This is a genomic window from Bacillus sp. GB_SG_008 (genome assembly GCF_052038115.1).
GTDB lineage: Bacteria > Bacillota > Bacilli > Bacillales > Bacillaceae_G > Bacillus_A > Bacillus_A rhizoplanae.
The window spans coordinates 1-57,671 of sequence record NZ_JBPZSK010000004.1 but is presented as its reverse complement, the minus strand read 5'-3'; the positions used below and the strand labels follow the sequence as shown (position 1 = coordinate 57,671).

50 protein-coding genes, 4 pseudogenes, 1 riboswitch and 1 other annotated feature are annotated in these 57,671 nt (G+C 35.3%); of the genes and pseudogenes, 34 read left to right on the top strand and 20 right to left on the bottom strand.

What is annotated here, in order from left to right; translation table 11 throughout:
- Positions 1-116 precede the first annotated feature (116 nt).
- From ACTDJC_RS11790 to ACTDJC_RS11780, 3 genes and pseudogenes are all read left to right on the top strand, one after another.
- Positions 117-431 carry a DUF3892 domain-containing protein gene (locus ACTDJC_RS11790; RefSeq protein WP_141525056.1) on the top strand — a complete coding sequence of 105 codons (315 nt, stop codon included), beginning with the start codon at positions 117-119 and terminating at the stop codon, positions 429-431.
- 472 nt (positions 432-903) lie between these two features.
- Positions 904-3,234, top strand: a complete 2,331-nt coding sequence (locus ACTDJC_RS11785) for a glycerophosphodiester phosphodiesterase family protein (RefSeq protein WP_098309821.1) — start codon at positions 904-906, stop codon at positions 3,232-3,234.
- 132 nt (positions 3,235-3,366) lie between these two features.
- A pseudogene (locus tag ACTDJC_RS11780) lies at positions 3,367-3,822 on the top strand (aminoglycoside phosphotransferase family protein); the annotation flags it as partial.
- A 704-nt stretch (positions 3,823-4,526) separates the two neighbouring features.
- Here the strand turns inward: ACTDJC_RS11780 and ppsA are convergent.
- From ppsA to ACTDJC_RS11745, 7 genes are all read right to left on the bottom strand, one after another.
- A complete protein-coding gene (gene ppsA / locus ACTDJC_RS11775; RefSeq protein ID WP_440603509.1) occupies positions 4,527-7,127 on the bottom strand; it encodes a phosphoenolpyruvate synthase in 2,601 nt (866 codons plus the stop codon).
- Between the two features lie 243 nt (positions 7,128-7,370).
- Positions 7,371-9,599 (bottom strand): transglutaminase TgpA family protein, encoded by a 2,229-nt coding sequence (locus ACTDJC_RS11770; RefSeq protein WP_440603508.1) that lies wholly within the window; start codon positions 9,597-9,599, stop codon positions 7,371-7,373.
- Positions 9,600-9,608: 9 nt separating this feature from the next.
- A complete protein-coding gene (locus ACTDJC_RS11765; protein ID WP_440603507.1) occupies positions 9,609-10,814 on the bottom strand; it encodes a DUF58 domain-containing protein in 1,206 nt (401 codons plus the stop codon).
- A complete protein-coding gene (locus ACTDJC_RS11760) occupies positions 10,814-11,776 on the bottom strand; it encodes an AAA family ATPase (RefSeq protein ID WP_098309817.1) in 963 nt (320 codons plus the stop codon). Before ACTDJC_RS11760 ends, ACTDJC_RS11765 begins: the two co-directional genes overlap by 1 nt.
- Positions 11,777-12,024: 248 nt before the next feature.
- Positions 12,025-13,392: an alanine/glycine:cation symporter family protein gene (locus tag ACTDJC_RS11755; RefSeq protein WP_440603506.1), complete on the bottom strand. Its 1,368-nt coding sequence runs from the start codon at positions 13,390-13,392 to the stop codon at positions 12,025-12,027.
- Between the two features lie 107 nt (positions 13,393-13,499).
- Positions 13,500-13,620, bottom strand: a riboswitch (glycine riboswitch).
- Between the two features lie 216 nt (positions 13,621-13,836).
- Positions 13,837-14,370 carry a nucleoside-triphosphatase gene (locus ACTDJC_RS11750; RefSeq protein WP_176524639.1) on the bottom strand — a complete coding sequence of 178 codons (534 nt, stop codon included), beginning with the start codon at positions 14,368-14,370 and terminating at the stop codon, positions 13,837-13,839.
- Positions 14,371-14,415: 45 nt separating this feature from the next.
- Complete coding sequence (locus ACTDJC_RS11745) at positions 14,416-14,868, bottom strand: PH domain-containing protein (RefSeq protein WP_429715474.1); 453 nt, start codon at positions 14,866-14,868, stop codon at positions 14,416-14,418.
- A 225-nt stretch (positions 14,869-15,093) separates the two neighbouring features.
- On the opposite strand from ACTDJC_RS11745, the gene ACTDJC_RS11740 reads away from it, so the two are divergent.
- The 4 genes from ACTDJC_RS11740 (at position 15,094) to ACTDJC_RS11725 (ending at position 17,597) form a co-directional block, all read left to right on the top strand.
- On the top strand, positions 15,094-15,972 hold the full coding sequence (locus ACTDJC_RS11740) for an SDR family oxidoreductase (protein WP_440603505.1): 879 nt from the start codon (positions 15,094-15,096) through the stop codon (positions 15,970-15,972).
- Positions 15,973-16,167: 195 nt separating this feature from the next.
- The gene (locus tag ACTDJC_RS11735) at positions 16,168-16,587 is read left to right on the top strand and encodes an SRPBCC family protein (protein WP_098309812.1); all 420 of its coding nucleotides are present in this window, start codon (positions 16,168-16,170) and stop codon (positions 16,585-16,587) included.
- Positions 16,588-16,959, top strand: a complete 372-nt coding sequence (locus ACTDJC_RS11730; RefSeq protein ID WP_098309811.1) for an ArsR/SmtB family transcription factor — start codon at positions 16,588-16,590, stop codon at positions 16,957-16,959. It begins immediately after the preceding gene.
- 140 nt (positions 16,960-17,099) lie between these two features.
- Positions 17,100-17,597 (top strand): DUF421 domain-containing protein, encoded by a 498-nt coding sequence (locus ACTDJC_RS11725; RefSeq protein ID WP_253629546.1) that lies wholly within the window; start codon positions 17,100-17,102, stop codon positions 17,595-17,597.
- A gap of 15 nt (positions 17,598-17,612) precedes the next feature.
- Here ACTDJC_RS11725 and pdxR read toward each other — a convergent pair whose 3' ends face one another.
- Positions 17,613-19,049, bottom strand: a complete 1,437-nt coding sequence (gene pdxR, locus ACTDJC_RS11720) for a MocR-like pyridoxine biosynthesis transcription factor PdxR (protein ID WP_440603504.1) — start codon at positions 19,047-19,049, stop codon at positions 17,613-17,615.
- A gap of 148 nt (positions 19,050-19,197) precedes the next feature.
- Here pdxR and ACTDJC_RS11715 point away from each other — a divergent pair, with 148 nt between their 5' ends.
- Entirely contained in the window at positions 19,198-20,115 is a 918-nt protein-coding gene (locus tag ACTDJC_RS11715; protein WP_440603503.1) for a DMT family transporter, read from the top strand.
- A 148-nt stretch (positions 20,116-20,263) separates the two neighbouring features.
- Here ACTDJC_RS11715 and secY read toward each other — a convergent pair whose 3' ends face one another.
- Entirely contained in the window at positions 20,264-21,568 is a 1,305-nt protein-coding gene (gene secY / locus ACTDJC_RS11710) for a preprotein translocase subunit SecY (protein ID WP_440603502.1), read from the bottom strand.
- A gap of 339 nt (positions 21,569-21,907) precedes the next feature.
- Here secY and ACTDJC_RS11705 point away from each other — a divergent pair.
- From ACTDJC_RS11705 to ACTDJC_RS11695, 3 genes and pseudogenes are all read left to right on the top strand, one after another.
- Positions 21,908-22,312, top strand: a pseudogene (locus ACTDJC_RS11705) (amidase family protein); the annotation flags it as partial.
- Positions 22,313-22,391: 79 nt separating this feature from the next.
- A complete protein-coding gene (locus tag ACTDJC_RS11700) occupies positions 22,392-23,234 on the top strand; it encodes an SDR family oxidoreductase (RefSeq protein ID WP_098309805.1) in 843 nt (280 codons plus the stop codon).
- Positions 23,235-23,630: 396 nt separating this feature from the next.
- Positions 23,631-24,758: an NAD(P)/FAD-dependent oxidoreductase gene (locus ACTDJC_RS11695; RefSeq protein ID WP_440603501.1), complete on the top strand. Its 1,128-nt coding sequence runs from the start codon at positions 23,631-23,633 to the stop codon at positions 24,756-24,758.
- Positions 24,759-25,009: 251 nt separating this feature from the next.
- On the opposite strand, the gene proC is transcribed toward ACTDJC_RS11695, so the two are convergent.
- Positions 25,010-25,828: a pyrroline-5-carboxylate reductase gene (gene proC, locus ACTDJC_RS11690; RefSeq protein WP_440603500.1), complete on the bottom strand. Its 819-nt coding sequence runs from the start codon at positions 25,826-25,828 to the stop codon at positions 25,010-25,012.
- A 355-nt stretch (positions 25,829-26,183) separates the two neighbouring features.
- Positions 26,184-26,394 (top strand) — a binding site (T-box leader).
- Between the two features lie 108 nt (positions 26,395-26,502).
- Between proC and proB the strand changes: the two genes are divergently transcribed.
- A complete protein-coding gene (proB, locus tag ACTDJC_RS11685) occupies positions 26,503-27,666 on the top strand; it encodes a glutamate 5-kinase (protein ID WP_440603728.1) in 1,164 nt (387 codons plus the stop codon).
- 189 nt (positions 27,667-27,855) lie between these two features.
- Positions 27,856-29,103, top strand: a complete 1,248-nt coding sequence (locus ACTDJC_RS11680) for a glutamate-5-semialdehyde dehydrogenase (RefSeq protein WP_440603499.1) — start codon at positions 27,856-27,858, stop codon at positions 29,101-29,103.
- Positions 29,104-29,509: 406 nt separating this feature from the next.
- Here ACTDJC_RS11680 and ACTDJC_RS11675 read toward each other — a convergent pair whose 3' ends face one another.
- Positions 29,510-30,208: a hypothetical protein gene (locus ACTDJC_RS11675; RefSeq protein WP_098310994.1), complete on the bottom strand. Its 699-nt coding sequence runs from the start codon at positions 30,206-30,208 to the stop codon at positions 29,510-29,512.
- A gap of 1,486 nt (positions 30,209-31,694) precedes the next feature.
- Here ACTDJC_RS11675 and ACTDJC_RS11670 point away from each other — a divergent pair.
- From ACTDJC_RS11670 to ACTDJC_RS11635, 8 genes and pseudogenes are all read left to right on the top strand, one after another.
- On the top strand, positions 31,695-33,125 hold the full coding sequence (locus tag ACTDJC_RS11670) for an alanine/glycine:cation symporter family protein (protein WP_440603498.1): 1,431 nt from the start codon (positions 31,695-31,697) through the stop codon (positions 33,123-33,125).
- A 433-nt stretch (positions 33,126-33,558) separates the two neighbouring features.
- Positions 33,559-34,539 carry a glutaminase gene (locus ACTDJC_RS11665; RefSeq protein ID WP_440603497.1) on the top strand — a complete coding sequence of 327 codons (981 nt, stop codon included), beginning with the start codon at positions 33,559-33,561 and terminating at the stop codon, positions 34,537-34,539.
- Between the two features lie 237 nt (positions 34,540-34,776).
- On the top strand, positions 34,777-36,093 hold the full coding sequence (locus ACTDJC_RS11660) for a sensor histidine kinase (protein WP_440603496.1): 1,317 nt from the start codon (positions 34,777-34,779) through the stop codon (positions 36,091-36,093).
- 4 nt (positions 36,094-36,097) lie between these two features.
- Positions 36,098-37,042: a response regulator gene (locus ACTDJC_RS11655; protein ID WP_440603495.1), complete on the top strand. Its 945-nt coding sequence runs from the start codon at positions 36,098-36,100 to the stop codon at positions 37,040-37,042.
- 34 nt (positions 37,043-37,076) lie between these two features.
- The gene (locus ACTDJC_RS11650) at positions 37,077-37,169 is read left to right on the top strand and encodes an amino acid permease C-terminal domain-containing protein (RefSeq protein ID WP_255258179.1); all 93 of its coding nucleotides are present in this window, start codon (positions 37,077-37,079) and stop codon (positions 37,167-37,169) included.
- A gap of 75 nt (positions 37,170-37,244) precedes the next feature.
- Positions 37,245-37,409: pseudogene (locus ACTDJC_RS11645) on the top strand (Ger(x)C family spore germination protein); the annotation flags it as partial.
- 89 nt (positions 37,410-37,498) lie between these two features.
- Positions 37,499-37,873: a nucleotide excision repair endonuclease gene (locus tag ACTDJC_RS11640; protein ID WP_440603494.1), complete on the top strand. Its 375-nt coding sequence runs from the start codon at positions 37,499-37,501 to the stop codon at positions 37,871-37,873.
- 212 nt (positions 37,874-38,085) lie between these two features.
- Positions 38,086-38,619: a DUF6886 family protein gene (locus tag ACTDJC_RS11635; protein ID WP_440603493.1), complete on the top strand. Its 534-nt coding sequence runs from the start codon at positions 38,086-38,088 to the stop codon at positions 38,617-38,619.
- Between the two features lie 177 nt (positions 38,620-38,796).
- On the opposite strand, the gene ACTDJC_RS11630 is transcribed toward ACTDJC_RS11635, so the two are convergent.
- Positions 38,797-39,207, bottom strand: a complete 411-nt coding sequence (locus tag ACTDJC_RS11630; protein ID WP_440603492.1) for a VOC family protein — start codon at positions 39,205-39,207, stop codon at positions 38,797-38,799.
- Positions 39,208-39,445: 238 nt separating this feature from the next.
- Here ACTDJC_RS11630 and ACTDJC_RS11625 point away from each other — a divergent pair, with 238 nt between their 5' ends.
- The 7 genes from ACTDJC_RS11625 (at position 39,446) to ACTDJC_RS11595 (ending at position 44,027) form a co-directional block, all read left to right on the top strand.
- Complete coding sequence (locus tag ACTDJC_RS11625) at positions 39,446-40,225, top strand: undecaprenyl-diphosphate phosphatase (RefSeq protein WP_098311004.1); 780 nt, start codon at positions 39,446-39,448, stop codon at positions 40,223-40,225.
- Between the two features lie 12 nt (positions 40,226-40,237).
- Positions 40,238-40,402 (top strand): hypothetical protein, encoded by a 165-nt coding sequence (locus ACTDJC_RS11620; RefSeq protein WP_176524732.1) that lies wholly within the window; start codon positions 40,238-40,240, stop codon positions 40,400-40,402.
- 130 nt (positions 40,403-40,532) lie between these two features.
- Positions 40,533-41,855 carry an NAD(P)/FAD-dependent oxidoreductase gene (locus ACTDJC_RS11615; protein WP_440603727.1) on the top strand — a complete coding sequence of 441 codons (1,323 nt, stop codon included), beginning with the start codon at positions 40,533-40,535 and terminating at the stop codon, positions 41,853-41,855.
- Between the two features lie 78 nt (positions 41,856-41,933).
- A complete protein-coding gene (locus ACTDJC_RS11610; RefSeq protein WP_440603491.1) occupies positions 41,934-42,449 on the top strand; it encodes a GNAT family N-acetyltransferase in 516 nt (171 codons plus the stop codon).
- A 22-nt stretch (positions 42,450-42,471) separates the two neighbouring features.
- On the top strand, positions 42,472-42,993 hold the full coding sequence (locus tag ACTDJC_RS11605; protein ID WP_440603726.1) for a YfiT family bacillithiol transferase: 522 nt from the start codon (positions 42,472-42,474) through the stop codon (positions 42,991-42,993).
- A gap of 52 nt (positions 42,994-43,045) precedes the next feature.
- Positions 43,046-43,720, top strand: a complete 675-nt coding sequence (locus ACTDJC_RS11600; protein ID WP_440603490.1) for an O-methyltransferase — start codon at positions 43,046-43,048, stop codon at positions 43,718-43,720.
- A 142-nt stretch (positions 43,721-43,862) separates the two neighbouring features.
- Positions 43,863-44,027, top strand: coding sequence for a DUF2197 domain-containing protein (locus tag ACTDJC_RS11595; RefSeq protein WP_440603489.1), 165 nt, complete (start codon positions 43,863-43,865; stop codon positions 44,025-44,027).
- 194 nt (positions 44,028-44,221) lie between these two features.
- Here the strand turns inward: ACTDJC_RS11595 and ACTDJC_RS11590 are convergent.
- Positions 44,222-44,576: pseudogene (locus ACTDJC_RS11590) on the bottom strand (glutathione-dependent formaldehyde dehydrogenase); the annotation flags it as partial.
- 161 nt (positions 44,577-44,737) lie between these two features.
- On the opposite strand from ACTDJC_RS11590, the gene ACTDJC_RS11585 reads away from it, so the two are divergent.
- Positions 44,738-46,411, top strand: a complete 1,674-nt coding sequence (locus tag ACTDJC_RS11585) for a ribonuclease J (protein WP_440603488.1) — start codon at positions 44,738-44,740, stop codon at positions 46,409-46,411.
- A 327-nt stretch (positions 46,412-46,738) separates the two neighbouring features.
- Here the strand turns inward: ACTDJC_RS11585 and ACTDJC_RS11580 are convergent, their stop codons facing one another.
- From ACTDJC_RS11580 to ACTDJC_RS11570, 3 genes are all read right to left on the bottom strand, one after another.
- Positions 46,739-47,191 carry a spore coat protein gene (locus ACTDJC_RS11580; RefSeq protein ID WP_440603487.1) on the bottom strand — a complete coding sequence of 151 codons (453 nt, stop codon included), beginning with the start codon at positions 47,189-47,191 and terminating at the stop codon, positions 46,739-46,741.
- A 13-nt stretch (positions 47,192-47,204) separates the two neighbouring features.
- The gene (locus ACTDJC_RS11575) at positions 47,205-47,405 is read right to left on the bottom strand and encodes a spore coat protein (RefSeq protein WP_440603486.1); all 201 of its coding nucleotides are present in this window, start codon (positions 47,403-47,405) and stop codon (positions 47,205-47,207) included.
- A 319-nt stretch (positions 47,406-47,724) separates the two neighbouring features.
- Positions 47,725-48,102: a PH domain-containing protein gene (locus tag ACTDJC_RS11570; protein WP_440603485.1), complete on the bottom strand. Its 378-nt coding sequence runs from the start codon at positions 48,100-48,102 to the stop codon at positions 47,725-47,727.
- A gap of 202 nt (positions 48,103-48,304) precedes the next feature.
- On the opposite strand from ACTDJC_RS11570, the gene ACTDJC_RS11565 reads away from it, so the two are divergent.
- From ACTDJC_RS11565 to ACTDJC_RS11545, 5 genes are all read left to right on the top strand, one after another.
- Positions 48,305-49,153 carry a patatin-like phospholipase family protein gene (locus tag ACTDJC_RS11565; protein ID WP_440603484.1) on the top strand — a complete coding sequence of 283 codons (849 nt, stop codon included), beginning with the start codon at positions 48,305-48,307 and terminating at the stop codon, positions 49,151-49,153.
- A gap of 248 nt (positions 49,154-49,401) precedes the next feature.
- Entirely contained in the window at positions 49,402-49,848 is a 447-nt protein-coding gene (locus ACTDJC_RS11560) for an NUDIX domain-containing protein (RefSeq protein WP_440603483.1), read from the top strand.
- Positions 49,849-50,065: 217 nt separating this feature from the next.
- The gene (locus ACTDJC_RS11555) at positions 50,066-51,259 is read left to right on the top strand and encodes an alpha/beta hydrolase (protein WP_440603482.1); all 1,194 of its coding nucleotides are present in this window, start codon (positions 50,066-50,068) and stop codon (positions 51,257-51,259) included.
- A gap of 21 nt (positions 51,260-51,280) precedes the next feature.
- A complete protein-coding gene (locus tag ACTDJC_RS11550) occupies positions 51,281-51,694 on the top strand; it encodes a DUF1992 domain-containing protein (RefSeq protein ID WP_440603481.1) in 414 nt (137 codons plus the stop codon).
- Positions 51,695-51,903: 209 nt separating this feature from the next.
- Positions 51,904-52,317, top strand: coding sequence for an XRE family transcriptional regulator (locus ACTDJC_RS11545; protein ID WP_440603480.1), 414 nt, complete (start codon positions 51,904-51,906; stop codon positions 52,315-52,317).
- A 696-nt stretch (positions 52,318-53,013) separates the two neighbouring features.
- Here ACTDJC_RS11545 and ACTDJC_RS11540 read toward each other — a convergent pair.
- From ACTDJC_RS11540 to ACTDJC_RS11525, 4 genes are all read right to left on the bottom strand, one after another.
- Entirely contained in the window at positions 53,014-53,748 is a 735-nt protein-coding gene (locus ACTDJC_RS11540; protein ID WP_440603479.1) for an LAGLIDADG family homing endonuclease, read from the bottom strand.
- Positions 53,749-54,110: 362 nt separating this feature from the next.
- Positions 54,111-54,932 (bottom strand): ammonia-dependent NAD(+) synthetase, encoded by an 822-nt coding sequence (gene nadE, locus ACTDJC_RS11535; protein ID WP_440603478.1) that lies wholly within the window; start codon positions 54,930-54,932, stop codon positions 54,111-54,113.
- 52 nt (positions 54,933-54,984) lie between these two features.
- Positions 54,985-55,686 (bottom strand): nicotinate (nicotinamide) nucleotide adenylyltransferase, encoded by a 702-nt coding sequence (gene nadD, locus ACTDJC_RS11530; protein WP_176524668.1) that lies wholly within the window; start codon positions 55,684-55,686, stop codon positions 54,985-54,987.
- 169 nt (positions 55,687-55,855) lie between these two features.
- Entirely contained in the window at positions 55,856-57,223 is a 1,368-nt protein-coding gene (locus ACTDJC_RS11525) for a beta-propeller fold lactonase family protein (RefSeq protein ID WP_440603477.1), read from the bottom strand.
- Positions 57,224-57,671: the final 448 nt, after the last annotated feature.

Here is a 57,671-nt window from a genome sequence, read left to right as displayed (position 1 = left end):
CATTTATGGAATGGAAGTATGAAAAACTGTAAAAATAATTCATTTTGTTAAGGATCATAGTACATAAAACTAATAGCTTCCGAACATACTAATAAAGTGTTTTGGAGGTGGGTGTTATGGATAAAAAAGACTTTCAAAAAATTTATAATGAATACTTACAACAAGGGGAAGACCAAGCTCAATTGGAAGTAGTTGAGGAAGTCGATTCAGGAGTAGAACAAATTGTTGCAGTTCGTAAAAATGATGAGGATGATATTATTGCTTTTAAAACAAGTAGTGGAAGAGAATTAGATTACATTACTGCTCTTGATGAAGCAAAATCAGGGAAGTTAGCTCATGTGGACGTATTTCATAAGTATGGCAGGGATATTATACGTAGTGAACCTGATGGTATTAAAGAAAATAACTTAGATAACTTACCTTCTTTTTAAACGGGTAAACCTCAAGAAGAGAATGTTAATTTGGATATTCTCTTCTTTACTTTACTAATTTACTGTAATCTTCGTAAACTTGCTGTAAGAAAACCATCAGTTATTCAATTATAGAGCGTTATTATTGAACAACATAAGTAAAAAATGATCAATCTTTTTTATAAAAACCAATCTTAAATCTACTAGAAAAGCATCCATTTTGATCAATCTTTTTTCAAAATGGATGCTTTTTGTTTACCATAGAAAGCGGATTTGTAAGAAGTTTTTAATCAAACTTTATTCCAAAGCTACATCTCAGTCTCATGTCCTATCTTTACAATATCTTTGCAAAACATTAATCCCATATTTAACTTCATCTGGTAATATTTTCATAGGAAACGTATATATTTCTTCTCACTCTATCTATTAGAAATACAGAAGAATACCCGCCAATCAGTCACAATGTTTCTACTAAATAACAAGGAGACTAGTGATGACATCGAAATTCACGGGAAATTCAAAAAAATTTGCAACTGTTTTAGTATCGGCAAGTATTTTCGGAAGTATATGGATGGCTCCGGTTGACAGTTCAACAAAAGTTCATGCCGCGGAGCAAACTCTCACACAGGAGAATTTCGACCAAATCGCCAACGGGTTACTGCCTGCCGGCTGGAAGCTTGTACAGGGAGATGCCAAGGTTGTAGACGGCAAGCTAGTATTATCTTCTCCTTCTTCTACCGCCCCTGCCAGAGTAGTGATTCCTTTAGGAGATCAATCAGGGAATTACGTTTTTGAAGCGGATATGACGTTTCAAAGCGCGGTGGAAGACAGCAGATGGGCTTCGTTGATGTATCGTATACAGCCCAATTCTTATCCGTATTATCAATCCGCTATGCGTAGAGGCACTACGGCGATGAACGGGCTGGAGTTCGCCATTCGGAATGAAAGCAATCAGTGGGTCGTGCCGGAAACGAATTTTTACCCGGAAAATATGGCTCTCAATAAGACATATCATATCAAAGTGATTGCAAGTGGCAATCGTGTTCAGCAGTTCATCGATGGGCAGCTTGTGATTGATACGGATCAAGCTGGGAAATGGGCAAACGGGGATGTTGGCTTTCAAGCGAATGGTACGACGGTTCAATTTGATAATGTAAAGGTGAATGAATATCCGAATGCACTTCCTCCTTTAGCGAAAACGAACGCTTTTCTTCCGAAAGAAGCGAAAACGAATATCGTGAATCCCCCTACGATCATTTCGCAATCTGTTGCACAAGAAGGTGCATCTTCGGTTCTCCTGCAGGCAAAGCGGAACGTGCAGGGGCAATGGGTTGTTGACGGAGCTCCTATTGAAAAAGCTCTAGAAAACATAAAAGGCAAATTCATTCCGGTTGTTCAGGTGGAAGAACATGCGGATATTGAAGGTCTCGCAAATATCATGAAAGAAACACAGACGCAGGATTTTCAGATTTTATCCAGCAATCCCGCCATCGTGAAAGAAATGCGCGGCTTCATTAAAACAGCTCGCGGTGCCCTTCGTTACACCAAGTCATCCTTCAATAAGGATGATATGGCCGCTTTCGTGCGTGACATTCATGAAAGCGATGCGATGGTTGCGGTAATGCCGCAAAAAAATCTGAGCCCTGATGCGGTCCATTATTTACATAGCCGCGCAATTTCCGTTTGGGGAAGCGGAGCAGAGGATGTGCAAGCCGCCCATACGCTCATTCATCTTGGAGTGGACGGCATTGTGACAGGGAAACCTGAAGCCTCCATTGAAGCGTTGGGACAATATCCAGAAAATACACTTGTGCAGCGCCCGGTCGTGGCGGCACATCGTGGCGTACCTTCCCTTGCGCCTGAAAATACGATGGCTTCCTATCGAAAAGCTTATGAATTAGGTGCGGATATGATTGAGACGGACGTGCAGATGACGAAGGACGGAAAGTTGGTAATTATGCATGACTATAATGTGGATCGAACAACGAACGGCACGGGCTATGTAAAGGATTTAACGCTTGAACAGATTCGCACATTGGATGCCGGTATCAAATTCAGTCCCGAATTCCAAGGTGAAAAGGTACCTACCTTTGAAGAGTTTTTGAATGGTTTTAAGGGGAAAGATGTGGTTCTGCTTGTCGAGCTTAAGGCGAGCGGCATCGAGAAGCAAGTGATGCAGGAAATTGAGCAAGCTGGAATGATTGATAACGTAGTGATTCAAAGCTTTGATGCCAACCATATCAGAAACGTTCGCAGTCTCAACCGTGAAGTCGGAACCGGCTATCTTTACTCCGCTGGCCCTCCTTCCACACTAGACAGTAAGCTGAAGAAGGCTCAGCAGATGATGCAGTACGGCGCCAGCATGAACGCGACATTGAATGCAAGCTACGGTAGCCTGTATCCGGAATTTATCCAATATATGCGTCAGCGCGGATTTCTGAATATGCATTGGACGTTCAGGGACGAGAATCCGTTTGGAGAAGCCTTGCAGGCCGGCGTTGTCGGACCGATCACGGACTATATGCAGTGGCTGACGGATGCGCCGATTCGTTTGGAAATCCCGAATAAAAAAGTAAACCTGAAAGTAGGAAAAACAGCGACTATACACATAAAGTCCAAAGTAAATTATCGCGAGGACAAAAGAGAGAATATTCCTACTACTATCTTTGTGAACAGCGGAGAAGACAAAGTGAAAATTGAAGGCAGTACCATTCAAGCATTGAAGCCCGGAACAGTGAATGTATTTGCGATGCATACTTTCCAAATGCTTGGGAAGGAATGGCATATTGTAGCTGAGCCGATTGAAGTAACTGTTACAGAATGAAAAGTATAGATAACTGCCCCTCTTTCAAACGGAGGGGCAGTTTAGTAGCAGAGGGACTTCACTATAATTTCATCGAATGTATTAGATAAAGTGAAGGGCATTATTGTAATTTACTTTAGGGAGAGAAAATAATTGAACCTAGGTAATCCAATAGCTATAGGGAATACAGCAAAGATATATCTTTGTGATAATAAAATTGTGAAAGTGTTTAAAAAACATTTTCCAAATACAGAATCTTTATACGAAGCAAAGAAACAAGAATACGCTTATTCATGTGGGCTTCACGTCCCAAAGGTACTAGAAGTCACAGAAATAAAGAGTAGACAAGCGATTATAATGGAATATGTAAAAGGGAAAACAGTAGGTGATCTCTTAATTAATAATATGGAACTAGCTGAGCATTACATAAGTGTTTGCGTCAACGTACAACAAAAGATACATGCTGTTGTTGTTGATTCAGATTTACTTGAACCGATGTCAGAAAAACTACATCGCCAGATTGAATCCGTACAGAATCTAGATGAGAAACAAAAGGATAAATTATTAAGAAAATTGGATTCAATGGTATTTGAACCCATACTATGTCATTGTTGAATATGAACAATCTCTCTTTTACTAACGGGGCATGTTTGTTGAAGAAGAATTGACACAAGAAGGTCGTTAATGAAGGCGATCTTTTTTATTTTGTCAATTTTTTAGAATAAGGGATTTCCAATTGGAGTATTATGTTAAAATCAAATCAAGCAGAGCAGTTTTTAGGGTATTGATGGTGAGGGTAATGGGGGAAATGATTATCTTCGTGAAAAGTCCTATGATTCACTAAAACTAAAACAGTTTAAATTATAATTCTTAAGGGGTGTTTATTTATAGTTATAAATAGAAATAAGTTATACTTTATTTGAAGATAAATAAAAACCATAAGCCTTACTTAAAGAACTATAAGGGGTAGCGTCAGGAAAATGCGGATTTACAACGTTAAGGAAATTATAATATTAAAAAGTCCAATTTCTCAGTATTAAAATTGAGAAATTGGACTTTTTTCGTTACTCCAAAAAAGTACCCTATAGTTTAAGTGATAGCATTCACAAATTTATATAAAAAAGCCGATCTCCACATTTGGAAAGTCGGCCATATTAATGTATTGAGTGGAGTTGGATCGGTAACTATCATTTTTAAGTATGCACCACCGATAAAGTTGGCTTCAACTTTTTGTCCCAATGGAAAGATTGTGAGACACCGCTCTAGTATCCACTGGAGCGGTGCTACTAATTAAATCTGGACGTATTCAGAAATTACAGTATTTCGATATATCCTTCTGTTCCATGCACGCGAATTCGTTGCCCATCTTTTATCAGTTTGGTAGCATTCTCCACTCCGACAACTGCTGGTAAGCCATATTCACGTGCGATAACTGCTCCATGGGTCATCAGTCCACCAACTTCGGTGACTAGGCCTTTTATGGATACAAATAATGGTGTCCAGCCAGGGTCTGTAAATGAGGTGACTAATATATCTCCATCTTTCAAATCAGCATCTTCTAGGCTTAAAATGACACGTGCTCTTCCCTCTATAACTCCGGAAGAAACTGGCAGACCTACAAACGCTTCGGCTGGGAGATTTTCTCGTTTGTACTCACCTGCAATGATTTCACCATCAGACGTGATAACACGTGGGGGAGTAAGTTTTTCATATAATTTGTATTCGTCTTTTCGTTTGCTGATGATCCGGTAATCTAGTTTATTTGTGCGTACAACTTCGTGAAGTTCTTCAAAAGTGAGATAGTATATATCTTCATTTTCACGAATAACGCCCGCTTTTACGAGTTGTTCGGCTTCTTTTAGTAAAGCCTGCTTATAAATGAAGTAGCGATTAATCATGCCGTATTTTGGATATTCACGATAACCAATGAAATTCCGGATTAGGCTGATCATTCGTTTTGTCTCTTTGGCTTTTTGTTCACCATCCGGTAATTGCTTCAATCGATGTAATAACTCTTGTTCTTTTTTCAAAGCTTCCTGTAGCCCTTGCTCAAATTTCCGATGGCTAGCATTGGGCTCAAAGTTTTCGATGTTACCCAGAATCATGGGGACAAGTGTAATTGGTTTTTCACTCCATCTAGTTCTAGTAATATCGATTTCTCCGGCACATCGCATTCCGTATTCATTGAGAAAAGCATAGAAAGCGTCTCTAGCTTCCTGTCCACCATCAAACTTAACCAGTTCATCCAAAAAGTTATCATCTTTTACATGTTGTAAATAATCAATTACTTCTGGATAAGGACGAATTACATCTGCGACATCCAATAGTGCTAGACCCATTTCAGAAGTAATATTGTTTGGTACAGATTGAGAAAGCGTGTTTGCTGCGTTTTTTTCACCTAACCACTCGTTCATTTTTTCATTGACCCATGATGAAGCATTTATGGCAGCCATAAATACAGCTGAACTTTGTGGGTCAAATAAAATCTTCTTTAATTCCTGAATATCTTCTAGAATAAAATCAAATAAATCTGATCCTGATTTCATTTGGATGTTTTGTTTTAACTCTTCTATGGATGTTTGACTACGCTTAATCAAATCAGAAACGATTGATGGATTGCTTTCGATTTGTGCCAGCATATCTGTATTGCCTCTTCTGGGATTTGGTGCTTTATTATCATTTGGTAACGATTTTATAAAATCTCCTCGATCAATAATGTTCATAAGTGCGTCTTTCATGAGCGGATCGTGTTGTCCCATGGCATTTAATAAAATGTTTCTATTGATAGATGAAGCCAGTTGATGTGTGACATCAACAAACAACCTCCCACCAGCCTTACGCATAGGAGCAGGAGTCGTTAACAGGAAAAATGACAATCCTAGTGGTTTTATGGGATCGGTCATCATTTGTTGGTGACCGACAGATACATAAACGTGATTTTCTTGATTATTCGCTTCAGGGATGGGGAAAAGAGTCGTGATTGGACGACTCTGGACAATGTAAAATGTATCATCAGCCAAACACCATTCGATATCTTGTGGACAACCAAAATGAGCTTCGATCTGTCTTCCTATGCGTGCTAGTTGTAAAATTTGTTGTTCAGTAAGTGTTTGAGTCTTTTGCTGATTAGGATCGATCTGCTGTGTCTCTGTTCCGCCTTCTTTTAGTCCATAGATAGCCAATTTTTTGGTTGCTATCATCTTATCGACGATTTCCTCTTCCTGTACTTTATAACAATCGGCAGATACCAAGCCAGAGACCAGTGCTTCTCCAAGTCCAAAACTGGCATCAATTGATAGCAGCTTTCGGTTAGAAGTAATCGGATCAGCGGTAAATAAAATCCCTGAAGCCTGTGGGAAAACCATCTTTTGAATGATAACGGATAAATAAACTTGACTGTGGTCAAATCCATTTTGCATACGGTAGATTACAGCGCGATCCGTAAATAGGGAAGCCCAACATTTGCTGATATGCTGCATGATTGCTTCTTTGCCGATGATATTTAAATAGGTGTCTTGTTGACCAGCAAAAGAGGCATGTGGTAAATCTTCAGCAGTCGCACTAGAACGCACTGCATAAGCATGTTCATCACCAAGCTGGGAGAGATAGTGAGTAACTTCTTTCACAATATCGGAAGGAATCTCTACTTCCATAATGATTTGTCGAATCTTCCTGCTGATTTCACCAATTTGATCTCGATCTTCTACTTTTAGCGTTGTTAGTCGATCTAACAAAGCATGATACGTTTCGTTTTGTTCGATGGCTTTTTGATATCCCACTGTTGTGACACAAAATCCTTCTGGTACTTGTATTCCTTCAATTTTTGATAATTCCCCTAAATTTAACCCTTTTCCGCCAACGAGCAAAAGCTGTGTTTTTTCTATTTCCTGAAAACCGAGAACCAAAGAACTCATTCTACATCTCTCCTAACCATTAATGTTCTATTGATTTTAGCAGTAGTAAATGAGAATAAATAGTCTATATTGACCATTTTTTATATGTTATAATTAAATTAGGAAGAGTTCAAAAAATAGCTAAACCTTACCATACAGTAGTAAACTGATGCCTCGGTTCATCCACTCGAAAGTAGCTCATATGCCTTTTAGCCCACAATGAATATGGTTAAAATCAACTTTTTTCCATTTATTTTATCAAAATTAAATCACTACATCGAAGTCATTTGATTTAGGCAGAGAGGCTGCTTTTTTCATGAGTTGTTCCCATAATCGAACAGATTTTCTCCATTCCAATGCGGCCTGTCCCTTTTGATACATAGCATTCTCATAACTAAGAGTAAGTTGTTGCATATCAGTTGAGTTGTAAAGCGTATCTATACGAAGTGCGTACTCACGTAATGTTTGGCTTTCGTTGCGGGGAATACCTATTCTCGCAAATTGTTTTAAGAGTGCCTCGTAAGCCTTTGGATAAACAGCATTACCTTTTCGGTATTTATAGAGGAGAATCACGAAAAATGTAAGCCACTTCATTCTAGTAGTAAAGAGAATGTAGCTAATTATACTTATTGATATAATAGTGAGGAATAAGTACCACCAAGAAAAGTCTTTTTTAGAATTCGTCATCTTTTTGGTAGAGGATTCTTCGGTATTTTCTATTAGATTTTTGTGTTTCGCTTCATTATTTCGCTGTTGTATTTGTTCATTGTTAGGATTAATCACTTCACTATTTTGTGAACCGGAAGCCGGAGCGTCGTTTGTAAAGTTATACGGGTTGCTGAATCCTTTTGTTGGTTCGAATGGGACCCAGCCGTATCCTGGAAAATATACTTCCACCCAAGAGTGTGCATCATTATTCGTAATTTTATAGACGCTATCACCCTCTAAATCAACTATTGTATCGTCAAGAGTGCCTTCGGTATAACCCTTCACCCAACGCGCGGGAATACCAACAGAACGAAGTAATACAATCATGGACGTTGAAAAATTATTACAGTATCCGCTTTTCGTATCGAAAATGAATTGATCTACGTAATCTTGGTTTTTGCCAGGTACCACAACATGTTCTGTTTCATATACAAAGGAATTGTCTACGAAGTAACTTTCGATAGCTAATACTTTATCATATCGAGTGATTTTATCCTTTGTAAGATGTATTGCCAAGTCTTTTACTCGTTGTGGTAATGATTCGGGAAGTTGTGTATATTTTGCCATGAAATAAGGACTTGTCTCCATACTCTCATCCGTTTTTACAGCTTTCAATTTTTCTATGGAAAATTGAGGAATTTCATAAGTCACTTTATATTTGTTTAAAGAGGTAGAAGATCCTTCTTTCATTGTATAAATTTTTTCTGAAAACGGATCAACGCTGAATGATACATCTGAAACAGCTTCAACTGACACTAATCCTGCGGGATAAATAAGATGAGGATAACTTTTTTGCATGTTAACTGTTGCTACAGCTGTACTCGTTTTTATATTCGATTCATACCATTTCACTACGTTGTTTTTATTCTTAAAAGAATTTTTTTTGGGTGCTTCAGAAACTTCCCAGCCTTTTCCGGTATAAAAGTCTTTTGTTTCTACTCTCCAATATTGACTATTTTGCGTTTGTGCTGTGAAAACAATTGTATCATCTGGCTTAAAAGGGCCACCTAGTTGAGAGTCATCTACGCTATATCCGATTTTTGAAACTTCAGCTTTCTTACTTGTTGCAGCTGTATCGAATTTTAAAAAAGTAATAGGATTTGGCCATTGAGGGCCAAACTTTGGAGCAAAATATGCGATGGCTACGGATAATACAATACATATAGCAAGTGGTATATGTAATTTAGATATCAGTTTGGAATACTGTCGTAAGTGCTCATTCGCTTTTATCTGTTCGATATGAAGGAGACTAAGCATAAAAAAACCGATGACAACGGTGCGAATAATTGCATGATTTGCGTTGTATAAGTGTAAGTTATGAAAAGTCGTGATATAAATAATAGTCAATATAAGAAATAACAGTCCATGTTTTTGACGAATCATCCAATAAGAGATGAGAGAACATAAAAACCAGAGCAATAGAAAAAATAAACAGGTGCGAAAAACTGCAGAAAGACCTTGCCAATTTGCTTGAAAGAGAAGAGTGATATTTTGGAAAATATCAGAAAAGAATGATGTCATCCAAGATGGATTAATAAAAGTACCTTTATAATATAGGGAATGAATAATGAATAAAATAACTGCAATTTTTACTGGAATTTGCCATCTTGTTTGTAAAAAGGAGAGAGAGAAGCAAATTCCTATAAATGCTGCAAAAATATCTAATCTCTCCATACTCGTAACACCTATAAGTGGTCTTAACCACTCTAGTAAAATAAGAAACCCACATAAATACATGAGGAATCTACTTATATCCCATTGTTTTTTTGTATGTAGTGTCATCATTTGTTCACCTCAATCAAAAAACACATTTGTATAACGATTATCATAAGCCGCTTTTACAAATATTTTTCGTTTTTGCAGTGCTTCTAATATACTTAGTTCACGATTTGAGAATTGGTTCGCTTTTTCTTTCACGACAAACACTATCAGCCTTCTATTTTTTAATGCCAAACCTTCAGCTGTTTTTAAAATGTCGGGAGAAAGATCACTTGTCACGAGTATAACTGTTACTGGTTGATACATTTTTCTTAATTCCATTTCTACAGTTTGAGAGAGCGGGAATATACTGTCTGCTTGCACCTTTGCTAAATGACGAAAGATTTGTTGCAGCTGCGTATCTCCGTTGTGCAAAGGGAAAACAGTCTGTTCTTTTCCGACAGATACGAATGATGCTGGTGAATTCTGTTTTAAGATAGCTCTGACGAGAGAGGCTGTAAACGTAACAATCGACTCGAATAGGGGAGATGGAGTTCTATCCATAAAAATCATGACATCTTGACTCCGCTGTTGTTCAAATTCTTTCGTCATAATATTATTTTTTCGAGCGGTTGCTTTCCAATCGATCCATGAAAAGCGATCACCAGGTTTATACTGTCGGACACCAACTGAGACTGTAGAATCTTTTGTTAAATTTATGTTTGCTGAGAGCGCTCCTTGTTCGAAATGATTTTCCAATTGTTTATAATTTATATTCATATATTGAGGATAGATTAAAAATGTATTAGGAACTGAAAACATGATATCTTTTTCAATAATACCGAATATATCGCCGGTTTTTACACGTACATTTGAAAAAGTGTGTTCTCCTCTCGGGATTGTGTTAATTGCATATTGATACGAAATCTTTCGTTTGAATCCTGGAAATAGTATTACTTTGGCAGCCTTTGCTTGTTTATAATTTTTAAATTGTGGAGGAAGTTCATCTTCTATAATTAAATAAAGTAAGGGAAAAGGGATTTTTCTTTCTATTATAATAGTGCTTCGAAATTGTTCTCCGGCTATGTATTCCTTTTGATTTGTTGTGCGTTTTACTTCAGCATCCCGCAAAGCGTAAAAGGGAAGCAGCATTGAATAGAAGCCAAAAGGGAGAGTGCTATAAAATAAAAACCAACTTACAAATCCTCCGTGTATCATGGCATATAAAAATGTTAAGACAAGGAATAAAGGAATTATCAATAACTTTCCAATGTTATAAACTGCTCGTAGTAGCTTTTTCATCAAGGATTTATCGTCCTTTGAGTCGGCACTGAAGTTCGTGCGACAATTTTTGCGATGACTTTTTCTCCTGTTATTCCTTCAAATTTTGCTTCCATTTTTAGAATGAGTCTATGAGCTAAAACATACGGGGCCAAAAATTTAACATCATCCGGAATAACATAATTCCTGTTGTGGATGAACGCATAAGCCTGTGAAGCCTTCATTAAAGCGATAGAACCTCGGGGACTTGCTCCTAACTGTATAGAACTATAATAACGAGTTTGATTGACGAGTTTTACGATGTAATGCTTGATTGCCTTTTCTATATATATTTCTTGTGCGCTTTGCTTTAATTTCAGCAATTCTTCTATTGTAATAATAGCCTGTAAATGGGAGAGTGGATTTGTTTTTTCCATACGGTTTAAAATTTCAAATTCTTCTTCTGCTGTAGGATAACCCATTTTTAGTTTTAATAAGAAACGGTCAAGCTGAGCTTCCGGTAAAGGGTATGTTCCTTCGTATTCAACTGGGTTTTGTGTGGCCATTACAAAAAATGGATTTGGTAGAGGTCTAGTTATACCATCTATTGTAATATTGCCTTCCTCCATACTTTCCAGTAAGGCGGATTGTGTCTTCGGTGATGTACGGTTAATTTCATCAGCAAGTACGAAATTCCCCATAATTGGTCCTGGTTTGAACTCAAATTGTAGCTCTTTCGGATTATAAATAGAAACACCTGTTACATCTGACGGTAGTAAATCAGGTGTAAATTGAATTCGTTTGTAATCGGCATCGATTGATTTAGCAAGGGTGCGTACCAGCATTGTTTTTCCGACACCTGGAACATCTTCTAATAGCACATGACCTTCAGCTAAAAGAGCTGTCAAGGTAAGAATGGTTTCTTTTCGTTTTCCGACCATCACTTTTTCGATATTGTTGATTATCTTTTCAACAATTGGATGTAACGAATCAAGGTGTGTCATCGTATGCCTCCTAATTTTATGATCTATGTAAATAAGAATTGAATCTTTGGATATGTTACAGTGGAATTAATCTAAGAGGTGATTGTCCCTTTTAATTACTTTATAACTTCTATACCTGCTAGGAAAATCCTACTCTACATTTTTAAAATATTTTGTGTTGTTTCTAGGTGATATGCACATGAAGTATGGTTCAATACGAAAAGGCTGTATAGTGAATAAATAAACACTATATAGCCTTTTCAATTTGATTAACTTGCAATCTGATTGTTAGAATTATTCGATTTTTCTGCTTGTAAAAAGAGCTTTGTTTCTGTAACAACAATCCCGCTTAATCCAATAAGACCAATTAAATTTGGGATTGCCATTAGTCCGTTTGCAATATCAGAAAACGTCCAAACAAGTCCTAGTTTTAAATTTGCTCCAAATGCGACCATACCAACAAAAATGAAACGGTAGTATCGAACAGCATTACGGCCGAATAAATACTCCACACATTTTTCACCATAATATGACCAGCCTAACATCGTTGAGTAAGCAAATAAAATAATTGCAATGCCAAGAATCATACTTCCGGCGTTTCCAAATACAGTTTGGAATGCAAATGTCGTCGCTTCAACACCTGTTTTACCAGAATTCCAAGCGCCTGTTGTAATAAGTACTAGACCAGTAATCGTACATACGACAAATGTATCAAGGAACGTACCAGTCATAGATACGAGTGCTTGTTTAGCGGGGGAATCCGTTTTCGCAGCAGCAGCTGCAATTGGTGCGCTTCCAAGTCCCGCTTCGTTTGCAAATACACCTCGTGCCATCCCAATTTGAATAGCTGAAGCAACAGTTGCTCCGGCAAAACCGCCAGCAGCTGCAGTGCCGTTAAAAGCACCTGAAAAGATGAGCTGAAATGCTTCTGGAATTTGATCTATATGATAAAAAATAATTATAAGTCCAGCAAGTATATAAAAGAAAGCTTTAATCGGAACAAAGTAACCAGTTACTTTTCCTATTTTTTTGACTCCGCCTAAAATGACTATTGCGATGAAAAGCGCCATTAGAATTCCAGTCACAATAGGTGATACGGAAAAATTAATTTTCATGGCCTGAGCAACAGAGTTGGATTGCACCATATTTCCGATTCCAAATGAAGCTGTTGTTCCGAAAATAGCAAATAATATAGCTAGCCATTTCTTTCCTAGTCCACGTTCTAAGTAATACATGGGGCCACCAGAGTATTCACCGTTAGCTCCATGAATGCGATACTTTACCGCAAGAATCGCTTCCGAATATTTTGTTGCCATTCCAAACAAGGCGGTAATCCACATCCAAAATATTGCGCCAGGTCCCCCAATAGACACTGCTGTTGCAACGCCGGCGATATTCCCCATACCGATTGTGGCTGACATAGCAGTCATCAATGCTTGGAAATGGCTAATGTCTCCTTTAGAAGATTTGTCCTCTGATTTTCCGAATGCTAGCTTATGTGCATATAATAGTTTAACAAATTGTAAGCCTCGTAGGCGTACTGTAAGGAGGATTCCTGTTCCAACAAGCAGTAACAGTGTAGGTAGCCCCCATACGTAATGATTGATTACTTCTAAAACTTGATTTACTGTTTCCATCTTTATTCTCCTTTACAAAAAATAAAAAACCATTTCATATAAACGAAATGGTCTCTGGAGATACAAGGAATAGAAAAATAAACCGATTCGGGAATCGGTATTTTCTGTTGCTTGTCTCTGTCCTTTTACCTGAGAGATTATCCGCTGTAATAGCAGATTTGCTCCTTCGGTGCTCTGTTTCCTCCTTTTTGCTATGCAATAGGAGGGAGTCTCTCCAGAGATTCGTCCCCATACAGTTCTACTTGAATACAAGACCTGAGAGTTTCAAAGCTGTCCGACCAGCTTTTTGCCCCATCGGTAGATCAAAAGATCTTCTCCTGTATGGTTCATCCGAATGCTATGAAATTAATATGAGTTATTATAATCATGATTTATATTTTAAGTCAAGAATTAAAAATATATAGATTCATAATTAATATTTATATATCAATGATTTTTAACTGCTTATTTAGGCTGAAAAAGGCTTGTCTTTCGTAATTCATATATCATTTTAGTAAGCACATCATTATAATTTTTCTGCGTTAATTCATAAATTTTCATTTCACTATTAGCCTTTATTTCATCTATTTTAGGATGAGAATCATAGTATATTGTTCCTAACACAGTTTGAGGACCTTGCATAAATTGATTAATAGTAGATAGAAATTTTGGAGATGCGATTTGCATAGGTCCAATCTCATCTATCACTATAATCTTCTTTGCGTTATTTTGAATAGACTGAATAGCTATACTTTCAAATTCGGAAACATTTACGCCATATCTGCCAACTCTAATATCGCTTTTAGAATTAATATCTGCAATCACTGATTCTTCTCCGTCAAGGGAGATAATTTTAAAACCAGTTCTATTAGAGTTCTCTACGATTTCTTCGGTATAAAACCCTCCAAAATTTTCTATTCCAAGTGCATTTATTATTTTCTTTAAAACCGTAGTTTTACCTACTCTCGGCTTGCCAGTTAGAAAAAAATGATTTCCCATAAAGAAATACATCCTCCTGTGTCGTAAGAGTAACTACTTGTTGAATTAGAAATGTTTCATTTCACTATTTTGTATATGAGGACACTTAGCAAGTAAAGTTTGTATGAACAATTCTTCGTTTTCTGGTGATAGTTTGACGCTGCCAAATATGGCATTTGGATAGTGAATTTCTACACCGTGAAATGCAGCCGCTGGGCGAAATCCCATAAGCATATCATCAGTTGGATGAACTCCTGTAATATTTTCATAGGGAACGTTGCACCAAAAAGGACCGCATCTTGCATATAAACTCTTTTCTCGCAATTCATAGCGAATCCCGAAAATGATCCATAACATAAATAAATCAAATATAAAGAGGATGCTCGAAATGATGAACCAATCCACAGAGGTTAATGATTTATCTAGCCAAAGCGGAAGAGAAAGGAGTACATTACATAATAAGGTAGCTCCAATTATCATATACCAATATCCTCGATCTCGTCGTACTTTCCATCTCATTTCATCAACTTCTCCTTTATTTGATATACTTTTTTTAGAAATGATGACTTTGGGGGTTACATACAAATATTACCACATTTTCATGTGTATAATTAAGAATATGTTACATTAAGGGCTAAATATTGAAAAAAGGTAGTTTATGTAGAAATTAGATGGCAGAATGAAGAGGAAAGATGTTCGTTTTTTGAAATTGAATGTAATTAAAACTAAGCAAAGGAGACATTTATGAAACCACTACAAGGAAAAGTTGCAGTAGTAGCTGGTGCAACACGCGGTGCTGGAAGAGGCATTGCGATGATGCTTGGTGAAGCCGGTGCTACTGTATATGTGACAGGAAGAAGTACAAAAGGAAATTTATCATCCATGGGAAGAACGGAGACAATTGAAGAAACGGCTGAACTTGTAACGAAACAAGGTGGAAAAGGAATTGCAGTTCGCGTCGATCATACGGTGAAAGAAGATGTTGCAGCTTTATTTGCGAAGATTGAAAAAGAACAGAATGGACAGTTAGATATTTTAGTGAATGATGTATGGGGAGGCGATCCGCTGACAGAATGGAATGTACCATTTTGGGAGCATAATTTAGATAATGGAATCCAAATACAAACAACTGCTGTACATTCTCATATGATAACAAGTCACTACGGTGTCCCGCTTATGGTGAAAAATAAGAAAGGGCTTGTTATTGAAATTACAGATGGTGTTGATTATGAGTATCGAGGGAATTTGTATTATAGTCTCGCTAAAATTTCGACAATTCATTTAGCACAAGCAATGGCAAGAGACTTAGCTCCCTACAACATAACATCTGTTGCAGTCAGTCCAGGATTTTTACGTTCTGAAGCTATGTTAGATATATTCGGTGTCACAGAAGAAAATTGGCAAGAAGGAGCAAAAAAAGATCCGCACTTCATTGCATCAGAAACACCATTTTTTATTGGAAGAGCAATTGCTGCTTTAGCGAGTGATCCTAATGTACATAAGAAAACAGGTAAAGCGCTTAGTTCATGGGAATTAGCAAGAGAATATGGATTTAAAGATATAGATGGAAGACAGCCTGATTGGGGAAAATATTTTGAGGAACATGTAAAACATACTTTATAAAGAATTTCCATTGATTTAGGAAAGAATAGATAAAACTCGTAATCATACGGGTTTTTTATTTATTTCAATCGGCTTCAATATTCAAATGATTGCTAAAAGGTTAATTAACATTGACATGCAACCATAAGGTGTTATATTCTATGGAAGTGAAACCAAAAGGTTTTATTTTGAATTTAGGAAAGAAGGTAAAGTAATATGAATACATTACAAGACATTAAGCAAACTATTGTGCTAGAAGCACCTATTCAAAAAGTATGGGATACAGTATCAACTGCAGAAGGTATTGCATTATGGTTTATGCCAAATGATTTTCAGCCAGAAGTAGGATATGAATTTCATATTCAATCACCTTTTGGTCCATCTCCATGTAAAGTATTAGAAATAGATGCGCCTCATCACCTTTCGTTTGCGTGGGATACAGACGGTTGGATTGTTTCCTTTATTTTGAAAGATTTAGGAGATAAGACAGAATTTACACTCATTCATGGCGGTTGGAAAGACCCTGACTTTATTCTTCCGAAAGCGAATGAGAAAAGTGCTATTATTCGCGAGAGAATGGCATATGGTTGGACTGGCATTGTTAATGAAAAACTTAAAAAGGTTATTGAAGGCTAAATGTCTCCATCAGCAGAAACTTATGATGTATTCCAAGCAATTGCTGATCCAACTCGTAGAGAGGTACTTCGGTTACTGGCAGAAAAAGAATTGCCTATTTCAGAAATAACATCTCATTTTCCGATTAGTCGTACAGCTGTTACAAAACATCTTCACATTCTTTCAGAAGCAAAGCTAGTTAGTGGAAAGAAGGTAGGGAGAGAAAAAATTTATCAGCTGCAGCCAGAACCTTTACAAGAATTAAAGCAGTGGCTTTCATTTTACGAACAATTTTGGAATAATAAATTATCTATTTTGAAACATGTGGTTGAAAATGGAGAGAACAGTGGATTAAAAATTGTTGAAACAAAATTGGATAAACAAGAGGAATAAGAGAGTTTCCTTCTAAATGAAAAAGAGTATGTTTGGAACAATTTGTTTTAAACATACTCTTTTATATTTCATAAACAGGATTAAGATTAATTTGAAAATGGTAATACTGTGTGTAAATTGCTGTAAAAGGAATGGACTGTATGAATATTGTTTTTGAAAGCATCATACTAATCGTTACAGGCATCCTCGGTTTAAAGTTAACGGGGAGTAAAACTCTTAGTCAAATGACGAGAGCTGAAATTATTATCGTTGTATCTATTGGGCGAATTATTGTAGAACCAGTGTTAAATAAGAAAATAGGACCAACTATACTCGCTACATGTATATTTTCTGGGATTTTACTTATAATTCATTATTTAGAAATGAAATCACGAAAGGTGGAACAATTTCTAAATGGTGATAATATCGTTCTTATTAAAGATGGAGAGCTTTTAAAGAACAATTTAAAACGTGCCAAAATGACAGAACAGCAATTATTTATGCATCTAAGAGTACAGGGAATTCATGACATTCAAACATTACAGCAAGTAACTGCAGAGCCAAATGGTCGTATCGGATATCAATTAACTGCTCAAACTCAACCGGTTACTCGTGAAGTGCTAGAAAAGGTACTGCGTCAATACATTTCTAAAGAATAAGGAATATAATTATGCCTATTTTTGAAAATCGAAAATTATCTCACGTAGTTTTTGTAGTCCGACAATTAAATCTTGATCATTTAGCATAGAATAGCTGATACGCATATACTCGTGTTTTGACTCGTGAACAAAGCAAGCTGTTCCTGGTAAAAAAGAAACGTCAACTTCATTTGCTTTTTTAAGTAATGCAAATGAATCCATTGAGTCCGGAAGGGAAATCCATAAGTTAAAGCCACCTTGTGGTATTTGAAAATGAAGTATATCTGTTAAGGGTGCAAGTGTTTCTATCGTAGCATCCCGACGCATTTGTAAGGCAGTTCGTAGTTTTTCTAAATGATTCTTCATTCTTTCTGTCCGCAAAAAAGGTAGAATGGCTTTTTGCGTTATTAGTGGACTACCTATATCCATTAATGCTTTCGCAGCATATAACCAATCAAATACAGGCCCTTCTGCGACTAATGCTGCAATACGAAGCCCTGGTGCTAACGTTTTACTGAATCCTTTTAAATAAATGACATGACCGTTCTTATCAAAATGTTTAATAGGAGCCGGAAGCTCAATATCATTAAAATAGATCTCACCAAAAGAGTCATCTTCAATAATAAAAAAATGATAAAACTCTGCTAGTTCTATAAGTTCTTTTCTTCTTCGTTCACTCATTAATATTCCAGTAGGATTATGAAAGGCAGGATTCACGTATAACAAAACTGGATTATTCTTTTGACACACCTCATCTAATAAATCAGAACGGATGCCTTGTTCATCAAGCTCAACAGGAATAACGTTGATTCCTTTGTTAACAAACACATCAATTGCAGCACCGTAGCACGGACTTTCTACTATTACTGTGTCCTCAGGCTTTAATAATGTTTGAGCAATTAAATCAATGCCTTGCTGGGCACCACTTGTAATTAATAAATGAGCAGGATCGGCTGTTAATCTTTGATAGTCTTTTAAATATTTGCTAATTTCCATGCGAAGTTCTTCATCACCTTGTACAGGTCCGTATGTGGCCAAAATCATTTTGTCTCTGTCTAGTATTTTTTGCATTTCGCCTGATAGAAACGGATTAGGTAAAAGACGTGGGTAGAGAATGGCCTGAGAAAAATCATAAAATTTTTTGTGGCGATTGATAATATATTGAGACCTTATCACATTAACAGCTTTCATATGTTGCCAGTCATAAGCAGCATGTATGTTTAGAGGAGTATTTCTTTTTCCCCTTATGTAAACCCCTTTTCCTGGTTGTATGTATACATAACCTTTTGTCTCAAGCTGTTTATATGCTTTCCGAACCGTCAATACACTTATTTTTAAATCATCTGCCATGATACGTAGAGAAGGAAGGGGGTCTCCATCTGCTAACATACCACCTTGAATACGCTGAACGATTTGCTCGTAGATTTGCTGGTAGAACGGTATATTAGATTCTTTTCGGAGTACAATTTTCATTATCTCACCTAATCTTCTTTTTATTTTCATTTAAACTGAAAAAAACTTTATAATCAATAGAAAATTCATACAACTGTTATATAGCTTGATGTACTGTTATACACTGTTTCCTCTATACTCATTTCAACAATGAAAGGGAGGAAGCATTATGGTTATTTTTAATTATCTTCTTATTTGTATTATTTTTGGGACGACATTTTTAACGATTAAAATCGGAATCACAGCAGGCGCACCACCACTTTTTTCAGCGGGGATTCGTTTCTTTTTTGCCGGTATAATCGTTATCATGTTTTTTATCGTGAAACGGAAACAAGTCATACCATACCTTTTAACAAAAAGAATTATATTTGCTGGCTTTTGTCTTACATTTATGACCTTTGCAACTTTATATTGGGCAGAGCAGTATATCTCATCGGGATTAGCAGCTGTTCTTTCCGCTACAGGTCCAATGATGATTTTATTGCTTCAAACGAAACGAACGAAAATGAAATTGAGAAGGGAACAACTTTTTGCCCTTGTACTGGCTCTTATAGGAGTAGTATGTATTTCTTTACCAGGGTTGCAGCAGCAATTTTCTTATATGTGGAGCATTGCTTGCCTTGTTATATTAGTAGGAGAATTTTTCTACGGAATGGGTACGATCCGTTCAAAGGAACTTTTATCAGATTTATCAAATGTCTCACCGTTTTTAATTAATGGCATTCAAATGTTGTATGGAGGTCTGTTACTAATTGTTTGTTCTCTCTTATTAGAACATCCGAATCTATCTGTCTTAACTTCATGGAACATTCAATGGCCGATTCTGTATTTAATATTTATAGGTTCAATAGGTGGGCATGGCCTATACTATTGGCTATTATCCAAAACCAACCCTGTATTTCCATCTACTTGGCTTTATGTTTCGCCATTAATTGCTGTTATAACAGGATATATATTTTTAGGTGAACCAATTAAACCAGAAATGGGAATTGGAGCTTGTTTCATTTTGATTGGTGTTTTTATGGCGAATCGATCCACACTTGAATTGTATTGGAGACAAGGGAAGCTATTGAAAAAAGAGATGTGATAATTCTTTTACCTAATCCGTGATTAAGTTGTGAATTAGCAGATTAATTTCAAAAGAAAGCCATTTTTATGAAAATAAAAAGCCTATCGTATAACGTTATGGATTTGATATCACATAACATTACGATAGGCCTTTATTGTATTTATCGTTAATTTACTTTCTTTATAAATCCTTTGTAGTGGCGTTTCACGAGCTGGCTTTCTAACGTTTTCATTGTTTCTAGTGCCACACCGACAATAATGAGTAAACTTGTTCCGCCGATTTGAGCAGAAGCGGGTAAATCAGAAACTTTTGTAAATATAATTGGTAAAATAGAAATGGTTCCTAAAAAAATTGCCCCAATAAAAGTTAAGCGATATAAGATTTTTGTTACGTATTGCTCTGTCATTTTCCCTGGTCGGATACCTGGAACATATCCATTTTGCTTTTTCAAGTTTTCAGCCATTTGTTCAGGATTTACTTGAATAAAGGCATAAAAGTATGTAAAAGCAATAATGAGGCCAATGTATAGAAACATTCCAACTGGATGTGTAAAATCCAAGTTTGTATTTATCCATTTGGACACTGCAGAGTTTGGAAATAGCTGTGCAATTGTCCGCGGCGTCATTAAAAATGCTGAAGCAAAGATAACTGGAATGACACCTGCGCTATTTACCTTAAGAGGTAAGTGTGTATTTTTTGCTCCTTGATACGGATTGTTCCCAGTAGAAGCTTTTGCATATTGAATAGGAATTTTCCGATTTGCTTGCTGAATATAGATTACACCAACGATGATTGCTAAAATGACTAAAATAATTAATACAATTTTTATAATATGCATAAAGAGCTGATCTCCAGCATTATGAATTTGTTGTAAGTATATTTGATTCATAATACTTGGAATTCCTGCCACAAGTCCTGCAAAAATAATAATTGAAATTCCGTTGCCTACTCCATTTGCAGTAATTTGTTCACCTAGCCACATTAAAAACGCAGTACCAGCAGTTAATACGGTAGCAATTAATAAGTAGGTTTTCCAACCTGGATCAGTTATTAATTGTCCACCTGCCATATTGTTAAAGCCAATAGACATTCCTATCGACTGAATGAATGCAAGAACAATTGTAAAGTAGCGGGTAAATTGAGCTGATTTTTTACGACCCATTTCACCTTGCTTTGCCCACTCTGCAAATTTAGGAACGACATCCATCTGTAATAACTGTACGATGATGGAAGCTGTAATATACGGTGTGATGCCAACTGCGAAAATTGAAAAGTTTTTTAAGGCACCTCCGCCAAATACATTGAGCATTCCTAAAATATTTGTTTGATCCTGTATTTTTAATACATCAGCATTAGTATGAGGAACTGGAATGAATGTGCCAATCCGAAAAACGATTAACATCGCTAAAGTAAAAAGGATTTTGTTTCTGATCTCAGCTACTCTCATAAAGTTTGAAATTGTACGAAACATTATGTCGCCTCCTATATTTTCACCAGTTATTTCAAGTAAAGAAAAACTGGTATTTATATCCTCACGTATAAACTGCAAACCTCCTTCCAAATAAAATTCATTATGACAAATGGATTTTCATACAGTTTATGGATATAAAATAAAGCGATGGTTGTATTTTCGTAACAACTCAATAACCATAATATAACTATAAAATGAGGATTTGTACATAGATAAGGCTGAAAAGAATGGGAAATACGAGAGGTATACTTTTTATATTACCTTTATGGAAAAGAGAAAATTTCATATTTGATAACGAACATAAATTATGTTTCACAATTCAACAAAGGGGTTCACTATATGGAATTTCATTTACATAATATGAATGTAGAAGAACTAACAATTACAATGATTCAAGAAGCAATGGAAAATGGTAAGTTCACATCAAGAGAACTTGTTATGTATTATTTATACCAGATTGCAAAAGGCGATAAAATGCATATAAGTGCTGGTATGCTCGTTTTAAAAAATCATGTGAGTCAAAAAGATGCGTATTTAGTGAAAAAGCTTCGAGATGCAGGAGCGATTATTCTCAGTAAAACAAATATGACAGAATTGGCAAATGGAATGTCATTAAAAATATGGGCTGGGTATAGCGCAAGAGGAGGACAAACTTTTAATCCTTATGGACCTGGAGAATTTTTGGTAGGTGAATCCAGCTCCGGTTCTGTTGCTGCAGTCGCTGTAATTTACACCCTCACTTCCTCCATTTAATTTTTTGAAAAGGATATATTTTCTTGAATATCATATACATTATAGAAAAATGCCGAGAGGGGTGTATGTGATGGGTTTCCCGCCTCAACAACAAAGTAAACCTGGCATTGAATCATTAATGATACCCAGACCTATATTTGATAACCCCAATTACAAACCAGCCGGTAAGCTTATAAATAAGGTGGCGCTTATAACTGGTGGGGATAGTGGAATTGGGAGAGCCGTCGCTGTAGCCTTTGCGAAAGAGGGTGCAGACATTGCAATCTCATACCTAAATGAACACAGCGATGCAAAAGAAACGGAGTTCTATGTCAAAAAGTACGGCCGTAGTTGCATTACCATTCCAGGTGATATTGGGTATGAGCAGCATTGCCAACAAGCTGTAATGCGAACGATTCACCAGTTTGGTCGTATTGACATTTTGGTGAATAATGCCGGTGTACTATACATAAGGAACGGTCTACTTAATGTAGACTCGAATCAACGAGCAAGCACCTTTCACACAAATGTTTTTTCGCAGTTTATTATTACGAAAGCTGCTTTACCATACATGAATTCAGGAAGCTCCATAATAAATACAACATCCCTTAGTGCCTATCATGGAGATCAAGACGCAATTGACTACTCTGCATCTAAAGGAGCCATTGTTTCATTTACACGTTCGCTGTCATTGTCACTGGCCTCGCAAGGGATTCGAGTTAATGGTGTGGCCCCAGGACCAATTTGGACTCCATTAATTCCATCTTCCTTACCTCCAGAATGGATTGCCACATTTGGAGACCATGTTCCTATGAAGCGAGCCGGCCAACCGTTTGAAGTGGCACCTGCTTATGTATTCTTGGCCTCCGATGATGCATCTTACATATCAGGGCAAATTCTACACGTGAATGGTGGGGAAATTGTAAACGGCTAAATACTTACAAAACTAATATTAATTGTTATTATTCAAACTGGGTATTTCCCCCACACCAAACAATAAAAAACCATCACCTAAGAGCGTACCTTTGTGATGGTTTTTTATTGTTATAATTTTACCCTTTCAATGAAATTAGATAAAATGTTGTAATAAGTGTTTAGCAAAAGCAAGGTATAGTAATGTAAAAAGTCAAAGACAACTTAAAAATAAGCGATATTTATACCTTTTATGCAAAATTAATTTGAAATTATATATTTTACGGCTTTCTACCTTAATGGAAAGGTTGAAAAAATGTACCTGTCCAGTATACTGAATATGATTCAAACTTTACTAACATTGATGGTTTAGCTATATATCGGATCTATAAAGAACAAAATAGAAAAGGTGTTATGAATGAAAACGTATATTGTAATTGGAGCTGGAATTCTTGGAGCATCTACTGCTTACCATCTTGCGAAAGCAGGAGCACATGTTACATTGGTCGATCGCCAAGATTTAGGACAGGCGACTGATGCAGCAGCGGGAATTGTATGTCCTTGGCTCTCACAGCGTCGGAATAAAGCTTGGTACCAAATCGCAAAAGGTGGAGCTCGTTACTATGCTTCTTTAATTCAACAATTAGAAGCAGATGGCGAAACGGATACAGGTTATAAAAGTGTAGGTGCGATCAGTCTTCATACAGAAGAGAAAAAATTAGATCAAATGGAAGAGCGGGCATATAAACGACGCGAGGATGCTCCGGAAATCGGTGAAATTACTCGTCTATCAAGTTCTGAAACAAAGAGCTTATTTCCACCGTTATCAGAAGAATATAGCGCTGTACATATTAGTGGTGCTGCTCGTGTGAACGGAAGAGCACTTCGTCAGTCTCTTGTGAATGCAGCTAAAAAACAAGGTGCTGTATGTATCATGGGAGATGCATCATTAGTTCATGAAGACAATCGAGTTATTGGTATTGAAGTAAATGGTGAGACTTTAACAGCTGATCAAGTTATCGTAACTGCTGGTGCTTGGGCAAATGAGTTATTGCAGCCGCTTGGTGTTAATTTCTTAGTTACATTCCAAAAAGCGCAAATTGTTCATCTCCATATGCCAGAAATAAATACAGAAAGTTGGCCTGTTGTTATGCCGCCAAATGACCAGTACATTCTTGCGTTTGAAGATGGTCGTGTCGTAGTAGGTGCAACACATGAAAATGATACTGGATTTGATTACCGAGTAACAGCAGGTGGATTACTTGAGGTATTCGATAAAGCATTATCGGTTGCTCCAGGTTTATCAAATAGCACGGTACTTGAAACGAGAGTCGGATATAGACCGTTTACACCAGGCTTTCTTCCTGTGATTGGCGCATTACCTAACTTTGAAGGCATACTAGTTGCAAATGGGTTGGGTGCTTCTGGGTTAACAGCAGGGCCTTACTTAGGTTCTGAACTTGCAAAACTTGCTCTTGGTGAACAAACAGAACTTGAACTTAGTTATTATGATGTAGCTGGGGCAATTGAACAACCAAAGAATTAGAGAAATAGTATGTATTACATATAGGGGTAGTACCACATGCCCATCAGCCTAAAAAATAAAATAATTCATAACGAAAAATTTCCTTTTCTACAACTATTTATAAGAAGTAAGATTCTTTTTTGTTGTGAGGAGAAAAGGATTTCTTAGCCTGATGGCCATGTTACGGTACCCCTATAAGAAAATAGTAACAGGCTTTTAACTTTAAAATAGCTTAAATTGATGAATGTGATGTTACCTCTAAACGTAATTTCTTACTTACTAGTTAAACTGGACATTTCAACAGATTTTTGAGTACAACGTTTCATAGCTGAAATGATAGCTGTTCTTAAGCCTTTTTCCTCTAATGTTGCTACAGCTTCTATTGTCGTTCCACCTGGAGAACAAACCATATCTTTAAGTGCGCCTGGATGTATTCCTGTTTCAAGTACCATTTTTGCAGAACCCAATACAGCTTGAGCTGCGAATTTATATGCTTGAGCTCTTGGCATACCATCTAGTACAGCAGCATCTGCCATGGCTTCTATAAACATATATACATATGCTGGAGAAGAACCACTTACAGATGTTACAACATCCATTAATTTTTCGTTTACTATCTCTGTTTGGCCAAAACTATTAAATATATTTAGTATATCTTCTAGATCTTGTTCTGTAACCATTTCATTAGCACATAACGCAGACATTCCTTCTCCAACAAGAGCTGGTGTATTAGGCATTACTCTAACAACCTTTAACTTTCTGCCGAAAGCATTCTCAGTACTCTTAATACTTTTTCCCGCAGCAATAGTTACGACTATTACATTGTTTTTTATCTGCTCTTTTATTTGGTTAATTACTGATGAGTATAGGTCTGGTTTGATTGACAAAATTAAAATATCAGCATTGTTAGCTACTTCATTGTTGTCAGTAGTTGTAGTTATGTCATATTTTTCACTAGCATTTTTTAAATTAATGACACTTACATCTGAACAAATTATTTTATCTGAAGAAACTATATTTTTGTTAATCATTCCACCTATCATAGCGATACCCATGTTTCCACATCCGATGAATCCTATTTGTTTGTTCATAATAACTCGCTCTTGCTCCTTTTAGTATAAATTTTATTGGTTTGAAATTATTATTCTAAAAAAATAATGATATCCCGTACAGAAGAAATAAACATTATAAACTATATCGAGATTCGTATAAAAAAACATTTTAAGAGAGTACATTACTTTTTGCAATACAAAAAATATATAGAAATCACTTTTATTCTGCACTAAACAAGTACATTTTCTATAATTTAATATTTTTTGTTATATACCACTCAATAACATTTTAAATAATTTTGGAGAATATAAACGTAGCACTCTCTTTCCTTATTTTCTAAAATATCTCTTGACATAAAAATGCGTTATATCGCATACTATATAAAAATTAAAGTGAAAATCGTTGAAGGGAACTAGTACATATGTCTTCTTGCGCAAGAGAGTGGAATCCGCAGGCTGAAAGATTCCTCGTATAGAAATTATCGAACCTATCCCTGAGTCTTAAACGAAAGTTTAAGCGTATGCCTGCGTTACAGGCGACAAGCGGATATAGATTTATATCAATGAAGGTGGTACCGCGGAACAATGACCGTTTCGTCCTTTTTAAGGACGGAGCGGTCTTTTTTATTTGGCTCTTTATTGCGAGATAGGCATCATTGGTGAGGGGTTCTTTGCTGCAAATTGCACGTGGTAGAAGAATAGTTTGTCTCCATTTGAAAAAAGAAGCAACACAATTTACAAAAAACTTTTATTTTAGACTAGGGGGTACAAAAGTGAAAAAACAACGAATTGTCGTGAAAATCGGAAGCAGTTCCTTGGCAGCGAATCATGGCGGCATCTCTGGCGAACATCTTTCAGATCACGTTGCCGCCTTGGCGCGACTGAAGCAGGAAGGACATGAAATCGTGCTGATTACATCTGGGGCCGTCGCCGCAGGTTTTTCCGCTCTCGGGTATCCCGGCCGACCTGTGACAATTAAAGGGAAGCAGGCTGCCGCCGCTGTCGGGCAAAGTCTGTTGATGCAGGCATATACGGAAGAATTCCGCAAATATGGGATTGTTACCGCGCAGCTTCTGCTGACAAGAAGCGATTTTTCCAGAAAAGAACAATACAGCAATGCCTACGCCACTTTATCGGAGCTACTAAACCGTTCCGCTCTTCCTATAATCAATGAAAACGATTCTATTTCTTTGGAGGAGCTGACGTTTGGAGATAATGACATGCTGTCAGCTTTAGTAAGCGGGCTTGTCTCGGCGGATATGCTCATGATTTTTACGGATGTGAACGGTTTATATGACCGAAATCCTCAGAAAAATCCGGACGCAAAAAAGTATTACTTTCTCCCTGCCGTTACGGAAGAAATCGCCTCTCTTGCTGGAGATGCTGGCTCAAAACTTGGTACCGGCGGCATGAAATCGAAAATCGATGCGGCAAAGACGGCACTATCTCTCGGTGTGAGTGTATTCATCGGAACAGGACGTGGACGAGAGAAGTTTTCAGATGTTTTGAAGGGTAAAGGTGATGGAACATATATCGGCAATACGCCTCAAAAAGCGATCAAGATGAACAAGCAATGGATTGCGCTGCATTCGCTTGTCAGCGGACAAATCGAAGTGGATGCCGGAGCAGCCGCTGCCATCATTCAGCGTGGAAAAAGTCTTCTGCCTGCCGGTGTTACCGGTGTGTTTGGAATCTTTCAATCCGGTGAAGTTGTGGAGGTCATCACGCAACAAGGACGCGTGATAGGGAAAGGACAATGCAGATATGGTGCAGAGGAATTGCGGGAGCTAAAAGGTATGCAGAGCCATGACATTCAAGCGCGAGGCGAAAGGCATAGCTATGAGGTCATTCATAGGGATAATTGGGTTTCATTTTAAATGGCACGTTCAAGTGAAGAAAACAGGGTCCTTCGTCCTAAAAGGCGCTGTTTGTCTTTTCTCGCTCTAAGCGTCCGATTGATTCAACTAACATCTATACAGGAGAGTCTTGAATGGTAGTGCCTAGTTGGCGGAGTTGGACACGTCTTGAATTTTATACTTTTTAATCTTTAAAAGGGGGAAACGAAAATGAATGAAGTGTTGGCAAAGGGACAAAAAGCGAAAAAGATTGCTGGAGAGCTTGTGGCCAAATCGACTAATGAAAAAAATAAGGCACTGGCGGCTGTCGCTGAGCAATTGATAGTAGAGACATCCTATATTTTGGAGGAGAACAAACGGGATATCGAACAAGGTAAAGCGAAGGGAATGTCTGCCTCTCTTCTCGACCGCCTCATGCTGAATGAACAGCGCATTATTGATATGGCAGAGGGTATCCGGCAGCTAATTGATTTGCGCGATCCTGTCGGAGAATGTGTAGCTGCATGGGAACGGCCGAATGGTTTGTCTATTCGGGAGATGCGCGTACCGCTCGGTGTTGTCGGGATGATTTACGAGGCGAGGCCGAACGTGACGGTGGATGCGGCCACAATTTGCTTGAAAACAGGCAACGCAGTGATCTTGCGTGGTAGTTCTTCCGCCGCTTATTCCAACAAAGCCATCGTCGCTGTCATTCATCGAGCACTCAAACAAACGAGCTTGCCTCCAGAAAGCGTACAGCTCATTGAAGACAATTCACGAGACAGCGCAAAGCAGCTGTTTACATTGAACGAGTACTTGGATGTTCTTATTCCAAGAGGTGGCAAGCAGTTGATAGATACTGTAGTGAGAGAAGCGTCTGTTCCTGTATTGGAAACAGGTGCGGGAAATTGTCACATTTTCATTGATGAAACAGCAGATAAACAGATGGCATTCGATATTATCGTAAACGCCAAAACACAGCGTCCGTCTGTATGCAATGCTATTGAAACAATTATACTTCATGAGAATTGGGCGCAGCGATTCGGTACCGAGCTGTTTTCTTTCTTGAAGGAAAGAGGAGTGGAGCTTCGTGGAGATAAGAAAGCATTGGCAATTGATTCTTCTCTTGTACCCGCTTCAGAAGAAGACTGGGAAACAGAGTTTTTGTCTCTTACGCTGGCAGTCAGAATCGTTTCCTCTGTTGAAGAAGCGATTCGCCACATCAATGCTTATGGTTCCATGCATTCCGAAGCGATCATTACAGAGAACGAGGAAAACGTCAGTAAGTTTTTCACGTCCGTCGATGCCGCGGCGCTCTACCATAATGCTTCGACCCGCTTTACTGACGGCTTTGAATTTGGCTTCGGCGCAGAAATCGGCATCAGCACGCAAAAGCTGCACGCGCGGGGACCGATGGGGCTATCTGCATTGACTTCCACAAAATATGTGATTCGTGGGAATGGACAGATTCGGGGATAAGAAGTAAAAGGACAGATGTAAAGGTCCCTTGTTTTTTCTTCATCTATACCTATTATCATTATTTATTACTATGTTCATTTAAAAACTGATTCAGTTTTTTTCTGTAAGAGGTAGCAAACTTAAGTATTTGTAATACATAAAAAGGATAGATAAGGTTTCTATTTTATCTATCCTTTTTTTATCACATATAATGTGGAATATTTTTTTGTTATGGGGTATTTAATTTTGTTAGGTTGATGGCAATGGCGCACCGTCCACATTTTAACGAAAATATACGCTAAGTAAAATAAGCTAAAAATAGCTTAAATGGTGTCTCAAAACTTATCTTTAAATTAAAATCCCAATTGAAATCATGCTATTGTTTTTCGAAAATCTTTTAGCGTATAAAAACATTAAAATGTACATGCTACACCTTTTTAAATTTCTGTTCAATCTTATCATGTACTGATTCGATTTTTTCAGGCAACACAAATAAATATTCGATAAGGACTTCTAATAATTCTGTTAACAAAGCTACTGCTTCATCATCAATTTCCTGTTTCAATTCAAGCATCCCATAAAAAGGACTTTCCGGATGAACGAGGTTGCCAACATCTTGAATCGGTTTAGTTAAATCGATATATTTTGGCAATTGCTCAAATTGCTGGGAAAGAGACTGTCCATTACTTTTCTCTCCAAGAAAATGTTTGAGGACACTTTCAAGAACTTGTTTTGACAGTACTGCAGTAGCAGAATTATCTTTTGATTGACTGACATTTAAAGTAGAGCGATATGCCCTAACAAGGTCTATAGGGATATGTTTATTGCGTTCGAGCTGATCTAAAGGATCTCTTAAATCCGAAGGACTATAAATATACACTTCTACTTCTTTATTTATTTGATCCGGATAATCATTAAACATAATCACAAATTCTGATGTCTTTTGACATTCAAAACAAAGCCCTTCTGCGAATAATCCTCTTTTTGTAACTTGGTAAAAATTCGTTTTTAACGTAAATTCACTTGGTTTACCGCATTTAGGACACTGACTTCTGACATTTTTCGGTACCTTTAAATACCCATACTGGGTATGAGATGAAATGGCCCCTGGTAATATTTTTCTCATTTAAACCTCCTAAAAATTTAACCCTAATCCGTAACTTATATACATATTTCTGGTAACTATTCAGTCACCTCATGAAGATATAAGATGGTTAGAAACATTTACTAAAAAATATGTTTACTTGTTTTATCACAAGATATAGTGTATCGCACATGTTTGTGTTGTAAGCAAAAAAATAGACCGAATTTCCGCCTATGAAACTCCTAAATTAAAGGTATAGCTGAGTAGTTATTATTTCTGTATAATTTATAATTGATAATACAAATTTTTTAATTTATACAAAAAGTATAAATTAAAAAATCACAATTACAATCTGTAATATGTGGAAATAATATTTTTTCTTAGTAAAGTGTCAGCATACATACCCATTAAGCTAATGTTTTGAGACACTCCCATAACGAAAATTTTACCTTTTTACAGTTATTTATGAGAATTTGGATCATTTTTTTCGTTTTGGGGAACAATTAATTTCTTAGCTTGATGGGCATGGGATAGCGCCAACAGAACGCTAATTTCGTACGCTAAGTCAGTAATTTCGTCATGAAGAAAGCCGATGATTCCTACACTAAGGAATCATCGGCTTATTATATTTTTTTACTATATAGTTGTTTAAAATGATACAAACATGCTGAATCCTTTGTGGGATATGTCAGAAAAACGCGGGTCTTCAACGTTAAACTAATTTCAGTTTAAAATAGTCAATTCCCTTAGTTAGTATTCGACTCTTCTACTAACTTCCTCAAATAAGGCAACCTTTAGCTCAACAAGATTTGTTTTTCCATACTAATCACATACTCTTTTCAGAATAATAATTTCAGTATGTTGAAGGTTTAGAGATTGATTGCAATTTTTTTGAAGTTTTTGCACCAAAATCACTTTTCTGATATTTAAAAAATCTTTTTTGTAAAACCATGTATTTTTTGGTGAGATTCTGTAGTGTTGATTATAAATTAATGAAAGTTCTGGTGTAAAAATTTGAAGACAAGTGAAGGGAGTAGATCTACTGATATCATGTATTGATTTAGAAGGGAATACCAGAGCAGTCAAGTGCTTTTCTAAGAAACTTTAATTTATAAACTAAAGAGACATTATTCTAGAACAAATATGAAAGCGCTTAAAATTATTTGTATTTTCGGAAAATTTGTTTAATTACCTGTACAAATAATAAAAAGAGACAAAAAGGATCTATATAAGTCCAATTTAAAAATCCGGCATACGGAACAAGTATGATGGTGCAGCCACATTTTAGGATAAAAACTATTTTTTTGCAGGAGGAGCTAGAGCATTCACATGAAGAAGCGTCAGGCCCTTTAAGATGTCAGCTGTACGGTTACATGTTACGGATATTCGTATAAATGAGGAAATACCATTTTCACAGAAAATTTTTACCTGTGTTACATGTGTATATGAGACGAGTTTAGTCGTGCCGGAAAATTAAAATTATTTTATATGGATTAGAGGCTACTAAATTTTAATATGAGGTGATGATATGGAACAATTTTTGTCGGATCTATTGGGATTAACAAATGATTTTCTGTGGTCTAAATTGTTAATTATTATGCTTGTTGCTTGCGGAATTTATTTCACATTTAAATCGAAATTTGTACAGTTTCGAATGTTAAAGGAAATGATCCGTGTGTTAATGGAAGGGAAAGCTGGTTCTAAAGACGAAGTTTCTCCATTTCAAGCGTTCTGTATTGGTATGGCCGCTCGCGTTGGAACGGGAAATATCACAGGAATTGCGATTGCGATTGCATTAGGCGGTCCTGGAGCAGTATTCTGGATGTGGATTATTTCTATTATTAGCTCAGCATCCAGCTTTGTTGAAAGTACGTTAGCGCAAATATATAAAGTAAAAGATAAAAATGGTTTCCGCGGCGGTCCATCTTATTATATGGAAAAAGGATTGAACAAACGTTGGATGGGAGTATTATTCTCCATTTTAATTACGATTACTTTCGGTCTTGTATTCAATTCTGTCCAATCAAATACCGTTACACTTGCTTTTGAGAACTCATTCGGTACAGATCGTTTAACTGTAGGGATTATCATGGCAATTGCTTTCGCTGCGATTATCTTTGGCGGTGTGCAGCGTATTGCAAAAATGGCTGAATACAAGGTAATGTTCCTAGCGGTGTTATACATTGGTGTTGCATTATTTGTTGTAGTTACGAATATAACAAAAATGCCGGAAGTTCTTTCTCTTATTGTTCAAAACGCATTTGGCTTTAAACAAATAGCAGGCGGTTCAATCGGCGCAGCGCTCATGAATGGAGTTAAACGTGGTTTATTCTCAAATGAAGCTGGTATGGGAAGTGCGCCAAACGTTGCCGCAACGGCAACAACAAGCCATCCGGTGAAACAAGGACTTATTCAAGCATTTGGCGTATTAACGGATACACTGATTATCTGTACAAGCACAGCATTTATTATTTTACTTTCTGATGCATACAAACAACCAGATCTAAATGGTATTGCACTTACACAAGCAGCATTAAGTGAACACATCGGTTCTTGGGCGTCAGGCTGTCTTGCTATCTTTGTTTTCCTATTTGGATTCGGTGCGTTAATTGGTAACTATTATTACGGAGAAACAAATATTCGATTCTTAAACAATAGTAAAGTATGGTTGATGGTATACCGAATAAGCGTGTTAGCCATGATTGTATTCGGTTCTGTTGCAAAGATCCAATTTGTATGGGATTTAGCGGATTTATTTATGGGCTTTATGGTTATTATAAATTTAATTGCTATTACATTACTATCAAAAACAGCCTTTGCTGCGTTACATGATTACATGAAACAGAAAAAAGCTGGTAAAGATCCTATTTTTTATAAAGACAGCATTAAAGGAATTGAAAACGTTGAATGTTGGGAGCATTATCAGGATGCTTCAACTTCAGAAAAGAAAAGTATGTAATAAGAAAGATATTCGGGCTGCAATATGTCTGAATATCTTTCTTGGTTCTAGTGCAAAAAAATTGTTAACTAACAGATGCAGAATAGTAAAAGGTGTTAATATATTGCAACTATATTAAGATCTTGAAAAGAGGGACCTGAAAAACAGCGAAAGTACTGGTCGATTCCTTTAAAAACGATTTCTCAAACATCACAGGTCTATATGTTTAGCTGCTTATATCGATAGAATAAGAAAAAACAGCTGTCTTTGATTTGGCCACATTTAATTACCCTTGAGAGCAATATAGCTTATAATTGGTTAGGTTATATGCTATTACCTATCAATCTATAAAGAAAGGTGACCGTCTTGACAGTGTTTTTTGCACTTTTTGTCTATTCATTATAAAGAAAAATTTATACTGTATAAAATTAATAGGACGGGGGAATATGGTTAAATGATAAAGGAGTATAGCGTTCCAGTTGAGAGTCAAAAGAAAGCTTGCTTAGATCAATGGATAGCACATTATCGAACCTATGCTGTTAAAGGACAAAACGTCAGTTATATTCCTGCTTTAGGAAAGATAAATTTATCGCAATTAGGTATTTGTATAGTAGAGCCAGATGGAACAATGATAAAGTCAGGGGATTGGGACGTACCTTTCACCTTACAAAGCATATCAAAAGTAATCGGCTTTATAGCGGCTTGTTTAAGCCGAGGTATTACTTATGTGTTAGAGCGGGTTGATGTAGAACCAACTGGAGATGCTTTCAACTCGATAATTCGTTTAGAGATGCATAAACCTGGAAAGCCGTTTAACCCTATGATTAATGCCGGAGCGATTTCGGTAGCTTCGCTTCTGCCAGGAACGTCGGCACAAGAAAAATTAGAAACTCTTTACGCATTAATCGAAAAAATGATAGGGAAGCGTCCTGTCATTAATGAAAAAGTGTTTCAATCTGAATGGCAAACAGCCCATCGAAATAGAGCTTTAGCACATTATTTAAAGGAGAATGGCTTTTTAGAATCGGATGTGGAGGAAGCACTAGAGGTTTACTTGAAACAATGTTCTATAGAAATAAATACAGAGGATATAGCTTTAATAGGACTCATACTTGCACATGATGGATATCATCCTATTCATAAAGAACAAGTCCTACCTAAAGAGGTAGCTAGATTAACAAAAGCCTTAATGCTCACTTGTGGAATGTACAATGCATCTGGTAAATTTGCTGCTTTCATCGGATTGCCAGCTAAAAGTGGGGTGTCCGGAGGGATTATGACACTTGTCCCTTCAAGGCTAAAGAGCGAACTACCGTTTTCAGATGGATGTGGTATTGGTATTTATGGACCAGCTATTGATGAATATGGGAATAGTTTACCAGGAGTTATGTTATTGAAACGTATTGCAAAAGAATGGGATTTAAGTATTTTCTAAAAAACATCAAGGATGTTTTGGTGTCAGAACGAACACAAAAATGTTCAGACCGTATAATGTGTCTGAACATTTTTGCGTTACATAGTACCTTCCCATTTTAAAGTTGGAGAATATCAAGAATAATCGCAATCTTCGATTCTTTCGTTTATATCTGATACATCGTTTTTATAAAAAATAGAGTAAGTGTTGTATTAATGTCAACGGGTTTGTATACTGATTGTTAGTCAAAATTGGGAAGTGATAATCTTGAATCTCAGTAATTTAGTAAAAAAAGACATTTATATTCTGGTTCTGATGATATTTACAGTACCTTTAGCAGGTGAAATAAAGTTTTTCCCCTTTAATGAGACGTTTCGAATGAGCTTTGGTGCACCAACATTTTTCTTTTTTTTGTTATTATTTCGACGAATGCCAGCATTTTTACCGGGTTTTTTAACAGGAATGGTAGTTGTAGAATTTCGTATCCTGATAGACCTCATCACACAGGAAAATATGGATTGGATATCTTCTTTTCATATCCAATATCCTAGTTTTTTCTTTTATTTTACTTATTCTTGTCTCTTTTATTTAGCAAAAATCAAACGATTTCATCACCAACCATTGATGATTGGGTTTATTGGCTTCATCATCGAAATATTATCGGACTGTGTGGAATTAATGATTCAATATTTCGTATTAAAAACAACTATTACACCAGAGGCACTATATGAGATAATCGTTGTCGCATTTTCCCACAGTTTTATAGTTATAAGCTTTTTCAATATGATGAAACTGTATGAAGCACAGTCAAGGGAGAGGCAAATTAAAAAACAAAATGAACACATGCTCATGCTCATTTCCAATTTATATGAAGATGCTGTTCATTTAAAAAAAACGTTGCAAGATGCTGAAAATATAACAAAAAAATCTTATGATTTATATAAAAGTTTAGACTCTTTAGAGAATGGTCAGATGAGCTTTCAGGTTCAGGATTTACGGCAGCATGCATTGAAAATCGCTGGTGAAGTCCATGAAATTAAAAAGGATAACCAACGTATTTTTGCTGGACTTTCAAAGCTGATTTCTGATGAAAGTTTTACTGATTATATGTCCATATATGAATTGGTAAACATCATCGTACGAGCAAACGAGAAATACGCCCGTTTACTAGAGAAAGACATCCAATTTGTGTACAAGATTGATGGTGTGCATCCTCACTATCATATTTACACAATTTTATCAATTATAAACAATGTTGTTGCAAACGCTGTAGAAGCTATCCAAGATATGGGAACCATCACAATTGACATTAATAAAGAGCATGATTTGGTTGAATTTCGAATAGGAGATAACGGTCCTGGTATTTCCTCAAAGTATAAAGAGTCAATTTTCGAACCTGGGTTTACTTCTAAATATGATGACGCTGGTAACGCATCGACAGGTATCGGACTATCGTATGTAAAAGAAATGGTCGAACAACTTGAAGGTGATGTTACGTTTGAGGACAGACCCGACGAGAAAGGATCGATTTTTATAATTAGATTAGGGATTGATCACATAATTGGGAAAGGGTGATTCTATGAATTTTTATATAGTAGATGATGAGAAAGCGGTTCGCTTAATGTTAGCTCAAATTATCGAGGATGAAGATCTAGGGGAGGTTGTAGGAGAAGCTGAGAATGGCTCATTGGTAGATCAACAAATGCTAATCTTGAAAAATATAGACATTTTATTTATCGATTTGTTAATGCCGATTCAAGATGGAATAAAAACGATTCGTCAAATAAAACCGTCATTCAAAGGAAAAATCATCATGGTTTCTCAAGTAGAAACAAAAGAATTGATTGCTGAAGCGTATTCGCTTGGTGTTGAATACTTTATTATCAAACCGATTAACCGAATTGAAGTATTAGCAGTCGTTCAGAAAGTCATCGAACGAATCCAATTGGAAAAATCGATAAAAAACATTCACGAATCGCTCAATACGGTGCTTAAATTGGATATCTATCAAAGTCCGCAGGAAAAATACCTTAATGAAAAACATATAAGTACTTCCAGCCATTTTCGAAATTCCATTCATTTTCTTCTATCCGAATTAGGGATAGCTACTGAAAGCGGAAGTAAAGATTTAATGGACATGTTGGATTATTTATATAAATATGAACAAGATAAAACGTTTGAACAAGGTTTTCCCTCTCTAAGAGAGATTTTTATGAATTTAGCTCAAACAAAACTTGGAGAATCAATCGAAGAGGCCGAATTAAAAAGATCCATTGAAGCCTCCAAACAACGGATCCGGAGGGCAATTTACCAATCATTAAACCATTTAGCATCCCTTGGACTTACTGATTTTTTAAACCCGAAGTTTGAAAATTATGCTTCTAGGTTTTTTGATTTTACAATCGTAAGGAGAAAGATGACAGAATTGAATAATGAGCCAACATTACCTACTCGTATCGATATGAAAAGATTTATTCAAGTTCTTTATTTTGAAGCTAAGCAGATACATTTTGAATTACAATGACGAACTCTTACTTATTCTTAATCTCAAATGATGGATTCGCTTTATAATCTGGATGCTTATTGGACTAGTTATTTATATGTTATATGGAAAAAATAAAAGTAATTTAGCTAAAAATATAACTAAATAGTTAGTTAAATTAAAAAAAGATGCTAGATAGCATCTTTTTTACTTTAAGAGGTATCATTACATACTTATATTATTTTTAATAACAACTAATTATCAAATTGTTAGCTTGCAAACGCAAAGTAGAGGAGGTGAAGCAAAGCAAAAACGTTATATGAACGTTTCTGAGGCCTGAGATTCTATTCATCAAATAATTCGTGAGTTTTCATTGAAAAGAGAGAGCCCTTTGTTCAGCTCACATATATAATATATACATGGGATAACATTATAATGGTTTTTTTTACATAATTGTGATACTATTTTCCTTTATAACAAAAAAGGACGTGACTTATAGTGATCAAAATTGAGATACCAAATCCAGACGTTACGATTACAGAGCGTAAGCAAGTAATAAAAGGTGATGAACCAAGAATAACTCCGATTAGCGGGTTTATTGATTTTCATTTAATTCCGAGAGATAAGGGCGGCATTTTTATGTTTTATAATATTAATGACGAGCTCTTATTCGTTGGAAAAGCACGTAAATTAAGACAAAGAATTAAAAAGCATTTTGAAGATACTGTTTCACCAATCAAAGCACATAGAGATGAAGTATATCGAATTGATGCATGTATCGTAGAAGATCCAATGGAAAGAGAAATTTACGAAACATATATTATTAATGAACTTCAAGCGAAATATAATGTAGATAAAGTATTTTTTAAATAAAAAGTTCTGTGAAAAATGACCTCGGTATTGCGCCGAGGTCATTTTAGTTGGGGCCTCTTAGTAGTACTTATATTTTATATGCCTTTTTACGACTTAGGTCTTGATAATAAAACAAAGATTAATAAAAATGTTCAGTATAGAGAAAAGATGTTGCTGAGTAAGCTAATCTAAGGTGAAGATTTGAATAAAAAGCATTTTAAGGAGAGAAGCGTGTGCGGATATTCCATGTAAGTGAAGAGAGCCACATTCAAGTATTTCAGCCCCGAATCCCTACTCGAACGGACCTAGATCCAACGAAAGGGCTTGTATGGGCGATAGATGATAAATGCTTACCTAACTTTTTAACACCTAGAAATTGTCCACGTGTTTGCTATCATATTGGACCAAATACATCTGAAATCGACAAGCAAACATATATATCATCAAAATCATGTTCACATGTAGTAGTTATTGAAAACAAATGGTTTGAAACGATGAAAAATACTAAATTATACTTGTATGAATTTGATACAAAGCAATTCACACTTCAAGACAAGAATGCTGGCTATTATATAAGTGAAACAACACAAATTCCAATTGCTAAATTGGAAGTAGCTAATTTATTTCAAGAACTGTTTAAACGTAATGTTGAATTACGCTTAGTAAATAATTTGTGGGATATTTATGATGAAATTCAAAAAACAACATTTAATTGGTCAATGTGTAGAATGGGGTTTGCACAGCCAAGATTGATGAATAATTTGTAATTTCTCAAAGATTCAAAGGGCATACCTATGAGTTTTGATTAATCTTTTTTATAAAAACTAAATTTAGATTTCTAATAAGAGAATCCATTTTGATTAATCTTTTTTCAAAATGGATTCTTTTGTTTTGGCTTAATATGAGTGTTTTAGAAGTAGTTTTGAATGAACGTTATTTCACAACTACATTTTTGCAAGATTCAATTGCCAAGAAACACCAAACTTATCTTGGACCCAACCAAATTTTGCACTCCAAGGAGAAGCAGTTAACGGCATTAATACCGCGCCATCCTGAGATAATTTATCAAAAACTCGATCAATTTCTTCTTCCGCATCACAAGAGACAAACAATGACATAGCGGGAGTAAATTGATGTACATCTTTATTACTATTATCAATACACATAAATTGTTGTCCTTTTAATGAAAATGTAGCATGTAACACAGTCCCTTCCGCGCCGGCTTCGTTCGCTCCATAACGAGAAATACTTATTATTTCTGATTGATCAAATATAGAAGTGTAATGTTTCATTGCCTCCTCGGCTGTTCCAGGGAACATTAAGAAGGTAGTAATTTTTTGATTTGAGATTTCCATTTTCTATTCACTCCTTTTATTAAATACAAAGAATTGTTCATTTTTACAAAACGAACATATATTCTTATCTATGCATTTATATTATCTTTATGGGTTCTTCATTGTCAATTGTTATCACTTTGCTTTCTAAATCACATTATTTTCATTTGGTATAAGAATCTATTAAAAACGAGTAACTTTACATAACTAAAAAAGTACAAACATATACTGGTACAAGCAAACTTGAAAGGAGACAATCATGAATTGGTTAGAAGCCTTTATCCTAGGAATTATTCAAGGTTTAACAGAGTTTTTACCAATTAGCAGTACCGGTCATTTGTATTTAGGAAGGCACCTTTTTGGTTTAGATGAGGCAGGGCTCTTTTTAGATACGATGCTTCATATAGGGACGTTATTAGCAGTTTTTATTTACTATAAAAAAGAATTTCTCTATTTAATAAAAAATCCATTCTCAAAATTAACGTACTTATTGATTATTGGAACAATTCCTGCGGTTGTAATTGGTTTACTATTTAAAGATTTCTTTGAAGAGATTTCAAAAACAGGTATAACGATTGGATGGGAATTTTTAGTGACAGGTTTATTCTTATATATGGCAGAGAAACAAAAAAGCGGACGGAAGAAGATGGACAATATAACATATAAAGACGCATTTATTATTGGTTCGTTTCAAGCATTTGCTATTTTTCCAGCGATATCTCGTTCAGGCATGACAATCGTCGCAGCACTTTGGAGAAAATTAGATCGTGAAACAGCAGCCTATTTCTCATTTTTATTATCAACACCTGCAATTGTTGGGGCAATTATTTTACAGTTAGTCGATGTTTTTCAAGGTAAAGCAGAAGCAATCTCTAACACGTCACTTATTGTTGGTACACTATCTGCAGCATTCTTTGGATATATTGCCGTCTCATGGATGATTCAATATTTAAAACATCATTCTTTAAAAACATTTGCGTATTATGTATGGGCTCTTGGACTTCTCATTCTTACCTTACAATTTACTGGTGTATTTTAAGGGAGAAGGAACATGAAAAAATATGAGGAAATGGTAAGGTTATTTTATGGGGGATTCTTTATGTTAGGTTTAGCAGGTGGAATGTTATTAGAAAAGCCTAACATCGGAATTTTTATTGGGATTGCTTGTGGATTATTTGCGCATGCGATTCTTGTTATGAAAAGTAAAGATGAATGAAATATCACTAGAAATTAAAATCCTGTATTAATATTATGATACAGGATTTTTAAATCCGTTATGTCCCATTGAGAGGTTTTAAAGTAGTAAAATTGATAGAGAAATAGTGAAAAGGTAGATAGGGGGCAACATATTGGAGAACGCGATTGTAATTGGAGGCAGCATTGCTGGAAAACTTGCTGCAAAGGCTTTATCTCATTCTTTTCAGAAAGTAATAATTTTAGAAATAGGTGAAGAATGGACGGAAAAGACTCCTAGAAAGAGAGTGCCGCAAAGTTATCATCCACATGTTTTATTAAAAGGCGGAGAAGAAGCAATTGAGGAATTATTTCCTCAAATTATTTCGCAATTAATTGAGGATCAAAGTATTGTAAGTAATTTTACACAAGATGTGAAGTGGCATCATTTTGGTTGTTGGAAACCACAATTTACAGGAGATTTAACCATGGTTCAACAAAGCCGTCCTATGTTTGAGTGGCATTTAAAAAGACGAATTGATCAAGTAGCTAATATTGTAACTAGATATAGAATGATGGTTGAACAAATTTTGATAGATGAAGAGCATAATAAAGTATACGGAGTACGAGTGAAAAACCTTGAAACAGGTGCAGAAGAAGAAATTCATGCAAATGTAGTTGTGGATGCAAGCGGGTTTGGGTCAAAGAGTGTAGAGTGGTTACAAACACATGGTATACAGGTTAAAGAGGAAAAAGTATGGATTCAACTATTTTATGCTACTAGAGTATTTCGTTTAAAAACAAAAGAACGGCTAGATTGGTGTAACCTTCTTGTTTCTCCTAGTTTTCCTGAAAACCCTTATGGTGCTCTTATTCAAACAATTGAAGACGATCGTTTTTATGTAACTTTTAGCGGTTACGCAAATGAGCGTGCTCCGCAAACTGATGAAGAATTTTTTGCTTATGCTCAGAAATTACCGGTCCCTGATGTGCGAAGTTTTCTTGAAATAGCAGAGCCTCTTTCGGATATAAGAATACATAAAATTCCTTATCAAGTGCGTCGCCGCTTCGACTTAATAAGACATGTTCCGGAAGGTTTTTTAGTAATTGGAGATGCTCATTGCCGTTTTGATCCCGTTTTTGGACAAGGGATTTCAGTCGCTGCAATGGAAGCTTTAGAGTTGGAAAGATGTCTCCGGGAAAATAAACATCTCGAAAAAGATTTCACCTACAAATTTCATAAGAGTATTTCGGAGTTGATAGCAACGCCGTGGGAAATGACTACAACAGAAGCATTTCGCGTTTCGAACATTAAAGGGGACAGACCTCTTATGCAACCATTTAAACAGTGGTACACCAAAAAGGTATATCGTCTTTCTGCTTTTAATCCGGAAATTTATATTCGATTGGTTAATGTTATGAATTTAATTCGCAGTCCCTTACATCTTTTTCATCCAAAAGTACTGTTTGCTATATTTATGAGTCGAGGAAAGTAGCCTTTTTTTTCAGCAGGATTTTGTGACGAAATAGCAAATGTATATAGTTGATTGATGTTGAAAAGGAATGGTTATCGAATGGAAGTCTACATAGAAAAGTTAAAGGAACAAGATGCAGAAGAATTGTTTGCTTTTGAATGTAGTAACCGGTCTTTTTTCGAAAAGATGTTGCCTAGTCGTGGTGAAGATTACTATACATATGAAACGTTTCAAAAGATATTTTATGAATTATTAAAAGAACAACTTGAAGGTATTTCATATTTTCACCTAATAAGAAATCAGGCAGGAACAATTGTCGGGCGAATCAATTTAGTAGATATTGAGAAAGATAAAGAATTCGGGTATCTGGGCTATCGACTAGGAGAAAAATATGTTGGAATAGGGGTTGCAACTAAAGCTGTAAAACTCCTTTTAGATGAAGCAACAAACTATCATGTTACTAAAATTCATGCGAAAACGACAAATAATAATTTTGCTTCTCAAAAAGTATTAGAAAAGAACCTTTTTTCACGCATCCCAATTGATGAAAATACAGTAGAGTTACACGGCCAAAAAATTGATTTTATCCATTATATTTGGAGACATTCTAATTAAAACAAAGAAGGGGAGCAATACAATTATGGACTTACGTTATCCAATCGGTCATTTCACTTATGAAGAGAACATTACACAAGATACAATAGAGAATTGGATAGAACAAATTGAAAATCTTCCTATTGAATTAACACAAGCAGTAAAAGACTTAGATAAAAATCAGCTTGATACGCCGTATCGTCCTGGTGGATGGACAGTGCGCCAAGTCGTTCATCATATTGCAGATAGTCATATGAATAGTTATATTCGGTTTAAATTGGCACTGACGGAAAATAATCCAACGATTAAACCGTATATGGAAGAAAAATGGGCAGAGCTTCCTGATTCTACATTACCAATAGACGTATCTCTATCACTTTTAGAATCATTACATACGAGATGGGTTTCTTTACTGCAATTTATGAAACATAATGATTTTGAAAAAACGTTTAATCATCCTGAATCAGGATCTAATAAATTAGGTGTAACGATTGGGCTTTACGCATGGCATGGTCGTCATCATACTGCACATATTACTTCTCTTCGTGATCGATTAGGATGGTAACAGTTCTATAGATAATAAATTAAGCAGTTGAACTGCAAGGGGGACAGTTTATATGGGGATATCTAATAAATGGACTGAGGTAGATCGCTACATAACAGATTTACTAGTTCCGTCTGATCCTGTACTTGATACGGTACTCCAAGTTAACGCAGATTCTGGCTTACCCGCGCACGATGTTTCCCCGAATCAAGGGAAATTCCTGCAATTGCTTGCGCAAATTCAAGGAGCACGCACTATATTAGAAATTGGCACGTTAGGTGGTTATAGTACTATTTGGCTGGCGCGGGCATTACCTAAAGATGGTCGTCTTCTTACGTTAGAAGCAGACCCAAAGCATGCAGAAGTGGCTCGTTCTAACATTAAGTTTGCTAATTTGAGTGATATAGTGGAGGTGCGTCTTGGGCCAGCGCTAAATACACTACAGCAGCTTGTTGATGAAAAACATGAGCCATTTGATTTCATCTTTATTGATGCTGACAAACGGAATAATCCGTATTATTTAGCATGGGCACTGAAACTTTCTCGTCCAGGCACTTTAATCATTGGAGATAATGTCGTACGTGATGGTGCAGTGCTAGAAAATTCAGGTGATGATCAGAGTGTAAAAGGAATACGACAATTCTATGAGTTGCTCGCTACTGAGCCACGCGTGAGTGCAACTGCAATCCAAACTGTCGGTTCCAAAGGATATGACGGCTTTGCACTTGCTGTGGTTACGTTTATTTGAAATAAATTTTAACTTTAATGGTTGGAGCGGAATTTAAGGATGTTTTATGACATTTAGTAATGGAACTTGATAGGATAGTTAAAATATATTTAAAAATAATTTTTAACGTTCCAATGTATCACCCTGAGAAGGGGGGAAGTACATGATATTTTATGAGGTTATTTGTTTTTGTTGTAAAAATGTATTTCGGGTATATGAAGGAACTGAAAAATATAAGAAATTCAAGGAAAATCCGAAAGGGAAATATTGCTGTGACGAATGTAATCATAAAATACAACTTGAAGCAATAAAACATTTTTTTAGATAGTGATAATATCTACTACTCATTTTTGCTAGTATATAATGTCCAATCCTAAAATGATTAAACTTTTTTATAAAAATCACATCTATATCAAAACTGTAGAATCCATTTTGATCGATCTTTTTTCAAAATGGATTCTTTTTTTGTTTGCTATCTAATAAAGATTAGCTGTGTCCCTTTTATCAAACTTTATTACAAAGCTACAATGGTTTTAAAATGACTTTTATGCAATTGTCTTCACGATTATTAAAAATTTGATAACCATAACTTGCTTCTTCAAGAGGTATTTTATGTGTAATAATTTCTCTTGGATCAAACTCATTATTCGTTATTTTTTCAAACAGTTCTGGCATAAGATGAATGACGGGAGCTTGTCCCATTTTAATCTTTATATTTCTATATCTAAAATGCCCCTAAAAGAAATGCAATGTAGTTTCCTCCATACACACCTGTTATTTGTACAGTTCCACATTTCCGAACGGCTTTCGTAGCAATTTGAATAGGACCAAGAGTGTCACCTTGTAGTTTAAATTTTTGTTCAAGATATTCAATTGGAAATTACTTTTACATAGTCTTAACTTAATGACGATGGATTGTAATCTTGCAACAAATAATAAATTTGAATGTGTTGGAAAATATATAAACTAAAAGCTAGTGAACTTTAATGAAGCTTTTCAAATTACAGGATACAGATTTAAAAAAGGAGGATATTCATTTTGAGCACAGCAGAAAATACACTATCCATTTTTGCTTTAGGCGGCATAAAGGAAATAGGAAAAAATATGTATGTTATACAGTATGCAAATGACATTGTGATAATTGATTGTGGTTCGAAGTTTCCTGATGAAAGTTTATTAGGAATTGATTTGATTATTCCTGATATTACATACTTAAAGGAAAATCAAGATAAGATTCGGGCTTTAGTTGTCACACACGGACATGAAGATCATATTGGAGGCATTCCATATATATTAAAACAATTGAATGTGCCAATTTATGCAACACGTTTAACGTTAGGTTTAATTGACGTTAAATTAAAAGAACATAAACTTCAAAATGTAACAGAGCTATTTGTTATTGACTCTGAATCGTTAATTGAATTTGGACAAATAAGTCTAACTTTTTTCAAAACGAATCATAGCATTCCTGACTGTCTTGGCATTTCTTTTCATACGCCAGAAGGCACAGTAGTACATACAGGTGACTTCAAGTTTGATTTGACTCCTGTAAATAATCAATATCCAGATATCCATAAAATGGCTAAAATCGGAAGTAATGGTGTTTTAGCTTTACTCTCTGAAAGCACAAATGCGGAACGTTCTGGCTTTACTCCGTCAGAACGATTTGTAGGTGAACATATTGAAGAAGCATTTCTGAAAGCGCGTAGAAAAGTTATTCTTTCCACTTTTGCTTCTAATGTGAATCGCTTACAGCAAGTGGTAGATGCTGCGTGTAAAACAAATCGAAAACTCGCTTTGCTTGGAAGGAGTATGGTAAATGTAGCATCTGTTGCATTGGAGCAAGGATACTTAAATATTCCAGAGGGAATGTTAATTGAAGCACATGAAATCAATCAAATGGAACCAGAAAAGGTAGCGATTCTTTGTACTGGCAGTCAAGGTGAGCCTATGGCTGCGTTAGCTCGTTTAGCTAGCGGCAACTATAGACAGGTAGATATCCTGCCTGAAGATACTGTTATAATAGCTGCAACTCCTATACCAGGGAATGAACGAAATGTTTCGCGTATTGTAGACAACTTATTTTTATTAGGAGCTAATGTAATTTATGGATCGGGAAGTTCAACAGGGATGCACGTTTCTGGACATGCTTATCAAGAAGAATTAAAATTAATGCTCACTTTAATGAAGCCAAAATATTTCATTCCGATTCATGGGGAATTTAGAATGTTACATCATCATCGCCTTTTAGCAGAGTCCGTTGGTGTTGAAAAAGATAATATTTTTGTTATGAATAACGGTGATGTTGTTGATATAAATTACCAAGTTGCTTATCAAACTAGACGAATACCTGCAGGAAATGTATATGTAGACGGATTGGGTATTGGTGATGTTGGAAATATTATTTTACGTGACCGTAAACAGCTTGCAGAGGATGGTATGCTTGTTATAGTCATAACTTTTAGTAAAACTGATGGGAAAATGATTTCTGGTCCAGACACAATTTCTCGTGGATTTGTATATGTGCGCGATTCAGAAGATTTTTTAAAGAAAATTAATCAACTGGTTGTAACAACTGTTAATAATTCACAAAAAGCGAATATTAGCCAATGGAATGTTCTTAAAAAAAACATAAAAGAAACACTTGGACAATTTACATATGAAAATACAAAAAGAAAGCCAATGATTCTTCCTATAATAATTGAAGTTTAAAATGACTACTTTTTTGTCCCACAGTTAGCATTTATTTAGATTTGAATTAACAATCTCCTTATTAAACTATATCCATTTAGTTTAATAAGGAGAACCTTATAAATATCTATAGCTAATGTTGATAATTTTTTGGATCTAACAAGTGAAAAAATATCCTTTTGTGTCATGTATTTGCAGCGGTTTAGCTGATTAAAAAAGTTTCAACTATAAAAAAACCCCAATTGGAGGGGGTTTTTGGAAGACGTTTTTACACAACGCCTAAAAATCAATGGATTCTTATATTGAATTTTAAATTGTGAACCATGATAGGAAAGTTAAATTATTTTTTTATAAAATATTTAATTTAACTAATAAAGCTAATAAAATTTGAAGAAGGATTTGAATATTTACTGCTATATCAGTATCTGTAGTAGTTACTGAAACGTTTCGAGAATTTCTAATAATAGTACGTTGTCTATTAACTTGTGTAATAGCTGATTTTTGAAAAAGTTCTTGTGCTATTTTATCAGCTTTTTCACTATCTGCAATAGATATACTTAAAATAGCAGTAATTGCTGCTTGTAATGCTGCTTGAATCGATAGTGCTACTTTTGTATCTGTTGTAGTAACTTGAACGTCAGCAGAGTCAACAATCGCAATATATTCTTCAGACAATTGATGAATTTTATTTTTTTGCTTAGCTTCTTCCGAAATTGTTGGATCGTTGAAGGATGGATGAGGCTTTGAAGAATCTAATGCACTCCATTTTTTATCTTCATTTGGATACCAAACTCCAGACATAAACTCTCTCCTTTTAGTCTAAAATGTTATTAATTTGATTTTGTAATTCAGAAAAGATTTTTTTGATTTGTGCTTTTTTCTCTGATGGTAATTTTTTTAGAGATGAATCTGTTATAGCATTTCTATTTAAAATATCTGAAAGTACTATATTGATTATTTCGTTCTTTTGTTTTCCGTTAAGTGTTGAAGAAATCAATTCTTTTAAATCATCCATTCCAATATCCCTCCAAATTGGGTTTAAATTATTAGTTAGTATCATCTAACTAGAATCATTATATGAAATAGAATAGATATGTCTTGGACAAGTATCATTAAAAAAAGTTTTTACAATATTTTTTTAGTAAATAATAGATTACGTTGGTCTTAATAGCTGAACAAGGCTATTTAAGATATCAAAAAGATAATATGATAGAATACAAAAAAGACTATCTTGTGATAGATAGTCTTTTTTGTATTTTTAATCAAAATTTGTGTATATCGTTTCAAGAAATACGGGGTAAATACTTTGAAAATTGTATAAAAATACAATTTTGTTATCTTGTTGTGTAAGCTACAAGCGCTTTTTGAATGTTGTAAATACTATCGTCTTTTCTAAATTCTCTCGTAATTGGATCATGCATACCGGATATCCAAATTTTTAATTCAGCCTCCAAGTCAAAGTGACCAGCTGTTTCTATGCTAAATTGTGTAATACTTTTATATGGAATAGAATGGTATTCTGTTTTTTTACCAGTCATACCTTGTTTGTCTACTAAAATCATTCGGCGACTTGTAAATACAATTAAATCACGAATTAACTTATAAGCGTGTTCTACTTGCTCATCGTCTAACATAATTGCTTGTAGATCACGTTCTACGCTACTTATATCTGCATCAGATGCATTTCCTAAAATGCCACTAAATAAACCCATTATGAAGTCCTCCTTTATGTATAGAATGAGTTTCTTTTATTGTAACATGAAACGGAAAAGCAGATTCTTACTTTTCGATATAAGAATTAAATTTCAATTGCAATGAAACAAATTAATACTTCATCATAATATCTTATGCTAATATATTTGTGTAAGAACTTTTTATACACTACGAATTTGAAATATGATAGAGGGACAATATATGAACAATATCGGATTAGTTTTAGAAGGCGGAGGAATGAAAGGACTTTATACAGCAGGTGTATTAGAATTTTTCATGGAAAAAGAGTTGTATTTTCCTTATGTAATAGGTGTTTCAGCAGGGGCTTGTATGGCTGCTACGTATTTATCTCGTCAAAAAGGAAGAAATAAGAAAGTAAACACAGAACTTGTAAGCGATCCACGCTATATATCATTTCGAAATTTTTTACGAAAACGTGAATTGTTTGGCATGGATTTTTTATTTGATGAAGTACCTAACAAAATTGTTCCATTTGATTTTCACACATTCCAAAACGGGGCAGAACAGTTTGTTATTGGCACAACTGATTGTCAGACAGGCGAAGCTGTGTATTACAATAAACATGAACACGGAAATGATATTTTAAAAATTATTCGTGCATCAAGCTCTGTACCATTTATTGCTCCGGCAGTTGAATATGATGATAAACAGTTACTAGATGGAGGGATTACAGACCCAATTCCGATTCAGAAAGCGCAGGCTGATGGATTTCAAAAAAATGTGGTTATTATGACGAAACCAGCAGGATTTGAAAAACAACGGAATAAGCTATCGTCTATTGCGAAATGGTTGTATCGACATTATCCTAATGTGGCAAATCGTCTTGTTGAGCATTATGAAATCTATAATAATACTATATCTTATCTCTATTCAGAAAAACAAAAAGAGAATTTCTTTGTTATACAACCAAGTGTTCAGTTACCTGCAAGTGGATTGGAACGGAATAAAGAAAGATTAGTTCATTTATATGAACTTGGTTATAACGATGCTCAGAATCAATTTGAGCAGCTAAGACAATGGATTAAGTAAAATAATATTTTGTTAGATGGAGAAAGTTGAAATCGCGGTCATGATTAGGTGATTTTAATGAAAAGCATAAGAGCGTAATGAAATTAGATTGAACAATTTACGTTCAATCTAATTTCATTTACCGTATTTTTACAACAAAAAAAAAAAACAAATAGTTTTAATGATGTCATCTATATTCAACCGGCAAAGGAATTTGACTTCCTACATTAGAATTTAATATCTGATGAGTAAATAAGGAGGGCCAAAGTATGAGAACTCGCTTTCACCATATTGTCAGGGGTGTACTTATAAAAGACGGAAAGCTTTTGGTAGCACATTTTAAGGGGCATCATTCTTTTTTACCAGGAGGACATATTGAATTAGGTGAGTCAGTCGAAAATGCACTTATACGAGAGTGGGAAGAAGAAATAGGTGCAGCTTGTTCAATCGAAAAATTCCTTGGCGTAATTGAAAATCAGTGGAAAGATGGAGACACACTACATTATGAAATTAATCATGTTTTTAAAGTTAACAGTGATAAATTAAACACGGAAACACCTCCTAAATCTAGAGAATCTCATCTGGATTTTTATTGGATTATACCTACTGAAGAAAATTTAAAAAGATATAAAGTCATGCCGGATGCTGCCGTACAAACACTTATGAAAAAAATTCAAGAGCATGACCTAGAAACATGTTGGGTTAGTACACTTTAAATTCTTGAAACTGGATTTATGTTAAAAAAGGTGTTTTCACGTCTAGAAAACACCTTTTTAGTTTGTAAAGTTTTTATAGTCGAATACCTTATTCTATTTAGTCTTAAATATAAAATTTGTTCACAAAAAATACACTATATCCATAGTAAATAACAAGGAAACAACCCACTTGTTACTGAAATAAGTATTGAGTTGAACAGAGGAAAGGAGGCAAAAAATGAAGAAACTAATGAGTCCAATTATGCATGATTTGGCGAAGCAATTAAATCAAGGGAATCCTTCTGCTGTTACATTGTTTTTAGAGAGCATAAAGAAACAAGAAACACCTATTGTGGAGACTTGCCCAATTGATGATGAGTACCATCTTGTTACATATATTTGGTTAGGTGATGAACAAACCGAAAATGCATATGTATTTGGCAGTTTTCCTGGGTGGGATTTGACGGCCAATGAAATGAATAAGCTTTTACATACAAACATATGGTTTAAAACATTTCGAACAAAAGACAAGTTTGCTTCGACGTATTATTTTTCAATTAATGATGACTTTGAACAAGGTTGGGTAAAACGAAGTGAAAATTATAAGCGTGATCCATTGAATTCTAAAATATTTGGGCATAAAGCAGGACCAATATCTGTTTTCGAGTTAGGCCTATCGTCACAAATTGATAAAACTAAGCAACAAACTCATATTCCAAAAGGAAAAGTAGAAACACATCAGTTTCATAGTTCTATATTAAAGAATGAACGACAACTTTGGATATATACTCCGCATAATTACTCACCTGAACAAGCTCCTTATGACCTTCTTATCATGTTTGATGGCAGTTCTATGCTGCAGACGTTATCAGCAGCTGCAACACTAGATCATCTTATACATACAAAGGAAATTCCACCGTGTATTCTAATTGGCATTGATCATGTAGATCGATTTACAGAACTCACATTTTACGAGGAAATGAATATGTTTTTAGCAAAAGAACTATTTCCGTGGATTCAACAAAAGTATCATGTTAATGCAAATCCGTATCATATAACAATTGGCGGATTCAGTCTCGGTGGTTTAGCAGCTTTTTATACAGCATTGCGATATCCAGATTTCTTCGAAAACGTTTTATCAATGTCTGGTTCTGTACATTGGAAAAACGAAGATTACGCAGAATCACACCCTTGGATCGAAAATCAATTTAAAAGAAGCAGCACATTACCATTACAAATTTATATGAGTGCTGGGGAGTTGGAAAATAAACCATTGTTAGAAGCAAATAGGAAGTTATCAGAAGTACTTAAAGAAAAAGAGTATCAAAGCACTTATGTTGAATTCCCTGGTGGTCACGATGAATTGTGGTGGCATAGACAGTTTGCTCAAGGATTAGTATCCTTACAACAATTTAAAATACCTATGAAATAATAAAAAGGGAGGAGAAAACATATGAAGGATAGAGAAAAAGAAATAGATAAGGCATTAAAGAAACAAGAAATTTTAGTGAAAGATGAGAAAGTTTGGTCATATACGTACGAAGATCATATTAGTTCTATTATTAAACGTTCTCAAAAAGAAGGCGTATTTGATGATTTAGTAGGAAAAGGAAAGCCACTACAAATTGATAAAAGTCTCTCTTATAATCCAGAAAAACAACTATATAAGACAATGAAAGATAATCATATATTACCGAGGTGGATTGAACTTTCGAAAGAAATTGATGCGTTAAAGGAAAAATTGCATACATGCATGGAGAAGGAAGAGTTTGCTGCAATGGCTGAAATCATTAATAAAAAAATTTACGAGCACAATTTAACTTGTCCACCATCAGCACAAAAAATGAAAATAAGTAAACCAAGTTAATATTGGATGATCGATACTCTTTTTGAGAATAAACTCGGAAAGAGTATTTTTAGTAGAAAAAGTCGTTATAAATGGATTTTTATGATCAATTATTGAGGAAATTAATTGTTTATGAAAATGAATTTTACAAGAATTCTCTTTAAATGGATTTTTCATGTGCGTTAAAGGTAGGATAAACATATATAACGAAGTGTATTATTAGGACGGAAGTGAGGAAGAGGCATTCAGAATCTATTATTTTTCGTAATATGAATCAATATATTGAAGCAGAAGGTTTAAAAAGAAAACGTTTAGCGAAATGTATGAACATGTCTGAGTCAAATTTCTCTGACTATCTAAATGGAAAACGAATGAATGGTATTTATGATTTTGCAGCTAAACTGGCTAATACTTTAGGTCATGAACAAACGTTTTTTATGAACGATTCGTTTCATCATTTGAATCAAAAGCCAGAGGAGAGGGCTTTCGCTTTTTCGGACGGTAATCTGTTGTCAGAGAGAGGAAAAGAAGGGTTAGCTCAGTTAACAAAAATGTCTTGCTACAAAGTTATTACGTACAACAAGGTGATGTTGATACACTGGGAATACTGGTGCAAATATATCGAAATGAAGAACGTAAAGTGATTTATCATAATCGAAAAAGTGGCATTTTACATTTAATTCGTCAAACAGAAAAGATAGTAAATACGGATTTTGTAGAAAAAATTATATCTAATAGAATACAAGTCATTTATTAAAATTCTTCCTAAAATAAGGGAGGATTTTTATATTTTATAAATATATTATGTTAACTGAAAATGATTAAATTTGAGTAAAGGAAAAATAGGTTAGAGTTGGAATTATGACACATTTTTATATAAAACATATTTCTGTGTATATTTAGAAAATAAGATATCAATATTAAATGTATAATTGAAACTAAGCTAGAAAATAAACTTTTAAGTGCAATATAAATATAAATTATGGCTCTGATCATTTAGCATGAAATTTCTCCAGCTGTGTGTTGTGATAAATTTTACTGAATGAAATCATAATGGTTCATTTGAAATATGGAGTTTCAAATGATTATTTGAACATGCTATAGATTGTTTCAAAAACCCCTATTCCGTCTCAAAATATATAGTTTACTTGGATTTAGAGATATGAAACCACTCTCATTTTACAACTTCCTATAATTTATATTATGTCAACTAGAAAAAATAAATTAACTTAATTTAAGTAAGCGTTATTTTTGGTGTTCCCCTTTTCTTATCTTCTTGTCATAAATAAAAAATCAGTTAGTGTGTTTGTTTAAAGTTTGCGCACTAACTGAAAGATAATTTATTTTTTCTGTTGAAAAATTTCATATTTCCTTTGTAAGAATAATTCTTTGTCTTTGTAAATCCATTCTGCAAAATGTTGAATTTCTTTTTTACCACTTAAATATATGCGATACTGTTTTTCCTTATTAATGAACTTAGGTTTGTAGTTTTGAGCGTTTAATATATCTTTTAAAGAATTCATAAACAGATATGAACCGCCAACAAAACTTACAAAATATTTTTTAGGATTAACATGCCCATCTCCATCAAAGTATCCTCTAATAAAATGATGTAAGTATTCTTCCGGAACATACGGGAATTGTACATCATATGATTTACAAGGAGTAATGCTATGCAAATTTATTAGATCGTTTTTCATGATTTTGCTATTTAAGTTCAATATAAATACACCAGTATTTTTGTTTTTGTATAATGGATGGTTTGAAGCTATTTCTTTTTTCATATCTTCCAAAATTTCTTTTTCTTTTTGAGAAATACTAACTGTGTGACTGTTTTTAGCTATTACGCCGTCAGCAACGAAAAAACCTAAAATATATGCCATGTTGTTAGACCAAGTTTTAAAGTAATCTTCATTTAAATCATATTTGCGTTTCCAACTTCCACGTGCTCTCTTTTCAATATTGTTATCTGTTAGGACCATGCGAACGTATCTAGAAGAAACATTAGCTAAATTTGCGATGTCTGATGTGCTAGAACCTTCTAAATATAACTTAATCATTTCTGCCTTTTCCATCGTGCATTTAGACTTTCTTTCGCCCTTTCTACACATTAACAGTATCCCCTTTCAACAGATATAAAAATTGAGTATATCTTCTTCTATATCATATCGAAAGAACGAATGTTCTGTCTATCGTTAATAAAAAGATAATCAATAAAATAAAGGCTTTATTTTGATATAATTAACTCCCGTTTAAATGATAAAAACACCGGCCTTACATTACTGATTTATTGTATTTATATAATCATATATCCAGCGAATTCATTCGGGAGAATAAACTCATGATTGACGACATGCAAAATTAAAAATTGGAGATCTAATCTCTATTATCATACAGGATAAATAAGAAAAGCTGCGGGAATAACCGCAGCTTTTTATCACTTCCACCAACCATCAAATATAGTTACAGGAAGTTGTCGTTTATGTTCTGTAGCTAAATATCGTTTTTCAATCGCTTCTGATACTTCTTTTGATACTTTCTTACCTTCTAAATAATCATCTAATTCATCATAAGAAACTCCTAGCTCGGTTTCATCTGCTTGTTGTGGTTTATTATCTAATAAATCAGCTGTTGGAACTTTTAAATACAATCTTTCTGAAGCGTCTAAAGCTTTCAATAGTTCTCTTCCTTGTCTTTTTGTTAATCCAGACAACGGAAGAATGTCAGCACCACCATCGCCGTATTTAGTAAAGAAACCTGTCACAGCTTCTGCTGCATGGTCTGTACCAATTACAAGAAGGCCATTTTGACCACCTACTGCATATTGCGTAATCATTCGAACTCGAGCTTTCACATTTCCTTTATTGAAATCTGTAAGTTGCTCTTTTGCATCTTTTTTATATTGCTCTGCAAAAGCGTCAACTGTAGTTTTGATGTCAAATGCAAGTTCTTCATCTGCTTGAATGAATTGTAACGCTGCTTGTGCATCAGCTTCATCTTTTTGAACTCCGTAAGGTAAGCGAATAGCTACGAATTTTACATTATGCCCTTCGGCTCTCAGTTCTTCTACTGCTAGTTGAGCGAGTCTTCCAGCTAATGTTGAATCTTGACCACCGCTAATTCCTAAAACGAAGCCTTTTGCTCTTGTTTTAAGTGCATACTCCTTTAAAAAATCGACTCTTTTACGAATTTCTTGAGTAGGATCAATTACTGCTGATACGTTTAAGTCCGACATGATTTTTTGTTGTAGAGTTGTCATTACAAAATCTTCCCTTTCGGTTTTTAGAGTTTTATATGAAATGTAATCCCTATTATTGATACAAACCTTTTTCTTTGATGTAATAGTAGCAGCTATCCGGGAGAAGGTAACGCGGTTCGCCGCCTTTAGAAAATTCTTCGCGTATATATGTAGAACTTATTTCCATAGCTAATCCTTTATCGATTAATTGAAACCTACCATCGTCATAATTGCGAAGGAGAGCAGATCGACTAATCGTTTGGAGCATATCGATACCATTGCGAGCCATAACGATAAAATTATTTTCACTTATTAATTCTTCAGCCATCTTCCATTTTCCATCAGCGATATCTACTAAAAGGTCTGCACCCATGATAAAGAACAATTCTGCTTCTTTTAATATAGTCCTAAAATGCTTCATTGTATAGTATGTATAATGTTTGCCTGGTAATACGTTTAATTCATGAGTGTCTAGAATGAACTTCGGGTTATCTTGTATGGCTAAACTAATCATTTTAGCACGGTGATCACCGGTCGTTTGTATTTTCTTATCAATACGCTTGTTTGTAGAAGGTAAAAAGATAATGTAATCTAGTTTTTTACGATGTGCCACAGTGGAAGCAGTCCACAAATGAACATTTGTGATAGGATCAAATGATGAACCATATATACCAATTCGTCGTCCTTTTTTAAATAGTTCGCTAATATCTTTTTCTGGATTCAATTCTTGAAGGTACTCCATATTTTTAGTTGATTCGATTTCATTTATTTTCATTTGCCAATCATCTCCGCAACTTTTTGTTTTACTTCCTCAATATGCTTCAGTTTGTTGTCCCAACACTTAAATGACAAAAATCTATCCAGTTAAAATAAAGCAAAAACCCCTTCTTTTTGGTTTCGAAGAGGTTTTTGCTTATACGGATTATGTTACTTGAAGCAATTGTTTATTTCTCAAAAATCTTTTTATTTAAAACAAACCAGACATTATTTACGCCTTGTCCATTTATATCACCGACCTGCGTATCTTTAAAATAGTAATAAAGAGGATGGCCTTTATACGTTGTTTGCTTCTGTCCATCTTCTCTTGTGATGGTTCCAAAATCGCTTTTGTTAAATCCACTAGGAGCCACTATGTTTTCCGCATGGAATGTAGGCCAAATTTCAGAACATTTACCTTTACAATTACTTACTCCTGGTTCATCCTTTGTGAAGTAATAAAGTGTCATTCCTTGATCATCTGCTAAATATTTTCCGATTCCATCCGATTCTAACACTTGAAGCTTGTATTTGTTTGACTTATCACTGATCGTATCGGTGATGGATAAGTCTTTTATATTCACACGGGAAATGGAAAGATCCCGATTAAGAACATAAGCGCGTTCTCCCTCCCGGTTAAAGACAATTGCTTGACGGGGTTCTGTGAAACCACTGATTGTTTTAATCACACGGTTATCAGAGACGTTGATCACATCGATAGTATTGTCTGCCTTGTTGCTTGCGAAAAGCAATTTACCATCGGGTGACAAGGCTGCACCGTATGGCTCATGTCCAACTTTTACCTCGTTGACGATTTGTCCTAGAGAGATGTCCACCACGGAAATGCTGTCACGACCGCTGTTTGCGGCATACAATGTATGACCATCAGCACTCACGGAGATTCCACGAATCATAGAGAAACCAGTAATCTCACGTACGATGTTCTTAGTGGCTGCATCAACTACGGACACCTTATCTCCTTTAAAGTTTGTTACAAACACATATTTTCCGTCCGGAGAGACTGTAATACCTTGGCGTGGTTGGGCGAAACCAGTGATGACCGCAGTTGGTTTGCGTTTCTCAAGGTCCACGACAGTTACAGAACTGTGTGCCTGATTGTTCACGTATAGCGTTTTTCCATCAGGGCTGACAGCAGTGCCGAATGCACCTGGACCGACTACGACTTCATCCTTTAAGGTTAGGCTTTTTGCGTTATAGAAGCGCAAAGTGCCAAGCGTACTATCCGAGACGACGAACTCTGAGCCATTGTTAATGAACACGATATTTCTCGGTGTGACAAAGCCATCGATTTCCTTTCGTAAAGTGCCTTTAGCAAGGTCATAGATACGTATGGATTGTTCGCGACTATCTGAAACAATCGCAATCTGCTCATCGGGACTTACAGCAAGGGAGTTGTTAGTGATGTTGCCATCGAAGCTCTCCTCTGCCATAGGGCTTTTCTTTTCAGTAACTGAGGCAAAAATGGCAGTCGGAAGAATAATAACAAACATCAAAGCTACAACCAATACACTTTTAAATTTCATTTTTTTTAACATTTCTTCACCTCGTTAAAAATTTTTTGCATGATAAATCTTCAAGACACCTACACGTTTTTTGATTCCCTCCTTTTGTAATCGTGTCTGAATTTTTATCCCTTCGTTCTATGTAAACGTACAGATGGACAAATTGGTTTGAACATTATAAAAGAAAATATCGATTTTTAAAAATATTTTTAAAGAAGCCCAACGAATCAAGTGGTTTAGTTAGGTTTTTCAATTTTAGCTATTTTATTTTCCGCTCAAATAATAAATCATACATAATATCTATTATGTACTGTCTATAAAACTAGAAAAAACTCGTTGACCAACAAATAGGTATTTGTAATGACATTCTACCCCCCTCCTATATTGTAAATATTTTAAATTTTATAAAAATTATTACCGTTTTGATTATACTTATAAATTATAATTAAATAAAATTAAAGATTTTAATTTGTAAGTAAGT

Bases quoted from the DNA above. Each gene is read 5' to 3' on its own strand.
- ACTDJC_RS11790 (WP_141525056.1), top strand. From the start codon at position 117: ATGGATAAAAAAGACTTTCAAAAAATTTATAATGAATACTTACAACAA.
- ACTDJC_RS11785 (WP_098309821.1), top strand. From the start codon at position 904: ATGACATCGAAATTCACGGGAAATTCAAAAAAATTTGCAACTGTTTTA.
- ppsA (WP_440603509.1), bottom strand. From the start codon at position 7,127: ATGAGTTCTTTGGTTCTCGGTTTTCAGGAAATAGAAAAAACACAGCTT.
- ACTDJC_RS11770 (WP_440603508.1), bottom strand. From the start codon at position 9,599: ATGATGACACTACATACAAAAAAACAATGGGATATAAGTAGATTCCTC.
- ACTDJC_RS11765 (WP_440603507.1), bottom strand. From the start codon at position 10,814: ATGAAAAAGCTACTACGAGCAGTTTATAACATTGGAAAGTTATTGATA.
- ACTDJC_RS11760 (WP_098309817.1), bottom strand. From the start codon at position 11,776: ATGACACACCTTGATTCGTTACATCCAATTGTTGAAAAGATAATCAAC.
- ACTDJC_RS11755 (WP_440603506.1), bottom strand. From the start codon at position 13,392: ATGGAAACAGTAAATCAAGTTTTAGAAGTAATCAATCATTACGTATGG.
- ACTDJC_RS11750 (WP_176524639.1), bottom strand. From the start codon at position 14,370: ATGGGAAATCATTTTTTTCTAACTGGCAAGCCGAGAGTAGGTAAAACT.
- ACTDJC_RS11745 (WP_429715474.1), bottom strand. From the start codon at position 14,868: ATGAGATGGAAAGTACGACGAGATCGAGGATATTGGTATATGATAATT.
- ACTDJC_RS11740 (WP_440603505.1), top strand. From the start codon at position 15,094: ATGAAACCACTACAAGGAAAAGTTGCAGTAGTAGCTGGTGCAACACGC.
- ACTDJC_RS11735 (WP_098309812.1), top strand. From the start codon at position 16,168: ATGAATACATTACAAGACATTAAGCAAACTATTGTGCTAGAAGCACCT.
- ACTDJC_RS11730 (WP_098309811.1), top strand. From the start codon at position 16,588: ATGTCTCCATCAGCAGAAACTTATGATGTATTCCAAGCAATTGCTGAT.
- ACTDJC_RS11725 (WP_253629546.1), top strand. From the start codon at position 17,100: ATGAATATTGTTTTTGAAAGCATCATACTAATCGTTACAGGCATCCTC.
- pdxR (WP_440603504.1), bottom strand. From the start codon at position 19,049: ATGAAAATTGTACTCCGAAAAGAATCTAATATACCGTTCTACCAGCAA.
- ACTDJC_RS11715 (WP_440603503.1), top strand. From the start codon at position 19,198: ATGGTTATTTTTAATTATCTTCTTATTTGTATTATTTTTGGGACGACA.
- secY (WP_440603502.1), bottom strand. From the start codon at position 21,568: ATGTTTCGTACAATTTCAAACTTTATGAGAGTAGCTGAGATCAGAAAC.
- ACTDJC_RS11700 (WP_098309805.1), top strand. From the start codon at position 22,392: ATGGGTTTCCCGCCTCAACAACAAAGTAAACCTGGCATTGAATCATTA.
- ACTDJC_RS11695 (WP_440603501.1), top strand. From the start codon at position 23,631: ATGAAAACGTATATTGTAATTGGAGCTGGAATTCTTGGAGCATCTACT.
- proC (WP_440603500.1), bottom strand. From the start codon at position 25,828: ATGAACAAACAAATAGGATTCATCGGATGTGGAAACATGGGTATCGCT.
- ACTDJC_RS11680 (WP_440603499.1), top strand. From the start codon at position 27,856: ATGAATGAAGTGTTGGCAAAGGGACAAAAAGCGAAAAAGATTGCTGGA.
- ACTDJC_RS11675 (WP_098310994.1), bottom strand. From the start codon at position 30,208: ATGAGAAAAATATTACCAGGGGCCATTTCATCTCATACCCAGTATGGG.
- ACTDJC_RS11670 (WP_440603498.1), top strand. From the start codon at position 31,695: ATGGAACAATTTTTGTCGGATCTATTGGGATTAACAAATGATTTTCTG.
- ACTDJC_RS11665 (WP_440603497.1), top strand. From the start codon at position 33,559: ATGATAAAGGAGTATAGCGTTCCAGTTGAGAGTCAAAAGAAAGCTTGC.
- ACTDJC_RS11655 (WP_440603495.1), top strand. From the start codon at position 36,098: ATGAATTTTTATATAGTAGATGATGAGAAAGCGGTTCGCTTAATGTTA.
- ACTDJC_RS11630 (WP_440603492.1), bottom strand. From the start codon at position 39,207: ATGGAAATCTCAAATCAAAAAATTACTACCTTCTTAATGTTCCCTGGA.
- ACTDJC_RS11625 (WP_098311004.1), top strand. From the start codon at position 39,446: ATGAATTGGTTAGAAGCCTTTATCCTAGGAATTATTCAAGGTTTAACA.
- ACTDJC_RS11620 (WP_176524732.1), top strand. From the start codon at position 40,238: ATGAAAAAATATGAGGAAATGGTAAGGTTATTTTATGGGGGATTCTTT.
- ACTDJC_RS11610 (WP_440603491.1), top strand. From the start codon at position 41,934: ATGGAAGTCTACATAGAAAAGTTAAAGGAACAAGATGCAGAAGAATTG.
- ACTDJC_RS11600 (WP_440603490.1), top strand. From the start codon at position 43,046: ATGGGGATATCTAATAAATGGACTGAGGTAGATCGCTACATAACAGAT.
- ACTDJC_RS11595 (WP_440603489.1), top strand. From the start codon at position 43,863: ATGATATTTTATGAGGTTATTTGTTTTTGTTGTAAAAATGTATTTCGG.
- ACTDJC_RS11580 (WP_440603487.1), bottom strand. From the start codon at position 47,191: ATGTCTGGAGTTTGGTATCCAAATGAAGATAAAAAATGGAGTGCATTA.
- ACTDJC_RS11575 (WP_440603486.1), bottom strand. From the start codon at position 47,405: ATGGATGATTTAAAAGAATTGATTTCTTCAACACTTAACGGAAAACAA.
- ACTDJC_RS11570 (WP_440603485.1), bottom strand. From the start codon at position 48,102: ATGGGTTTATTTAGTGGCATTTTAGGAAATGCATCTGATGCAGATATA.
- ACTDJC_RS11565 (WP_440603484.1), top strand. From the start codon at position 48,305: ATGAACAATATCGGATTAGTTTTAGAAGGCGGAGGAATGAAAGGACTT.
- ACTDJC_RS11560 (WP_440603483.1), top strand. From the start codon at position 49,402: ATGAGAACTCGCTTTCACCATATTGTCAGGGGTGTACTTATAAAAGAC.
- ACTDJC_RS11555 (WP_440603482.1), top strand. From the start codon at position 50,066: ATGAAGAAACTAATGAGTCCAATTATGCATGATTTGGCGAAGCAATTA.
- ACTDJC_RS11550 (WP_440603481.1), top strand. From the start codon at position 51,281: ATGAAGGATAGAGAAAAAGAAATAGATAAGGCATTAAAGAAACAAGAA.
- ACTDJC_RS11540 (WP_440603479.1), bottom strand. From the start codon at position 53,748: ATGGAAAAGGCAGAAATGATTAAGTTATATTTAGAAGGTTCTAGCACA.
- nadE (WP_440603478.1), bottom strand. From the start codon at position 54,932: ATGACAACTCTACAACAAAAAATCATGTCGGACTTAAACGTATCAGCA.
- nadD (WP_176524668.1), bottom strand. From the start codon at position 55,686: ATGAAAATAAATGAAATCGAATCAACTAAAAATATGGAGTACCTTCAA.
- ACTDJC_RS11525 (WP_440603477.1), bottom strand. From the start codon at position 57,223: ATGTTAAAAAAAATGAAATTTAAAAGTGTATTGGTTGTAGCTTTGATG.